The 51,843-nt window shown below is 52.7% G+C and carries 54 protein-coding genes; 38 read left to right on the top strand and 16 right to left on the bottom strand.

Annotated features, from left to right (window positions below):
• Positions 1–286: 286 nt before the first annotated feature.
• Together GZ1_RS09370 and GZ1_RS09365 are read right to left on the bottom strand one after the other, a co-directional pair.
• A complete protein-coding gene (locus GZ1_RS09370; RefSeq protein WP_013145914.1) occupies positions 287–1,444 on the bottom strand; it encodes an aminotransferase A in 1,158 nt (385 codons plus the stop codon).
• 153 nt (positions 1,445–1,597) lie between these two features.
• Positions 1,598–1,825: an IDEAL domain-containing protein gene (locus GZ1_RS09365; protein ID WP_015374326.1), complete on the bottom strand. Its 228-nt coding sequence runs from the start codon at positions 1,823–1,825 to the stop codon at positions 1,598–1,600.
• Positions 1,826–2,014: 189 nt separating this feature from the next.
• On the opposite strand from GZ1_RS09365, the gene corA reads away from it, so the two are divergent.
• From corA to GZ1_RS09345, 4 genes are all read left to right on the top strand, one after another.
• Entirely contained in the window at positions 2,015–3,013 is a 999-nt protein-coding gene (gene corA / locus GZ1_RS09360) for a magnesium/cobalt transporter CorA (protein WP_033005298.1), read from the top strand.
• 76 nt (positions 3,014–3,089) lie between these two features.
• On the top strand, positions 3,090–3,740 hold the full coding sequence (locus GZ1_RS09355) for a glycoside hydrolase domain-containing protein (RefSeq protein WP_015374328.1): 651 nt from the start codon (positions 3,090–3,092) through the stop codon (positions 3,738–3,740).
• A gap of 171 nt (positions 3,741–3,911) precedes the next feature.
• Positions 3,912–5,540 (top strand): diguanylate cyclase, encoded by a 1,629-nt coding sequence (locus tag GZ1_RS09350; protein ID WP_060788369.1) that lies wholly within the window; start codon positions 3,912–3,914, stop codon positions 5,538–5,540.
• Between the two features lie 119 nt (positions 5,541–5,659).
• Entirely contained in the window at positions 5,660–6,427 is a 768-nt protein-coding gene (locus GZ1_RS09345; protein ID WP_015374329.1) for a hypothetical protein, read from the top strand.
• Between the two features lie 305 nt (positions 6,428–6,732).
• Here the strand turns inward: GZ1_RS09345 and GZ1_RS09340 are convergent, their stop codons facing one another.
• A complete protein-coding gene (locus GZ1_RS09340; protein ID WP_015374330.1) occupies positions 6,733–7,167 on the bottom strand; it encodes a YkyB family protein in 435 nt (144 codons plus the stop codon).
• Positions 7,168–7,235: 68 nt separating this feature from the next.
• Entirely contained in the window at positions 7,236–8,105 is an 870-nt protein-coding gene (locus tag GZ1_RS09335; RefSeq protein WP_015374331.1) for a metallophosphoesterase, read from the bottom strand.
• A 144-nt stretch (positions 8,106–8,249) separates the two neighbouring features.
• Between GZ1_RS09335 and fadH the strand changes: the two genes are divergently transcribed.
• The 9 genes from fadH to GZ1_RS09290 all read left to right on the top strand — a co-directional run bounded on the left by fadH (position 8,250) and on the right by GZ1_RS09290 (position 15,148).
• Positions 8,250–9,017, top strand: coding sequence for a 2,4-dienoyl-CoA reductase (fadH, locus tag GZ1_RS09330; RefSeq protein WP_060788368.1), 768 nt, complete (start codon positions 8,250–8,252; stop codon positions 9,015–9,017).
• A gap of 435 nt (positions 9,018–9,452) precedes the next feature.
• Positions 9,453–10,670, top strand: a complete 1,218-nt coding sequence (locus GZ1_RS09325; RefSeq protein ID WP_015374332.1) for an EAL domain-containing protein — start codon at positions 9,453–9,455, stop codon at positions 10,668–10,670.
• 48 nt (positions 10,671–10,718) lie between these two features.
• On the top strand, positions 10,719–10,952 hold the full coding sequence (locus GZ1_RS09320; protein WP_013145904.1) for a hypothetical protein: 234 nt from the start codon (positions 10,719–10,721) through the stop codon (positions 10,950–10,952).
• 187 nt (positions 10,953–11,139) lie between these two features.
• A complete protein-coding gene (gene abbA / locus GZ1_RS09315; RefSeq protein ID WP_013145903.1) occupies positions 11,140–11,343 on the top strand; it encodes an antirepressor AbbA in 204 nt (67 codons plus the stop codon).
• A gap of 102 nt (positions 11,344–11,445) precedes the next feature.
• On the top strand, positions 11,446–11,919 hold the full coding sequence (cbpB, locus tag GZ1_RS09310; RefSeq protein ID WP_011230548.1) for a cyclic-di-AMP-binding protein CbpB: 474 nt from the start codon (positions 11,446–11,448) through the stop codon (positions 11,917–11,919).
• 196 nt (positions 11,920–12,115) lie between these two features.
• Positions 12,116–12,826, top strand: coding sequence for a 2,3,4,5-tetrahydropyridine-2,6-dicarboxylate N-acetyltransferase (dapD, locus tag GZ1_RS09305; RefSeq protein WP_011230549.1), 711 nt, complete (start codon positions 12,116–12,118; stop codon positions 12,824–12,826).
• A gap of 59 nt (positions 12,827–12,885) precedes the next feature.
• Positions 12,886–14,019: an N-acetyldiaminopimelate deacetylase gene (locus GZ1_RS09300; protein ID WP_015374334.1), complete on the top strand. Its 1,134-nt coding sequence runs from the start codon at positions 12,886–12,888 to the stop codon at positions 14,017–14,019.
• A gap of 55 nt (positions 14,020–14,074) precedes the next feature.
• Positions 14,075–14,317, top strand: coding sequence for a YkuS family protein (locus tag GZ1_RS09295; protein WP_011230551.1), 243 nt, complete (start codon positions 14,075–14,077; stop codon positions 14,315–14,317).
• A 168-nt stretch (positions 14,318–14,485) separates the two neighbouring features.
• Positions 14,486–15,148, top strand: coding sequence for a potassium channel family protein (locus tag GZ1_RS09290; protein WP_013145901.1), 663 nt, complete (start codon positions 14,486–14,488; stop codon positions 15,146–15,148).
• Positions 15,149–15,219: 71 nt separating this feature from the next.
• Here GZ1_RS09290 and rnjA read toward each other — a convergent pair whose 3' ends face one another.
• From rnjA to GZ1_RS19600, 3 genes are all read right to left on the bottom strand, one after another.
• Entirely contained in the window at positions 15,220–16,887 is a 1,668-nt protein-coding gene (gene rnjA, locus GZ1_RS09285; protein ID WP_011230553.1) for a ribonuclease J1, read from the bottom strand.
• Complete coding sequence (locus GZ1_RS09280) at positions 16,884–17,099, bottom strand: DNA-dependent RNA polymerase subunit epsilon (protein ID WP_011230554.1); 216 nt, start codon at positions 17,097–17,099, stop codon at positions 16,884–16,886. The genes rnjA and GZ1_RS09280 overlap by 4 nt, the downstream gene beginning before the upstream one ends.
• Before the next feature lie 146 nt (positions 17,100–17,245).
• On the bottom strand, positions 17,246–17,380 hold the full coding sequence (locus tag GZ1_RS19600) for a hypothetical protein (RefSeq protein WP_014195339.1): 135 nt from the start codon (positions 17,378–17,380) through the stop codon (positions 17,246–17,248).
• Positions 17,381–17,556: 176 nt separating this feature from the next.
• On the opposite strand from GZ1_RS19600, the gene GZ1_RS09275 reads away from it, so the two are divergent.
• Complete coding sequence (locus GZ1_RS09275) at positions 17,557–18,339, top strand: Cof-type HAD-IIB family hydrolase (protein WP_015374335.1); 783 nt, start codon at positions 17,557–17,559, stop codon at positions 18,337–18,339.
• A gap of 52 nt (positions 18,340–18,391) precedes the next feature.
• Here the strand turns inward: GZ1_RS09275 and def are convergent, their stop codons facing one another.
• Positions 18,392–18,946: a peptide deformylase gene (gene def / locus GZ1_RS09270; RefSeq protein ID WP_011230557.1), complete on the bottom strand. Its 555-nt coding sequence runs from the start codon at positions 18,944–18,946 to the stop codon at positions 18,392–18,394.
• A gap of 527 nt (positions 18,947–19,473) precedes the next feature.
• Between def and pdhA the strand changes: the two genes are divergently transcribed.
• The 5 genes from pdhA (at position 19,474) to GZ1_RS09245 (ending at position 24,863) form a co-directional block, all read left to right on the top strand.
• On the top strand, positions 19,474–20,583 hold the full coding sequence (pdhA, locus tag GZ1_RS09265; protein ID WP_013523311.1) for a pyruvate dehydrogenase (acetyl-transferring) E1 component subunit alpha: 1,110 nt from the start codon (positions 19,474–19,476) through the stop codon (positions 20,581–20,583).
• A 3-nt stretch (positions 20,584–20,586) separates the two neighbouring features.
• Positions 20,587–21,564: a pyruvate dehydrogenase complex E1 component subunit beta gene (gene pdhB / locus GZ1_RS09260; RefSeq protein WP_011230559.1), complete on the top strand. Its 978-nt coding sequence runs from the start codon at positions 20,587–20,589 to the stop codon at positions 21,562–21,564.
• Positions 21,565–21,636: 72 nt separating this feature from the next.
• A complete protein-coding gene (locus GZ1_RS09255; protein WP_013145897.1) occupies positions 21,637–22,941 on the top strand; it encodes a dihydrolipoamide acetyltransferase family protein in 1,305 nt (434 codons plus the stop codon).
• A 4-nt stretch (positions 22,942–22,945) separates the two neighbouring features.
• Positions 22,946–24,358, top strand: a complete 1,413-nt coding sequence (gene lpdA / locus GZ1_RS09250; protein WP_060788367.1) for a dihydrolipoyl dehydrogenase — start codon at positions 22,946–22,948, stop codon at positions 24,356–24,358.
• Between the two features lie 262 nt (positions 24,359–24,620).
• Entirely contained in the window at positions 24,621–24,863 is a 243-nt protein-coding gene (locus GZ1_RS09245) for a hypothetical protein (protein ID WP_011230562.1), read from the top strand.
• Positions 24,864–24,888: 25 nt separating this feature from the next.
• On the opposite strand, the gene GZ1_RS09240 is transcribed toward GZ1_RS09245, so the two are convergent.
• Positions 24,889–25,269: a DUF1885 family protein gene (locus GZ1_RS09240; RefSeq protein WP_013145895.1), complete on the bottom strand. Its 381-nt coding sequence runs from the start codon at positions 25,267–25,269 to the stop codon at positions 24,889–24,891.
• A gap of 197 nt (positions 25,270–25,466) precedes the next feature.
• Here GZ1_RS09240 and GZ1_RS09235 point away from each other — a divergent pair, with 197 nt between their 5' ends.
• On the top strand, positions 25,467–25,592 hold the full coding sequence (locus GZ1_RS09235) for a GapA-binding peptide SR1P (RefSeq protein WP_025949695.1): 126 nt from the start codon (positions 25,467–25,469) through the stop codon (positions 25,590–25,592).
• Positions 25,593–25,706: 114 nt separating this feature from the next.
• Here GZ1_RS09235 and GZ1_RS09230 read toward each other — a convergent pair whose 3' ends face one another.
• Complete coding sequence (locus GZ1_RS09230; protein ID WP_011230565.1) at positions 25,707–27,179, bottom strand: aminotransferase class I/II-fold pyridoxal phosphate-dependent enzyme; 1,473 nt, start codon at positions 27,177–27,179, stop codon at positions 25,707–25,709.
• Between the two features lie 237 nt (positions 27,180–27,416).
• A complete protein-coding gene (locus GZ1_RS09225; RefSeq protein WP_060788366.1) occupies positions 27,417–28,784 on the bottom strand; it encodes an ISLre2-like element ISGsp3 family transposase in 1,368 nt (455 codons plus the stop codon).
• Positions 28,785–29,055: 271 nt separating this feature from the next.
• Here GZ1_RS09225 and GZ1_RS09220 point away from each other — a divergent pair, with 271 nt between their 5' ends.
• The 3 genes from GZ1_RS09220 to GZ1_RS09210 all read left to right on the top strand — a co-directional run bounded on the left by GZ1_RS09220 (position 29,056) and on the right by GZ1_RS09210 (position 31,363).
• Complete coding sequence (locus GZ1_RS09220; protein ID WP_015374337.1) at positions 29,056–30,015, top strand: NAD(P)H-dependent flavin oxidoreductase; 960 nt, start codon at positions 29,056–29,058, stop codon at positions 30,013–30,015.
• A gap of 259 nt (positions 30,016–30,274) precedes the next feature.
• On the top strand, positions 30,275–30,463 hold the full coding sequence (locus GZ1_RS09215) for a YkzI domain-containing protein (RefSeq protein ID WP_011230567.1): 189 nt from the start codon (positions 30,275–30,277) through the stop codon (positions 30,461–30,463).
• A gap of 105 nt (positions 30,464–30,568) precedes the next feature.
• A complete protein-coding gene (locus GZ1_RS09210) occupies positions 30,569–31,363 on the top strand; it encodes an inositol monophosphatase family protein (protein WP_013523314.1) in 795 nt (264 codons plus the stop codon).
• Positions 31,364–31,413: 50 nt separating this feature from the next.
• On the opposite strand, the gene GZ1_RS19260 is transcribed toward GZ1_RS09210, so the two are convergent.
• The gene (locus tag GZ1_RS19260; protein ID WP_014195347.1) at positions 31,414–31,584 is read right to left on the bottom strand and encodes a DUF5325 family protein; all 171 of its coding nucleotides are present in this window, start codon (positions 31,582–31,584) and stop codon (positions 31,414–31,416) included.
• A gap of 520 nt (positions 31,585–32,104) precedes the next feature.
• Here GZ1_RS19260 and typA point away from each other — a divergent pair.
• The 3 genes from typA (at position 32,105) to GZ1_RS09195 (ending at position 34,626) form a co-directional block, all read left to right on the top strand.
• Positions 32,105–33,949: a translational GTPase TypA gene (gene typA, locus GZ1_RS09205; protein ID WP_060788365.1), complete on the top strand. Its 1,845-nt coding sequence runs from the start codon at positions 32,105–32,107 to the stop codon at positions 33,947–33,949.
• A 90-nt stretch (positions 33,950–34,039) separates the two neighbouring features.
• Positions 34,040–34,348, top strand: coding sequence for a YlaH-like family protein (locus GZ1_RS09200; RefSeq protein WP_011230571.1), 309 nt, complete (start codon positions 34,040–34,042; stop codon positions 34,346–34,348).
• Entirely contained in the window at positions 34,345–34,626 is a 282-nt protein-coding gene (locus GZ1_RS09195) for a hypothetical protein (RefSeq protein WP_013145888.1), read from the top strand. The genes GZ1_RS09200 and GZ1_RS09195 overlap by 4 nt, the downstream gene beginning before the upstream one ends.
• Before the next feature lie 59 nt (positions 34,627–34,685).
• Here the strand turns inward: GZ1_RS09195 and GZ1_RS09190 are convergent, their stop codons facing one another.
• A complete protein-coding gene (locus GZ1_RS09190; RefSeq protein ID WP_013145887.1) occupies positions 34,686–34,886 on the bottom strand; it encodes a YlaI family protein in 201 nt (66 codons plus the stop codon).
• 161 nt (positions 34,887–35,047) lie between these two features.
• Positions 35,048–35,647: a YhcN/YlaJ family sporulation lipoprotein gene (locus tag GZ1_RS09185; RefSeq protein ID WP_060788364.1), complete on the bottom strand. Its 600-nt coding sequence runs from the start codon at positions 35,645–35,647 to the stop codon at positions 35,048–35,050.
• A 133-nt stretch (positions 35,648–35,780) separates the two neighbouring features.
• On the opposite strand from GZ1_RS09185, the gene GZ1_RS09180 reads away from it, so the two are divergent.
• A complete protein-coding gene (locus GZ1_RS09180; RefSeq protein ID WP_011230575.1) occupies positions 35,781–37,112 on the top strand; it encodes a PhoH family protein in 1,332 nt (443 codons plus the stop codon).
• A 185-nt stretch (positions 37,113–37,297) separates the two neighbouring features.
• On the opposite strand, the gene GZ1_RS09175 is transcribed toward GZ1_RS09180, so the two are convergent.
• Complete coding sequence (locus tag GZ1_RS09175; RefSeq protein WP_011230576.1) at positions 37,298–37,804, bottom strand: molybdopterin-binding protein; 507 nt, start codon at positions 37,802–37,804, stop codon at positions 37,298–37,300.
• 162 nt (positions 37,805–37,966) lie between these two features.
• On the opposite strand from GZ1_RS09175, the gene GZ1_RS09170 reads away from it, so the two are divergent.
• The 3 genes from GZ1_RS09170 (at position 37,967) to pyc (ending at position 43,097) form a co-directional block, all read left to right on the top strand.
• Complete coding sequence (locus GZ1_RS09170) at positions 37,967–38,254, top strand: Fpa/YlaN family protein (protein WP_011230577.1); 288 nt, start codon at positions 37,967–37,969, stop codon at positions 38,252–38,254.
• Between the two features lie 125 nt (positions 38,255–38,379).
• Positions 38,380–39,591 (top strand): putative lipid II flippase FtsW, encoded by a 1,212-nt coding sequence (ftsW, locus tag GZ1_RS09165; protein WP_013523316.1) that lies wholly within the window; start codon positions 38,380–38,382, stop codon positions 39,589–39,591.
• A gap of 62 nt (positions 39,592–39,653) precedes the next feature.
• Entirely contained in the window at positions 39,654–43,097 is a 3,444-nt protein-coding gene (gene pyc / locus GZ1_RS09160; RefSeq protein ID WP_060788363.1) for a pyruvate carboxylase, read from the top strand.
• 76 nt (positions 43,098–43,173) lie between these two features.
• Here the strand turns inward: pyc and GZ1_RS09155 are convergent, their stop codons facing one another.
• The gene (locus GZ1_RS09155; protein WP_015374340.1) at positions 43,174–44,127 is read right to left on the bottom strand and encodes a COX15/CtaA family protein; all 954 of its coding nucleotides are present in this window, start codon (positions 44,125–44,127) and stop codon (positions 43,174–43,176) included.
• Between the two features lie 380 nt (positions 44,128–44,507).
• On the opposite strand from GZ1_RS09155, the gene cyoE reads away from it, so the two are divergent.
• The 8 genes from cyoE (at position 44,508) to GZ1_RS09115 (ending at position 51,708) form a co-directional block, all read left to right on the top strand.
• On the top strand, positions 44,508–45,437 hold the full coding sequence (cyoE, locus tag GZ1_RS09150) for a heme o synthase (protein ID WP_015374341.1): 930 nt from the start codon (positions 44,508–44,510) through the stop codon (positions 45,435–45,437).
• Positions 45,438–45,515: 78 nt separating this feature from the next.
• Positions 45,516–46,586 (top strand): cytochrome c oxidase subunit II, encoded by a 1,071-nt coding sequence (gene coxB, locus GZ1_RS09145; RefSeq protein WP_020755433.1) that lies wholly within the window; start codon positions 45,516–45,518, stop codon positions 46,584–46,586.
• A 22-nt stretch (positions 46,587–46,608) separates the two neighbouring features.
• Positions 46,609–48,480, top strand: coding sequence for a cytochrome c oxidase subunit I (gene ctaD, locus GZ1_RS09140; protein ID WP_060788362.1), 1,872 nt, complete (start codon positions 46,609–46,611; stop codon positions 48,478–48,480).
• Positions 48,480–49,100 (top strand): cytochrome c oxidase subunit III, encoded by a 621-nt coding sequence (ctaE, locus tag GZ1_RS09135; protein ID WP_011230584.1) that lies wholly within the window; start codon positions 48,480–48,482, stop codon positions 49,098–49,100. The genes ctaD and ctaE overlap by 1 nt, the downstream gene beginning before the upstream one ends.
• 4 nt (positions 49,101–49,104) lie before the next feature.
• Positions 49,105–49,437 (top strand): cytochrome c oxidase subunit IVB, encoded by a 333-nt coding sequence (ctaF, locus tag GZ1_RS09130; RefSeq protein WP_013145877.1) that lies wholly within the window; start codon positions 49,105–49,107, stop codon positions 49,435–49,437.
• A gap of 102 nt (positions 49,438–49,539) precedes the next feature.
• The gene (ctaG, locus tag GZ1_RS09125; protein WP_020755436.1) at positions 49,540–50,442 is read left to right on the top strand and encodes a cytochrome c oxidase assembly factor CtaG; all 903 of its coding nucleotides are present in this window, start codon (positions 49,540–49,542) and stop codon (positions 50,440–50,442) included.
• A 49-nt stretch (positions 50,443–50,491) separates the two neighbouring features.
• Entirely contained in the window at positions 50,492–50,947 is a 456-nt protein-coding gene (locus GZ1_RS09120) for a DUF420 domain-containing protein (RefSeq protein ID WP_011230587.1), read from the top strand.
• A gap of 455 nt (positions 50,948–51,402) precedes the next feature.
• On the top strand, positions 51,403–51,708 hold the full coding sequence (locus GZ1_RS09115; protein WP_015374346.1) for an Asp23/Gls24 family envelope stress response protein: 306 nt from the start codon (positions 51,403–51,405) through the stop codon (positions 51,706–51,708).
• Positions 51,709–51,843: the final 135 nt, after the last annotated feature.

The raw sequence follows: 51,843 nt of genomic DNA, 5'->3' as shown, positions 1-51,843 counted from the left end.
GGTGTCCCGATCCTTTTGGGACACCCTTTTCTTGCATATTCCCCTAAAGCCAATGGTGAACAAAAGTCGAAAGAAAAGCAGCCTGGCTCTTCATCAAAAGTTGTACTTGATTTTTTCTGAACATACCCTATTTACGCTTGTGAGGGAAAATCAACAAATCAGTGATTTTTGCACATCTTTGTGCAGGAAACCGTATTGCTTGTCAAGTACATGTTGTGGTGAAGAGCCAGCAGCCTTTTTCTTATGGGGGCATGGCGGCCTAAACCGATACGATTTTTGAAAACCGTTACGGTCTGCGGCGCTTCGTTTGGATATACCGCTCGAGCCGGTCAAGCCCTTCTTTGAGCACATCGAGCGAATAAGCGTACGACAGGCGGACATGGCCTTCACCGTATTCAGAAAAGGCGCTGCCGGGAACGAGGGCGACGCCGGCGTTTTCGACGACATCGAGGGCAAAATCAAACGAAGACATGCCAAAGGCGGCGATTGACGGAAACAAGTAAAAGGCTCCATCCGGCTTCTCAACCGGCAGCCCCATGGCGGTGAGACGACTGTAGGCATACTCAAGCCGCTCGGCGTAGGCGGCGCGCATCACCTCGGCGTCGTTTTTGCCGGCGGTCAGCGCCTCCACCGCCGCTTTTTGGCTGATCGATGACGTGCACGAGACGCTGTATTGGTGCACTTTCACCATTTGTTCAACGGCGAACGCTGGAGCGAAGACAAACCCGATGCGCCAACCGGTCATGGAGTGCGATTTGCTTAAACCGTTGATGACGATCGTCTGCTCCGGCAGCCACTCGGCGATCGAGTGATGGCGTCCGTGGTAAACGAGCTCGCTGTAAATTTCATCGGAAACGATCCAAATTGGCCGTCCTTTCAAAAGGGAAGCGATGTTCTCAAGCTCTTCGGCTGACAGCGCCGTCCCGGTTGGATTTGATGGGTATGGAAGAACGAGGCAGCGCGTCTTTTCCGTCAAATAAGGCGCAATGAGCTCAGCCGAGAGACGGAAACCGTTTGGCCTTGTGTCGATGTACACCGGTTTCGCTCCGCACAGGCGGATGAGCGGTTCATAGCCAGGATAGACGGGTGCGGGAAGAAGCACTTCCGTCCCTTCCTCCAAAATCGTGCGAAATGCGATATCAAGCGCTTGGCTGGCGCCGACGGTGGCGATGACTTCGTCCGGCGTGTAGCGAAGGCCGTACTTGTCAGCGACGAATTGGCAAGCCGCCTGGCGCAGTTCCAGCAGGCCGGCGTTCGCTGTATACGTCGTGAAATCGGCGGCGATCGCCTCCTGAGCGGCTGCTTTGACATGATCGGGCGTTGGGAAATCAGGCTGGCCGATCGTCAAGGAAACAAGTCCCGGCCGGTCGGCGACAAGGTTGAAAAATTGGCGGATGCCTGATAACTGAATGGCTTGAACACGTGGTTGAATGAGGTGTTTCACGGTTGTCCACCTTTCTTTTTTGTTTCTATTGTACCATTGGCGAGGAAAACGAAAAAACAAAAATGAGCCCCTTTCCGTCCGGATGGTTCCCACAAACGGAAATGGGGCTCACTCGGTCATCGACGATTCACTTTCCAACTTCGTTCGCTCCTTTTACGCGCCGTATTTTTTCAACAGGTCGTTATATTGGGCGGAAAGCTTGAAAAACAACGGCTTGTCACCGGCCGCGAGCGCTTCATCAATTTGTTCCATCAGTTTTTTTCTTTGAAACTGGAAGATCGCTTCTTTCAGCACTTGTTCGGCCATCGGTCCGTAGCTGCTTTTTTCTTCCGGCTGGTTGAACAAAACGGTGCCTTCATTCGGGTATTGTTTTTCGTACATGATTCAGTCCCTCCCATATGGGAACGAAACAGTTCCCTTTCTTATATTATCGTCGTTTTTGATGCTAATGTAAAGAAAATTTAGATAAATATTTTTTGTCAATTTTTTCTCTACATGATTTTTATACCCGTTTTTTGTTGGGGCTTAACAGTTTTTCGGTTATGATAAGAGGAGAACAAGGCAAAGGTGATGGCGATGATTCGCACGTGTGTCGTGACAAAAGAATTTGAGATTTTGTATGATGTTGACGTAACGCTTGTCAACAGCCCGGATGTCTCATGGTATTGGGTTGACTTTCATGAGCCGACGGATGAGGAATCGGCGCTGCTCGCCTCCTTTTTCCGTTTTCACCCACTGGCGATTGAAGACTGTCTCGAATATGTGCAGCGGCCGAAGCTCGATTTTTATGACCGCTACTTGTTTGTTGTGCTTCATGCCATTGCCGGGATGACGCTGGAGGCTGAGGAAGTCGATTTGTTTGTCGGGCAAAACTTCATCGTTTCGTTTCATAAGTCGCCGATTCATGCCGTCGACGAGGTGTGGGAGCGATTGAAGCATGAAGAAGATGTTCAGCAGGGGCCGTTTCACGTCATGTACCGGCTGATCGACAAGCTTGTGGATGATTATTTTCCACCGCTTTACCATATTGAAGACGTGCTGAACGATTTAGAGGAGAATACGAACAATGAACCGATTCACGACATTATTGAAAAAGTGTTTGACATTCGCGGTGATTTATCGAAGCTGCGCCGAACGATCGTGCCGATGCGCGACTTGTTGTACCGCATCATCCACTCCGACCGGCTGCAGCGCATGAAAGAACGGCAGCTGTACTTTCATGACATTTATGATCATTTGCTGAAGCTGTCGGAAATGATTGAGACAAACCGAGAAATTACCGCGGATATCCGCGACAGCTATTTATCGCTCAACTCGAATCGAATGAACAATATTATGATGACATTTACAGCCATTACGACCATTTTCATGCCGCTCTCCTTTATTGCCGGCATTTATGGGATGAACTTTGATTATATGCCTGAATTGCACTGGAAGTACGGATACTTTGTTGTATTGGCCGCCATGGCGGTGATCGGCATGACGATGTTCGTCTGGTTTAAGCGCAACGGTTGGTTTCAGTTGTTGAAAGGCGACTGGGCGAAGGAGGAGCGAGAGCGCCGCCAGTAGCCGTATAAAACGGGCTGTTCCCCTCATATACATAATTACATCATGACGGCAGCGTAAGCGCGAAGGAGGGGAACCGATGGCAAGAGGAATTTGGGGCGTCGACTCGGCGCAAGCCGTAACGGATCAGCTGTTTCAATGCGTGCGGACGGAGCTTGGCTATCCGAAATTTTGGGGCCGTTATTTGTCGGAAGTGCCGAACGTGTCCGAAGGGTTGACACGCGACGAGATCGCCCGCATCCGCAACTATGGCGTGAAGGTGCTGCCGATTTATAACGCCTTCCGCGAAGCGGTCGGCTATGCGAACGGTCAGGTGGCGGCGCGCAACGCGGTGTTCCATGCGCGGCGGCTCGGCATTCCGAAAAATAAACTGCTGTTTGCCAACATCGAAGACTTTTTCGCTGTGGATGCCGCTTGGATCGCTGCTTGGGTGGAAACGCTCTATCCGACCGGATACCGGCCGGGGCTGTACGCGGACCCGACGAAAGGGGATTTCGCCGCTGCCTATTGCGAGGCGGTCAGCCGGAACAACCAAGTGGCGGTGCAGGCGGTCATTTGGAGCGCCGCACCAAGGCCGGGAACGACGAAAGAGCAGAAAGCGCCGCGCTATCAGCCGGCTGCCCCGCCTTGCAGCGCGAATGTCTGGGTGTGGCAGTACGGACGTGATGCAGAAGTCTGCCCGGTTGACACGAATTTAGCTGACCGACGCCTATTGGACTTTTTGTATTGAACAAAGCCGTTGCAAAAAGGCAGCGGCTTTTTTATGCGGCTAAAGAATTGTTGGCTGTTGCGCGTCTTTTCTTTTAATTTTTTTGCTTGGATTGATTATATTAGTAATAGGAAAAAAGGAGGATGTCAGTCGGTTGGGAAAAACGGAACGATGATCGAAAGGAGAGGGAATATGGATCGATCTGTCGCCTCGTTGTTGGATCGCATCCATGAACAATACGAACGATGGAGGGCGGGGCCGCCGCTTGACGGTGGGGAATTGGCCCGATTTTTCAATGCTGTCGGCCGGACGGCGGCGGTGATTGGTCGCAGCGACATCGCTGCTGAAGCAGAGCGGCTCATTCATCGATTGAACGGCCAAACAAAACGGCAATGGACAGCGGAGGAGGCGCTGATGGAGATGGTTTCTCTCCTTCGCTGCTTCTATGAAGCCGGGGAAGCGGCTTCTGCCGCCATTCCCTCTTCGCACCGCCAAGGGCCGAAAGCAGCGATTCTCCTCTGTGGAAATGATCCCCTGTTTTTTGCTTACGTCCGCGGCGCCCTGCAAACCGTGCCATGGCGTTTCACGACGATTCCCTCCCTTGAGCAGGCGGCCGCGTCGATGTTTCGTCTCAGCCCGGATTGCATCATCGTCAGCGTGAAGGAGGGAGAGTGGGAGAATCCGGACTTGACGGTTTTGCTTGAGCGCGCCGGACAGCGCCCCTATCTTCCTGTTGTCATTGTAAGGAGAGACGAGGGCAAAGAGGGGCGGTTGAAAGGTTATGAGCTTGGCGCGGATGATGTCATCACCACCCCAGCGGCAGATGAGCTGTTCGTTCGCGTTCGCCGGCTCATTGAAAAAAAACGAAAAATCGATGACCTTGTGCTCATTGACGAATTGACAGGTGTGTACAACCGGAAGTATTTGCCGCGGGTATACGCCCGCCTTCGGAGCGACCTCGAGCGTTACGGAGCGCCAAGCTGTTTGGCGTTGCTTGATTTGGACCATTTCAAACAAGTCAATGACCGTTTCGGCCACCTTGCAGGCGATGCGGTATTGCAAAAGCTGGCTGCCTTTTTGCGCCAACATACACGTGGAGTGGATACGGTCGTTCGCTTGGGGGGCGAAGAGTTTGTCGTTTGGCTGGCCAAAACGTCCAAAAGCGAGGCTCGTGCAGTGCTTGAGCGGCTGCAACGCCAGTTCGCCGCCGAAAAAGTCGAAGCGGATGGCGCACTCCTATCATGTACGTTTTCCGCCGGCCTGGTTGAGTGCGATGAACCGGATCGGCCGCTTGACTATTGGCTGCGTCTGGCCGACAAGGCGCTGTATGCGGCGAAACGAGGCGGCGGCAATCGGATCGAAGAGGCGGCGCGTGAGAAAAGCGGTTTTTCGGATGAGGCCCCAAGCCAAGCATCAACGGATCGGTGGCGATGGGCGATTGCCATCGTAGACGACGATGAACTCGTGCGGATGATGATTGCTGATCTTGTCCGCAAGCTCGTCAATGAACAGGGGAGGAAAGCAGACATTTACGAGTTTGGCGACGGCCTTTCGTTTCTCGAATCTCCGTTTTATCAAAGCGGGCGGCAATCTGTCGTCATTTTGGATCGGGTGATGCCAAAAATGGACGGCCTTGAAGTGCTGAACCGCCTCCGTCAAGAGCGAAAGCCATACAAGGTGATGATGCTGACGTCGCGCCAAGATGAGCGGGATATTGCCCATGCGCTGAACCGAGGAGCGGACGAGTATGTGACAAAGCCGTTTAAATGGCTTGAGCTTGAGGCGCGGCTGCGCCGGCTGTTGAAGGAGTTGGAGGAGTGATGGCGCTTTTTTCTGCCTTAGCCGCAACGATTGTTTTCCTTGCACTGTTAGTAAACCTCTTTCTCTATTTGGTGGTGCGAAAATGGAGGGAAAATAGACGCCAGGCAGAGATCAGGGTTTTGAAGAAGCGGTTCCATCTTCCGCTGTTTCGTTATGTGCTCGGCGAAGAGGAAGAGCTGCCGTTGCCGTCTTCGCCGCTTGAGCGTGAGGCGATGATGGAGCTTCTTGACCATTTCGCTTCGCTCTTGAAAGGAGAAAAGGTGCAGGAGAGAATCCGAACATTGGCGGAAAAGCATTTTCAAGGATGGCTGCGCCGCCGGTTGTCAAGCCGGGATTGGAGCGAGCGGATGAACGCACTGTTTCTGATCGAGGATTTGCAGATGAAGGCGATGCTGCCGGAGATGGAGCGGTTGTACCTCTCCGACCGGGTGACGAGAGGAGAAGAAGCAAAACTGTTGACGATTTTCGCCCGATTTGACTATAGCTCAGTGGTGGCCTACGTGCTTGAGCCGAAATATGAATTGACCGAGTTTGCGTACCGAGTTATTTTTGGCCATATGAGCGAGCGGCTGCTTCGACAGGTGGAACAGCGATTTGATGAGCTGACGCGGGCGGGGAAATGCGCGTTCGTGGATATGATCGGCATCCGCCGGCGCGAGGAGCGGTCGTTTTTGCTGGAGCTGTTGGCATCCGATGAGTTGGAGCTTCGCGTTCGCGCGCTCAAGGCGATGGCGGAAATCGGCATGCCGCTTGAAGCGGAGAGGCTCAAGCAGCATTTGTGCTCCTTTAGAGGACTGGTGATTGAACAGGGAAGGCGGCTCAATCCTGTTTTTCCTCAAACGGAGAAGCCTTACGGATATTGGCTCTTCACCACAACATGTACTTGACAAGCAATACGGTTTCCTGCACAAAGATGTGCAAAAATCACTGATTTGTTGATTTTCCCTCACAAGCGTAAATAGGGTATGTTCAGAAAAAATCAAGTACAACTTTTGGTGAAGAGCCACAAAAAAATTCGTCATCAGCAGAAGGATGAACATGTCCCTATATTGAGCGCTGCCACTTTACACATTTTGGAGTTCGGGTATTTTTAGGATTGGTGAAAAAACAGGGTGAAACAAAAGAGAGATCGATGTTTCTGCTGCCGGCTCGGTGCTAAGATGCCCCCCTTGTTGAAAAAACAGGCGTCCGCTTAATAGCGGTCGCCGAGTCGTTTAAATACGGGTTTTGTCAGCCGTTTCGGCTTTTGTTCCGGCTTTTCTTTTAATCCGGTGTAGGCCATGAGAATGGCTTTTGCCTCTGACAGCGGCATCCGAGCTGGAGGGTTGCGGTATGAATCGTTGAGAGCGCCAAGGTGCGGAAGGGCGGCGAAATCTTGTTTTGTCGGTGGGATGTGGAAGTAGTAGTCGCCGACGGCGACAAGCACGTCGGATTGTTGTTGGCTGTATTTCGGATTGCGGGAAAAATGGAGGCCCACTTTTTTCGCCTTCCCCTCCTCGAGCAGCTTTTCAATCGCCTTTTTCTTTAGAAGATAAAGGAATGCAGGATTCAACGCGGTTTTCGCATGGCGGTTGACGGTAAAAATCGCTTTGGCAATATTGTCGACCGTCAATTGCAACGGTTTCATCGGCATGTCTCCTTTTTTCTTTCTATTATAACATAGGAAGCAGCGTTGTTGGCCGGTTTGTCCTACTTCTAGCCGGGGGTAAGCGAAAAAACGGTCAACTCCGGCGGAGCGAAGAAGCGAAGCGGCACCCGCGTCGTGCCAAGGCCGCGGTTGACGTACAACAAGAGTCCGCCGACGTGGTAAAACCCTTCATAATACCGCTCAGACAACGGCGGCGTGATAAGCGGCCCGATAAACGGCAACTGAATTTGCCCGCCGTGGCTATGGCCAGACAGTTGAACGTGAATAGGGAAGCGGCGAGCCTCAATGGCACCGTCCGGCTCATGAACGAGGGCGATCGTATATGTCGCCCGCGGAATGCCGTTCGTCATTTTCGACCAGTCCGGGCGTCCGAGCATCATATCGTCGCTGCCGGCGATCGCGATCGCCCCGTGGCCGCGCCGGACGAGTGCATGCTCATTGACGAGAACGCGGAACCCGGCTCGTTCCATCAATCGACGGTAAATATCTGTTCCATAGCCGCCGTGATCATGGTTTCCGTAAATACAAAATTTCCCAAGAGGAGCGCGGACGCCGGCCAACGCCTCAGCGACCGCGTCGACGTGCGGATACCGGTTCGCCTCATGGAGCAGATCGCCTGTGAATACGACGAGATCGGGCCCGAGTTCGTTGATGCGGCCCATGATGCGGTAAAAGCGTTCCAAGCCGTAATAATGGCCGAGATGGAGATCACTGAACTGCAGCAGCTTGACGCCGGCAAACGACTTTGGGATCAGCGGATGCGACAGTGCATGGTGCGTCACGGTCAGCTCGGCTGGCTCAATCCAGCGGGCGTAGCCAGAGGCGGCTGCCATCGCCAGCGCTGCGCTGAAACTTGTGCGCGCCAGCTTTTTCAAAAAGGCGCGCCGGCTTAGTTTGGTTGTTTCGATATGGTGCATCGTTTCGCCGTCCTTTCACAAGTAGCTTTATTATAACGAAAAGGGGGAGAGAAGGACAATAGGGGAACAATAATGTTCGAATATTCCGCTATTTTATGATATGATAGAAATGAATGAGTAATCAGTCATTAGGAGGAGAAATGGATGAACGGAAAAGTGATCATTGTGACCGGCGGGTCGAGCGGAATGGGGAAATATATGGCGAAGCGGTTTGTTTCTGAGGGGGCCAACGTCGTCATTACGGGAAGGCGGGCCGAGGCGCTCGAAGAGGCCAAGCGGGAAATCGCCGCGCCGGATGGAGGGAAAGTGCTTACGATCCCGATGGATGTGCGCAACCCGGAACAAGTGGCGCACATGGTGGAGCGGACTGATGCGGAATTCGGCCGCATCGATGCCCTCATCAACAATGCGGCGGGCAATTTCATTTGCCCGGCGGAAAAGTTGTCGATCAACGGCTGGAACAGCGTCATTAACATTGTGTTAAACGGCACGTTTTACTGCAGCCGGGAAGTCGGCAACTACTGGATTCAGCTCGGCTTGAAAGGGAACATTATCAACATCGTTGCGACATATGCCTGGCATGCCGGCGCCGGGGTCATTCATTCAGCGAGCGCCAAGGCTGGAGTGCTGGCAATGACGCGCACGCTTGCTGTGGAATGGGGGAAAAAGTACGGCTTCCGCGTCAATGCGATCGCTCCCGGACCGATCGAACGGACCGGCGGGGCGGAGCGGCTTTGGGAATCAGAGGAAGCGGAGCGGATGACGTTGGAAAGCGTGCCGCTCGGGCGGCTCGGGACGCCGGAAGAAATCGCGGCGGTCGCCTCGTTTTTGCTTTCGGATGAAGCCGCTTACATTAACGGCGCTTGCATCACAGTCGACGGCGGCCAATGGCTGAACCGGCGGCCGTTTTAACATCTTTCCGAAAGAAGTCTCCCACTTTGAAACGAAGTGAAAGTGGGAGATGAATTCGGTTGGCGTTAGCCAACGAATAGGATAGAATATGGCTAGAACGGACACCTTCGGAACGAAGGGAAGCGTAAAGGGTTCTTGTGTGTGGCTTACCGTTCGGCGAACACACACAAGTCGCTTGAAGCCCCCATCTCTAAGCGAAGCGTAGGTGGTGGGTAGTTCACTCAAATTTGCCGTAAAGAAAGATGGTCCTCACCCAAAAGGGATTGCAGGCGGTATTTCTTCATTTATCGCGGGCAACCGGCTCATTGCACGTAACGGCTTTTGTCACAAGCGGATTCCCTGCTGTCAGGGGAGCCGCTTTTTTTACGTCAGGAACGATTGGGCAATTATGCTATAATAAAGGCAAAGATGGTCGATGGGAATGAGGTGGGCACGATGGATGCATTAGACGTTATGGCCAACTTGCCGCAAGTGATTCCGCACTATCAACCGATTTTCAGCGCCGATGAGCATGGGGTCGTCGGCTATGAAGTGCTCGGTCGGTTTCAAACGGAAACAGGGCCGGTCAGCCTTGGGCCGTTTTTTCACGATGAAACCATTCCAGAAGAATTTCGCATCGAAGTGGATGATGTGGTTACGAAAAAGGCGCTCGACTATTTTCTGTCGCTTGATGATCAAACGTTGCTCATTTTTTTAAACCGTGATGCCAACTTGCTGATGCTTGACCGCGGCGAGTCGTTTTTGCAGCTGCTTCTCACCTACGAAGCGAAAGGGTTGGCGCTAAGCCGCATCGTTTTGGAAATCAACGAGCAGCATTTCAAGGGAGACGTCGATCAGCTCAGCCATTTATTGACGTATCTTCGTACATACGGCGTTAAAGTGGCGGTCGACAACATCGCCGAACATAGCATTCATCTTGAGCGAATCGGCGTCTTGTCGCCTGACATTTTAAAAATCGATTTGCGTGAATTGCGGAAAACGTCCGTTCATCAAGCATACCAGGAAATCGTTCACTCGATTTCGCTGTTGGCGCGCAAAATCGGAGCGACGCTCCTGTATGAGGACATCGAAACGTCATTTCAGCTTCAGTATGCTTGGCGGCATGGCGGCCGCTATTATCAAGGGTATTATTTGGCCAAGCCGGCGCCTGAGGTTGTGCCGCGCGATTTGTTGAAAGACTTGCTCCGCCAAGAGTGCCATCGCTTCATCCAGCAGGAAAAGAAAAAGCTTGAAACGCTGTATCAAATTGCTGAGCAGTTTCAGCAGCGGATCAGCGCGCTGCTTGGCAAATACAAAAAAGCCGCCGATTTTAACGAGCTCATTTCCCTGTTGGCCGGCGAGCTCGACGATGTTTGCTTCCGCATTTATGTTTGTGATGAGGACGGCTTCCAGCAGTCGGGCAATATGTTCAAGCGCGGCGGCCGGTGGGAGCTTCAGCCGCAATATTATATGAAAAACTGGAGCTGGCGCCCATATTTTTTGGAAAACATTATTCGCATGCGCTCGCGCCGAAGAGGGATTTTGTCCGATTTATACACGGATATTGAAACAGGGGAAACGATCCGGACGTATTCGTATCCGATCGATGAGCGCCATTACTTGTTTATTGACTTGTCGTACAGCTATTTGTTTGAGCATGACGCCCATTATTGACTGCATAAAATCGCCTCATTGCGGCAAAGTAAGCATGAGGTGAAACGTATGGCACAGCTGACTTTCGTATTATCTGTCCTTTCTGTATTGATTGCGGTGATTGGATTTATCTATACGGTCCGTCTCGGCCGCCAGCAGCGCTGGCAAGGAGAGCTTGACGGGCCGATCCCGAAAACGGTCGAGGAGCATGCCTATTTGCGCAACCCGATATTGCTTGCGTATGTGCTCGCCGTCTTGCTTGCTGTGTTTGCCATCGGTTATTTGGCGCTTCGATATTATTGAACGGAAGGTGTCCCAACAAGGCGGGACACCTTTTTTGATGGCCGCCATGCACAAAATATCACGCATCTGTCTGCTTTAAGGAGAGAAAACCGTTTTTTGGTCGCTTGGAAATGACGGTTTTTTCCATGACTTTTTTCCTTTGCCGGCGAATATATATGGAAGCGGAAGAGGCAAAGGGGGAATGGAGATGACGAAGCGGCTGCCGACAAGGCTGTCGGGCGAGGAAGCGGCGTTATTGCTTGACGTTTTGTTCAGCCAGCAATATGCACTCGAGCTCATCCGCTCCGAGCTGGCGGATATCGAAAACGGAGACAAGGAGGTCGATGAACACCGGTACCGGCAGCTGTTGCGTTTATACGACCGCCTGTTGACAGAGGAAGAGGAAGGATAAAAATTGTTGTGCACTATCGCTATCGCAGGAAGCGATAGTCTTTTTTATGGTATGATAACAGTGTGGAGAGGAGAAGATGCAGAAGAAAGGCGGAACATCGGCATGACATGGGAACACAATGAATTCATGCAAATGACTGTCAAGCCATTTCTGATTCCGGCGGATAAAGTGGCGCATGTGCAGCCGGGAAATTATTTGGATCATGCGCTGCTCGTCCTGACGAAAACCGGCTATTCGGCGATTCCGGTATTGGACACATCTTATAAGCTTCACGGGCTCATCAGCATGACGATGATGATGGATGCAATTTTAGGATTGGAGCGCATCGAATTTGAACGTCTCGAGACGATGAAGGTCGAAGAAGTGATGAACCGAAACATTCCGCGCCTGCGGCTTGACGACAGCCTGATGAAGGCAGTGGGGCTTATTGTCAACCATCCGTTCGTGTGTGTGGAAAATGACGACGGCTATTTTGCAGGCATTTTCACTCGACGGGAAGTACTGAAGCAACTGAATAAACAGCTGCACAGGCCTAATGGCGGCCGGAAGCTAGGCCGAAAAGAGGCTGAACAATGAGCAGAAAGGTAATCGTGTGCAATAACAAGAGCAGCTGGCTTTGGCTGATCAGTTCGGAAGCTGCGTGGCAACTTCCGCAAGTACAAGCCTTCGAGAAGATATTTACAGCATTTTGCTCGATGAATTTGTGCTTGTCACAATGATCTCTGTTTTGCTAAAGTAAAAAAGAATACAGGTGTAAAGGAGGATATCGCCCATGAAGATGATGGACGCCAATGAAATCATTTCCTTTATTCAAAACAGCAAAAAATCGACACCAGTCAAAGTATACATAAAAGGGGATCTCGAAGGCATCGATTTCGGCTCAAGCGCGAAAACGTTTATTACCGGCAACGTCGGCGTCGTGTTTGGCGAATGGCAAGACATTCAAGCGGCAATCGAAGCGAATCAAGACAAAATCGAGGACTATGTCGTCGAGAACGACCGCCGCAACTCGGCCATTCCGCTTTTGGATTTGAAAGGCATCAAGGCGCGCATTGAGCCGGGCGCTATCATCCGCGACCATGTCGAAATCGGCGACAACGCCGTCATTATGATGGGAGCGGTCATCAATATCGGCGCCGTCGTCGGCGAAGGAACGATGATCGACATGAACGCGGTGCTCGGCGGCCGGGCGACGGTCGGGAAAAACTGCCATATCGGCGCCGGCGCGGTGTTGGCAGGCGTGATCGAGCCGCCATCAGCCAAGCCGGTCGTCATTGAAGACGATGTGCTCGTCGGAGCGAATGCCGTTATTTTGGAAGGCGTCACGGTCGGCAAAGGAGCGGTTGTGGCTGCCGGCGCCGTTGTTGTCGAAGACGTGCCGCCGTATACGGTCGTGGCCGGCGTGCCGGCGCGCGTCATTAAGCAGATCGACGAGCAAACGCGGGCGAAAACGGAGATTAAGCAGGAGCTTCGCCAATTATAATCATCATAAAAGCTGTCCCTTCACACGAGGACAGCTTTTTTACCCATGGAGGAGAGACGATGTCTGCGATCAGCCCATTTGTCGCCATTCGCCGCGACTTGCATCAAATTCCGGAGCTTGGGTTTCAGGAGTTTAAGACGCAGCAATATTTGCTTCGCTATATCCAGTCCCTGCCGCAAGAGCGGCTTCAAGTCCGGACGTGGAAAACCGGGATTTTCGTCAAAGTCAACGGAACATCGCCGCGCAAAACGATCGGCTACCGCGCCGATATGGACGGGCTGCCGATTCGCGAGGAGACCGGCTTGCCGTATCGGTCGAAACATGAAGGGCACATGCACGCGTGCGGCCACGATGTGCATATGAGCATCGCTCTTGGCGTGCTCACCCATTTTGCTCATCATCCATTGGAAGATGATTTGCTGTTTGTGTTCCAGCCGGCCGAGGAAGGACCGGGCGGAGCAAAGCCAATGTTAGAAAGCGACATCATGCGGGAATGGAAGCCGGATATGATCGTCGCCTTGCATATTGCGCCGGAATATCCAGTCGGTACGATTGCAACGAAAGAAGGGTTGCTGTTTGCCAATACGTCGGAGCTGTTTATTGATTTGAAGGGAAGAGGTGGCCACGCGGCGTTTCCGCATTTAGCGAATGACATGGTCGTCGCCGCCTGCGCATTGGTGACGCAGCTGCAGTCGATCGTCGCCCGCAACGTCGATCCGCTTGACAGCGCGGTCATTACGATCGGGAAAATTGCCGGCGGGACGGTGCAAAACGTCATTGCGGAGCACGCCCGGCTCGAAGGAACGATTCGGACGCTGTCGACTGCAGCGATGCAGAAGGTGAAGCGGCGGATTGAAGCGATCGTGCATGGCATTGAAGTCGCGTACGAATGTGAAACATCCATCGATTACGGTGCCATGTACCATGAAGTGTACAATGATCCGGATCTGACAGCGGAATTTATGAAGTTTGCCAAGGCGCACGGCGGCGTGAATGTGATCCGTTGCAAAGAAGCGATGACTGGCGAAGATTTCGGCTATATGTTGGCGGAAATTCCTGGATTTATGTTTTGGCTCGGTGTTGATTCGCCATATGGGCTGCACCATGCAAAACTGGTTCCGAACGAGGAAGCGATCGACCGCGCCATCGCGTTTTTAATCGACTATTTTTCATGGAAAGGAAACGCAGAATGAAGTATAGTTCCGCCTCTAGCAACACACATTAATGAGTGTGGGGAGGTGGATTGTGATGGCGAAAATTGGTGTTGAGCCATCGTTGACGGATGTACAGGAAGCGTTGAAAGAGCGAGGATATGACGTTGTGCCGCTCCGAGGGGAGCAAGACGCAAGAGGCTGCGACTGCTGCGTCATTACCGGCCTGGACGCCAATATCGCCGGCATTCACAACATCGTGACGTCCGGTCCGGTCATTGAAGCGAGCGGGCTCACCGCAGAAGAGATTTGCCAAAAAGTCGAAGAAAAACTTCGCTGATGACGAACGTTCGGACTGTGTGCGCTGGCAGCCCGTTTTTGGCGAAATGGCGAAATCGCATAGCGTAAAGGAATGGTGGAAAAGGAACGAAGAACGTTTTCGTTCCTTTTTCTTTTTTGCTAAAATAAGGGGAAGAAACAATGCTTGATCAACGATGGAGGAGTGTCAATGAAAAAGAAACAGTTTGCCGTCATCGGCCTCGGGCGCTTTGGCGGCAGCATCTGCCGGACGCTGAGCGAACAAGGGATGGAAGTATTGGCCATTGATATTGATGAAGACCGGGTAAACGAATTTGCGTCGATCGCTTCGCACGCCGTCGTCGGCGACACGACCGATGAAAACGTGCTGAAAAGTTTAGGCATCCGCAACTTCGACCATGTCATTGTCGCGATCGGCGACAACATCCAGGCGAGCATTTTGACGACCCTGATTTTAAAAGAGCTCGGCGTCAACCATATTACGGTCAAGGCAACGAACGATTACCATGAGAAAGTGCTGAAAAAAATCGGCGCTGATCAAATCGTGCATCCAGAGCGCGACATGGGCGAGCGGATCGCTCACAATTTGATTTCCAACAACGTCCTAGATTATCTGGAGCTGTCGGACAAATACAGCATTGTCGAAATCGTGGCAAGCGAGCGGCTTGACGGCCATTCGCTTTTGGAGCTTGACATCCGCGCCCGCTATGGCATCAACATCGTCGCCATCAAGCGTGGAGCAAGCGTCATCGTCTCCCCGCTCGCTTCGGAAATCATCCGCAAAGGCGACGTGTTGGTCGTCATCGGCGCTGACAGCGACATTGACCGGTTTGAGGAAAAAGTGGTCGGTTGACGGCTGGCAGGCGGCCTGTGCATGATGATGACGGAAAAAGGGCATCCTTTTGCAAGGACGCCCTTTTTTCTTTAGATTTCCATGATGATCGGCAAAATCATTGGCCGCCGTTTCGTCCGCTCGTACAAGAACGGAGCGAGCGTTTCCGTAATTTCGTTTTTGATCTCCGACCATTGGTTCGTTTTCCGTTCCAGCACTTTTTCGAGATGCTTGGAGATCAACACTTGCGCTTCGCTGATTAAGTCACCTGACTCACGCATATAGACGAAGCCGCGAGAAATAATGTCCGGGCCGGCGGCGATTTTGAACTCTTTCATGTTGATGCTGACGACGACAATCACGAGCCCTTCCTCAGACAAAATGCGGCGGTCGCGCAAGACGATGTTGCCGATGTCGCCGACACCGCTGCCGTCGATGTAGACGGAGCCGGACGGGATCTTGCCGACGATGCGCGCTTCTTTGTCGCTGATGCCAAGCACTTCGCCGTTGTCCATAATAAAGCAGTTTTCCTCCGGCACGCCGCAGTCGATGGCGAGCTTGGCGTGCATTTTTTGCATGCGGTATTCGCCGTGGATCGGCATGAAATATTTCGGCTTCATCAGCCGGATCATCAATTTTTGTTCTTCCTGCCCACCGTGGCCGGACGTATGGATGTCGTTGAGCGGGCCATGGATGACTTCTGCACCGGCGCGGTACAGCATGTTGATTGTCCGGTTGACGCTCACCGTGTTGCCCGGAATCGGCGATGAGGAAAAGACGACCGTGTCGCCCGGGATGATTTGAATTTGCCGGTGCGTGCCGTTGGCGATGCGCGACAAGGCGGCCATCGGCTCCCCTTGGCTGCCGGTGCATAAAATCGTCACCCGGTTGGCCGGCAGGCGGTTGATTTCGTTCGCGTCGACGAACGTGCCTTTCGGACATTTGATATAGCCGAGGTCTTGTCCGATCTCAATCGCCGCTTCCATGCTTCGACCGAAGACAGCGATTTTTCGGTTGTTGGCGACGGCTGCTTCCGTCACCTGTTGGAGACGGTGGATGTTGGATGCAAATGTGGCGAAAATGATGCGTCCTTCCACCTTGCGGAAAATGTCGTGAATGCTTTCACCGACGCGCCGCTCCGACATCGTAAAATGCGGGATCTCGCTGTTCGTGCTGTCCGACAGCAGGCAAAGAACTCCCTCTTTCCCAATTTCGGCCATTTTTGTCAAATTGGCCGGCTCGCCGACCGGCGTAAAGTCGAATTTAAAATCCCCAGTGTGAACGATTTGCCCGACTGGCGTTTTCACAACAATACCGTAGCTGTCCGGAATGCTGTGTGTCGTCCGGAAAAAGGTGACGGCCGTTTTTTGGAAGCGGATGACATCGTCTTCGCGAATCTCAATGAGTTTCGCTTGGCGCAACAATCCATGTTCCTCAAGCTTATTGCGAATCAGCCCAAGCGCTAATTTGCCGCCGTAAATCGGGATGTTCACCTGCCGGAGCAAATACGGAATGCCGCCGATATGGTCTTCGTGCCCGTGGGTGATGAACAGTCCTTTCACTTTGTCCGCGTGCTTCACTAAATAGGAGTAGTCTGGAATGACATAGTCGATCCCAAGCAGCTCATCTTCCGGAAACTTAATGCCTGCGTCAATGACAATGATTTCGTCTTGGAATTGTACGCCGTATGTATTTTTTCCGATTTCACCCAGTCCGCCGAGGGCAAAAACGCCAACTTGCTGGTCTGTCAACAGCTTCATGATGAAATCTCCAATACTTGAAAGTTCGGGCTTTTCTTTTCGTATTCTAGATGCGCTCCCTCTAACGGCTGAATATACTCAATATTGATCGGACGGCCTTCGAGTTTTCGGCGTACATCCCGCTCTGATTCTGCTTCGATGTAGAGTGTTTTCGTTTTTTCTCTCACGGGCGCCTCGTCTGCGTTTTCTTGGTAAAACACTTTGAAAATCATCGTGAAATCTCTCCTTATCGTACAATGGTTGCTCTATCTATTATATAAGAATGTAACGTTCTTTTCATGTATTTTGTTGCCAAAAGCAAAAAACAGGCGTGAGATGTGCCGACGATATGCATCATCTTTGATGAATGTTGCCCGCTTTATTCGCCAAAGTGGGAAAGAAGCCCTTCGAATGGAAGGGCTGTTGTTGTAACGGTCAGGCGATCAATTTTTTCCGGAGCAGGTCTTTCCACTGTTGAAGCAGCTTTTTTTTCAGCTTTTTCAACATGTTTCATCACTCCTTACCTTTTATTGTACTCATTTTGCGGTGAAAGTAAATGTTCTATTCTATATGATATGTAGGCGGAGGTTTGTTTTTCATGGGTAAAAATGGGACAGATCGTGCCTCTTGGTTGACATTCCGGGCGTTTTTCAGTACGGTAAACAATGAACAATTTTTTTACAAGGGGAAGTGAACGTGGGCAGAAAAATCGTCTTTTTCGACATCGACGGCACGCTTCTTGATGAGCAAAAGCAGCTGCCGTTGTCAACGATCGAAGCGGTTCGCCGCCTGAAGCAGTCGGGCGTTTATGTCGCCATCGCCACCGGACGCGCTCCGTTTATGTTTGAGCATGTGCGCAAACAGCTTGGCATCGATTCGTTCGTCAGTTTCAACGGCCAATACGTCGTTTTTGAAGGGAATGTGCTATACAAGCAGCCGCTCCGGCGCGAGAAAATCAGGGCGCTGACGGAGGAAGCCCACAAAAACGGCCATCCGCTCGTCTTTATGGATGCGGAGAAAATGAGAGCGAGCATCAGCGACCATCCGCACATCCACGTCAGCATGGCGAGCCTAAAATTCGCCCACCCGCCTGTCGACCCTCTTTATTATGAGAACAAAGACATTTACCAAGCGCTTCTGTTTTGCCGCGCCGAGGAAGAAGAACCGTATGTGCGCAACTATCCCGAATTTCGCTTCGTCCGTTGGCACGACGTCTCGACGGATGTGCTGCCGGCAGGGGGCTCGAAGGCGGAAGGCATCCGCATGATGATCGAAAAGCTCGGGATCGATAAGAAGGATGTGTACGCGTTCGGCGATGGATTGAATGATATTGAAATGCTGTCGTTTGTCGGAACCGGGGTGGCGATGGGCAACGCCCATGAGGAAGTGAAAAGGGTCGCCGACTTCGTTACGAAGCCGGTCGATAAGGAAGGCATTTGGTACGGATTGAAACAGCTGCAGCTCATCCGATAAAAAGCGGCCTTGGCCTTTTCGGCGAGGCCGCTCGCCATTGACAGCGGGCTTTTTAGCGCCCGATTGGAATCGCTCCGTCCGGCACTTGAAACGGGTCATCGGGGTTGATGCGGTCATAGAACATAATGCCGTTTAAATGATCGATTTCATGTTGGAAGACGATGGCCGGCAACCCTTTTAAGCGCAGTGTGACTTCTTCGCCGTCGATCGTCGTCCCAGTGACCGTGATGCGGGCATAGCGCGGCACATACCCCGGCACGTCGCGGTCGACCGACAGGCAGCCTTCCCCGGTCGTCAAGTAACATTGCTGGACGGAATGGCTGACGATTTTCGGATTGAACAAGGCGTAGCTGTACAGCGTCCCGTTTTCATCGGTGACATGGACGGCGATCATCCGCTTTGAGACGTTGATTTGCGGGGCGGCAAGGCCAATGCCGGGCCGCAGGCCGTATTTCGCTGCCAGCTCCGGGTCTTGGCTCATTTTCACGTAGTCAAGCAAGCTTTGCAAAATGCGCTTATCTTCCTCTGAAGGCGGCAACGGAACGGGTTCGGCGATTTTCCGCAATGTCGGATGCCCCTCTTTGATGATGTCCTTCATCGTGATCATTCGCTTCGTTCACTCCCTACGTTTGGCATCGCTGTCTATCGTTTAGTCTAACAAAATGAGCATCGATCGTAAATAAAAACGCAACCGCACGAATATATTATTCGAGTATAAGGAAAACAATAAGACAAATTCGAGAAAACGTTTTCATTATCTTGTCAAGCCACTGTGTGTTTTGTATTTTGTGAAAATATAATACAGGACTCATACAGATGGTGAGGGATGTAATATAACAGTTTGTGGGCGGAATATTGCCAATTCCAATTTCACCCAAAAGATAAAGCGAAAAAACATGAGAAATCAAAGTCGTTGACGGTTGATCCAAGAACGTGTAAACTAAAACTTGCAAATGCGTATTGTACTAATTCAATCTTGAAAAATAGTGAAACAGATTTCGGCGCCTTTGTTGCTTGCGTTGGCGCCGGATGGCGGCCGTTTTTTATTTCTCTTTCATTTTGGGTACATTAATAGTATATGGGTGAATGTATTCTCATTTCTAAAATTTCTCATGAAAGGCAGAGGTGGATGACATGGGTGTGAAAACCTCCCAGTTTCGATTTGCGGAGCAGCTCGAGAAAGTAGCCGAGCAGTTTCCGACGTTTCAAATTTTGAATGAAGAAGGCGAAATCGTCAACGAAGAGGCGATGCCGGAGTTAAGCGATGAGCAGCTGAAAGAGCTGATGCGCCGCATGGTGTATACGCGCATCCTCGACCAGCGCTCCATTTCGTTGAACCGCCAAGGCCGACTCGGGTTTTACGCGCCGACCGCCGGGCAAGAAGCGAGCCAAATCGCCAGCCATTTTGCGCTTGAGAAAGAAGATTTCATTTTGCCGGGATATCGCGACGTTCCGCAAATCATTTGGCACGGGCTTCCGCTTTATCAAGCGTTTTTGTTCTCGCGCGGCCACTTTCATGGCAATCAAATTCCTGAAGGCGTCAACGTCTTGCCGCCGCAAATTATTATCGGGGCTCAATACATTCAAGCGGCCGGCGTGGCGCTCGGTTTGAAAATGCGGGGCAAAAAGGCGGTGGCCATTACATATACCGGCGATGGGGGCACATCGCAAGGCGACTTTTATGAAGGGATCAACTTCGCGGGGGCGTTTAAGGCACCGGCCATCTTTGTTGTGCAAAACAACCGCTTTGCCATCTCGACGCCAGTGGAGAAGCAAACGGTCGCCAAAACATTGGCGCAAAAAGCGGTCGCTGCCGGCATTCCGGGCATTCAAGTCGACGGCATGGATCCGCTTGCGGTCTACGCCGCGGTGAAAGCAGCCCGCGAACGCGCCATTAACGGCGAAGGGCCGACGCTCATCGAAACGCTTTGCTTCCGCTACGGTCCGCACACGATGTCCGGCGACGATCCGACGCGCTATCGTTCGAAAGAACTCGAAAACGAATGGGCGAAAAAAGACCCGCTTGTCCGCTTCCGCAAGTTTTTAGAAGCGAAAGGTTTATGGAGCGAAGAGGAAGAAAACCGCGTCATCGAGCAGGCGAAAGAGGACATCAAGGAAGCGATCAAAAAAGCGGACGAAACGCCGAAACAAAAAGTGACCGACTTAATCAGCATCATGTTCGAAGAGCTGCCGGCGAACTTAAAAGAGCAGTATGAAATTTATAAAGAGAAGGAGTCGAAGTAAGCCATGGCGCAAATGACAATGGTTCAAGCGATCACCGATGCGCTGCGCATCGAGATGAGAAACGATCCGAACGTGCTGGTGTTTGGCGAAGACGTTGGGGTCAACGGCGGCGTATTCCGGGTGACCGAAGGGCTGCAAGCTGAGTTTGGCGAAGAACGTGTGTTTGATACGCCGCTGGCCGAATCGGGGATTGGCGGTTTGGCGATCGGCTTGGCTTTGCAAGGGTTTCGCCCGGTGCCGGAAATTCAGTTTTTCGGGTTCGTCTATGAGGCGATGGATGCGATTTGCGGACAAATGGCGCGCATCCGCTACCGCACTGGCGGCCGCTACCATGTTCCGATTACGATTCGTTCGCCGTTTGGGGGCGGCGTCCATACGCCAGAATTGCACTCAGACAGCTTAGAAGGACTCGTCGCCCAACAGCCGGGCTTGAAAGTCGTCATCCCGTCGACGCCGTATGATGCGAAAGGATTGCTCATCTCGGCGATCCGCGACAACGACCCGGTTATTTTCCTTGAGCATTTGAAACTGTACCGTTCGTTCCGACAAGAGGTGCCGGAAGGAGAGTACACAATTCCGATCGGCAAAGCAGACATTAAGCGTGAAGGGAAAGACATTACGATTATCGCGTACGGGGCCATGGTGCATGAATCGTTAAAGGCGGCGGCAGAATTAGAGAAAGAAGGCATTTCTGCCGAAGTCGTCGACTTGCGCACCGTGCAGCCGCTCGATATTGAGACGATCATTGGTTCGGTCGAAAAAACGGGCCGCGCCATCGTCGTTCAAGAAGCGCAACGGCAAGCCGGCATCGCCGCCAACGTCGTTGCTGAAATTAACGAGCGCGCGATTTTAAGCCTTGAGGCGCCTGTATTGCGCGTCGCCGCGCCGGATACCGTCTATCCGTTCGCTCAAGCAGAATCGGTGTGGCTGCCGAACTTTAAAGACGTGATCGAGACGGCGAAAAAAGTGATCAACTTCTAATTTGGACAAGTCCGGGGGAGCGAAGCGCCTTCCCCCGCTCATTTTCGGCAAACGATAGGAGGTCGACCTACAGTGGCATTTGAATTTAAGCTGCCGGACATTGGCGAAGGCATTCACGAAGGCGAGATCGTCAAATGGTTCGTCAAGCCGGGCGATGAAGTGAACGAAGACGACGTGTTGTGCGAAGTGCAAAACGACAAAGCGGTCGTCGAGATCCCATCTCCTGTCAAGGGGAAAGTGCTTGAGATTCTCGTCCCGGAAGGAACGGTGGCGACGGTCGGGCAAACGCTCATTACGCTCGATGCGCCGGGCTATGAAAACATGACGTTTAAAGGACAAGAACACGAAGAAGTGAAAAAAGAGGAAAAAGCGGAAACGGTGTCGAAAAAGGAAATGGTTGAGACCGCTGCTCCGAGCGCACCGGCGGCCGAAGCGGAAGCCGACCCGAACCGCCGCGTCATCGCGATGCCGTCTGTGCGCAAATATGCGCGTGAAAAAGGCGTCGATATCCGCCTCGTCCAAGGCACGGGGAAAAACGGCCGCATTTTGAAAGAAGATATTGATGCCTTCCTCGCCGGCGGCGCGAAAGCCGCGGCTGAGCCGACGCCGCAAGCGGCGGAAGAGAAGGCAGCGCCGCAAGCGCCAGCGGCGAAACCGGTTGTGCCGGAAGGCGAATTCCCGGAAACGCGCGAGAAAATGAGCGGCATCCGTCGGGCGATCGCCAAGGCCATGGTGCATTCGAAACATACGGCCCCGCACGTGACGCTGATGGACGAAGCCGATGTGACGAAGCTTGTTGCTCACCGAAAAAAATTCAAGGCCATTGCCGCGGAAAAAGGCATCAAGCTGACGTTCTTGCCGTATGTCGTCAAAGCGCTTGTTTCCGCGCTGCGTGAATATCCGGTGCTGAATACGTCGATCGACGATGCGACGGAGGAAATTATTCATAAGCATTACTACAACATCGGCATCGCCGCTGATACGGATCGAGGGTTGCTCGTGCCGGTCATTAAACATGCCGACCGGAAGCCGATTTTCGCGCTGGCGAAGGAAATCAACGAACTCGCTGAAAAAGCGCGCGAAGGCAAACTGATGCCAAACGAAATGAAAGGCGCATCGTGCACGATCACGAACATCGGCTCAGCCGGTGGGCAATGGTTTACGCCGGTCATCAACCATCCGGAAGTGGCGATTCTTGGCATCGGCCGCATTGCCGAAAAACCGATCGTCCGCGACGGTGAAATTGTCGCTGCTCCGGTCTTGGCGCTCTCGTTGAGCTTTGACCATCGGATGATCGACGGAGCGACGGCGCAAAAAGCGCTCAACCATATCAAGCAGCTGTTAAGCGATCCAGAATTATTATTAATGGAGGCGTAAAACGATGGTAGTTGGCGATTTTGCAATTGAAACAGAAACGCTCGTCGTTGGCGCCGGCCCTGGCGGCTATGTCGCCGCCATCCGCGCCGCACAGCTCGGCCAAAAAGTGACGATTGTGGAAAAAGGAAATTTGGGCGGCGTCTGCTTAAACGTCGGTTGCATCCCGTCCAAGGCGCTTATCTCGGCAAGCCATCGCTACGAGCAGGCGAAGCATTCCGAAGAGATGGGCATCAAGGCGGAAAACGTCACGGTTGATTTCTCGAAAGTGCAAGAATGGAAAGCGAGCATCGTCAAAAAATTGACGGGCGGCGTCGAAGGACTTCTCAAAGGCAACAAAGTCGACATCGTCAAGGGGGAAGCGTACTTCGTCGACGCCAATACGGTGCGCGTGGTCAACGGCGATAGCGCGCAGACGTATACGTTTAAAAACGCGATTCTGGCCACCGGTTCGCGTCCGATCGAGCTGCCGAACTTCAAGTTTTCCGGCCGCATTCTCGACTCGACCGGTGCGCTCAACCTCGGGGAAATCCCGAAATCGCTCGTTGTCATCGGCGGCGGCTACATCGGCATCGAACTCGGTACGGCTTACGCCAATTTTGGTGCGAAAGTGACGATTCTTGAAGGGGCCGGTGAGATTTTATCCGGCTTTGAAAAGCAAATGGTGTCCATCATTAAGCGCCGTCTGAAGAACAAAGGGGTCGAAGTTGTGACGAATGCGCTCGCAAAAGGAGCCGAAGAGCGTGCAGACGGCGTGACGGTCACGTATGAGGCGAACGGCGAAACGAAAACGATCGACGCCGACTATGTGTTGGTGACGGTTGGCCGCCGACCGAATACAGATGAACTTGGTCTTGAACAAATCGGCATCAAAATGAACAACCGCGGCTTGATTGAAGTGGACCAACAATGCCGGACAAGCGTGCCGAACATTTTCGCCATCGGCGACATCGTTCCAGGCCCGGCGCTTGCTCATAAAGCGTCGTATGAAGGGAAAGTGGCGGCGGAAGCCATCGCCGGCCATCCGTCGGTAGTGGATTACATCGCCATTCCGGCTGTGGTCTTCTCCGATCCGGAATGCGCCTCGGTCGGCTACTTTGAACAACAGGCGAAAGAGGAAGGCATCGACGTCATTACGGCGAAATTCCCGTTTGCCGCCAACGGCCGCGCTCTGTCACTCAACGATACGGACGGTTTCCTGAAGCTTGTCGTCCGCAAAGAAGACGGCGTTGTGATTGGAGCGCAAATCATCGGCCCGAACGCCTCAGATATGATTGCTGAGCTTGGGCTGGCCATTGAAGCCGGCATGACGGCGGAAGATATCGCCTTGACGATCCATGCCCACCCGACGCTTGGCGAAATCGCCATGGAAGCGGCGGAAGTGGCGCTTGGCACGCCGATTCATATCATTGCGAAGTAACGGAAAACGAAGGTGCCCCAAACACAGCGGGGCACCTTTTTCCTGCGGTGCAATAAGCAGGGAACATCATCCAGAAGCAAGATGATTGGCAGAAAAGAAATGAATCTGCGGCGGCAGCTGTATGTTCGCCTGTTGCTGCGCCCGGTCGACAGTCTTTTGTCCAATGGAGCGGCCTGGTCCATTTCTTGTCCAATTTCCCATACTATTTTCCGCTCTCGCTTCATATCGTTATGGTAAAGAACAAGCGGGAGATGGAGTTGAAATGAAAGCTTACGTTGCATTTTTGATGCAGATGATGATTTGGAGCAGTTTCTCATTGATCGAGTGGCTGTCAGGAAGAGACCGCCTGTTTTTCCGCGGGCTGATGCTGTGCATCTTTATGTACATCGCGTTTTTGCTGGCCCGCCAGCTCGGCTTGGCGACGCGCAAGGCGGCGCTGACGACGATTGGGACGGCGGCGGTGTACTTTGCCGGTCAGCATGTCATTTGGCAGGCCGTTCAATAAAAAACAGCGGTCGAATGCCCGCTGTTTACGCGCTGCCAAACACCATTGTCCGGCCGCTGAACAAGTGCAGTTCACCGCCGAGTGTTTTCGCCAGCCATTTGCTGAATTCATTGGCCTTCCCTTTATCCCCATGCGTCGCCCCCGGCGGCAGTGCGATGTCAATGAATGTCTCTTCTCCAGCTGTTCGCACGGAAATCGCCATCCCTTTGTACAAGCGGCCGTCGCCTTGCAAGTAGAGAACGGATTCGTGTATGCGGACCGTATACGGGAAAGCGGCCTGTTCGTACGCCCAACCAAGCTGTTCCCCTGTCTTTTTGAGCGCCATCTGGTAGCGCTCGAGCAGCTGTTTGACGTCCTCGATGGTCATCGTTTTCCCCGCAGGCAGCTTTAGATCGGTGTTCATCATTCCTTCCCCTCCCACCATTTCCATTGCGTCTTTATCCTTATTGTACCATATGTTGGCGGACAATAAATGGAAAAAGGGCGTTTTCAAAAAAGTTCTTTTTTATTAAATGTGATATACAAATTAGGATTGACAATTTAAATGTGATATATTATTATGAAATCAACAAGCGAATTTATCATCACAAAGGGGTTTTGGGGATGGGCACGATCGTATGTCAAACGTGTGATGCGACGATTGCGTATTTCGAAGATGAAAAAGTGACGACGCTTTATGGGAAATGTGATTGCTGCGAGCATGACCATGAGGGCGGAGAAAAAGAATAAAACGGTCAAACCGATGGGGGAAAGGAACGGATAGAGGCGCGCATGTCGACAAGTCACATGCGCGCCGTTTATTTTTGGCAAACAAGCACAAGCCAGGCAAACCGGCTTGTGCGGTCAGCGGATCGGTTTATATTCCTTAATGACACGCAACGTCTGCAGCGTGTCGTCTTCCGGCCCTTGGACAGGGAGGCCGGCAGCCAAGTTCGTCTCAATATACTTCAAGTTTTCTTCCGTGATGATTTCGCCTGGAATAAAAATTGGAATGCCAGGCGGATACACCATCACAAATTCGGCGATGATTCGGCCGGCCGATTCGTGAAACGGCACGACTTCCGTTTCGGCGTAAAACGCATCGCGCGGCGTCAAGGCGAGCGCCGGGATGTCCGGAAGGAGCACTTTCGGCTTGATCCCTTTCTCTGCCTGATGGCTGAACTGCTTCGACAAGCGGCGGAGCGCTTCAACGAGCAGGCTCGCCTCCCGTTCGGTATCGCCCGGGGTGATGATGCACAAAATGTTGTATAAATCGGAAAGCTCGACTTCAATGTTGTACGTTTCGCGCAGCCACCGTTCGACGTCATGGCCGGTCAGCCCGAGCTCTTTAACCGAAATGATGAGCTTTGTCGGATCGTAGTCGTACGTTGCTTCCGTGCCTAAAATCTCTTCGCCGACGCAGTACAAATATGGAATCTCGTTGATTTGCCGGCGCGTCCAGTCGGCGAGTCGAATGGCTTTGTCGATGAGTTCACGCCCTTTCGTCGCCAACTGTTTGCGGGCGACATCAAGCGAAGCGAGCAACAAGTACGACGTTGAAGTCGTCGTCAGCATGCTTAAAATCGCCTGCACGTGTTTCGCGGAGACGAGTCCTTCGCGCACATTCAAAATCGAGCTTTGCGTCAGCGATCCGCCGAGCTTATGGACGCTTGTCGCCGCCATATCGGCGCCCGCTTGCATCGCTGAGAGCGGCAAGTCCTCATGAAAATGAATGTGCACGCCGTGCGCTTCGTCGACAAGCACCGGAACGTTGTACGAGTGGGCGATATCGACGATTTTTTTCAAATCGCCGGCAATGCCAAAGTACGTCGGGTTGATGACGAGCACCCCTTTGGCGTCCGGGTGCTGGCGGAGCGCTTTTTCCACTGCTTGCGGCGTAATGCCATGGGAAATGCCAAGCTCCTTGTCGATTTCGGGATGAATGAAAATCGGCGTCGCTCCAGAAAAGACAATGGCCGACATGACCGATTTATGGACGTTGCGCGGCACGATGATTTTATCGCCCGGCCCGGCGACCGACATGACCATCGTCATGATGGCGCCGCTCGTTCCTTGCACGGAAAAAAACGTATAATCGGCGCCGAACGCTTCGGCAGCGAGCTCCTGCGCCCGTTTGATCATCCCTTTTGGATGGTGCAAGTCATCGAGCGGGCTGATGTTGATTAAATCAATCGCCAAGGCGTTGTCTCCGATGAAAGCGCGAAACTCCGGATCCATGCCGGCCCCTTTTTTATGGCCGGGAATGTGAAATTGAACCGGATTTTTTTTCATATGCTCCAACAAACCGGTAAACAATGGTGTCTCGAGTTGCGACAATGGTTTTTCACACCTCTTTATCTCGAGGATAAAACAAGTGCATTATAGCATGGATTTTTCCGTTTGCAAAGAAGAAATGAATGGACGAGTCAGTCAAGACTTTGTGGAGAACATTTTTTCGGTTCACTACGGGCGTTGTCAATCACTAGTTAGCGAACCATTTTCAGGAATTGATATCGTAAGCGCTTTCGGACTCTCATCCCTCATCTTGAGGTGATGATATTGTATTCCATTTTTTTACACCCAACCAAAATCCCGAAGCGCCGACAACGCTTGATGGATCGGCGTCCCGGATGACCGCTGCAGACACGGTAGATTCTGACGCACCACATCTGCCCACAACCGTCCTGCCTTCCGTTTGGCCTGTTCAACCCGCTTGGACTTCGTCGAGGCCGAGGCTGCCGTTCGGGTCTCTTCTTCCTCCACCAACTGCCCATTTCTCCGCCAAATCCCGTCGATTCGGGCTGCCATCGCCCTCAGAAACGCCCGAAGCCCTTGGTCTTTCCAGCTGCGGCGGGATTTCACCCGATGCGCAAACCGGCTCATCACGCTCTCGGCGTGGCCCATCGGACGCATGCCGGTCGTCTCCACCCCTTGCTCCGACAGCCACTCCCGATAGTCCCGGATGCATCCCGGCATCGACTCGATCCGGCGAATCAAGGCGGCCAGCTGTTGTTCTTTGCCTTCGTCCTCCAACGTGCCGACCGCGCTGTTCAGCTCCACGAGAAGCCCCTCTTCGTCTTGTTTCGCCAGCTTCTTCCGCACCTCCCGCCAACGCGGATGGCCGGACAGACACTGACGCAGCTCCCGCGCCACATGGAACCGATCCAGCTGAAAGCACGCCCGCTTCCCAAAATACTCCCGGCAGGCCGTGATCCACGACGCCGCGTCGCCGTTGATGATCAACAGGTCCCGGCACGGATCATAGGCATATTCGTTCATCAGCCACTCTTCAAACCGTTCCCACACGTCTCCCGCCCCTTCATGGAGGTAGTGGCGCCGGTTCACGAGCTCGAGCTGCGAACCGTTTCGTTTCCATCCCTCGTGAATCGCCAGGATTTTCTCTTCTTTCGCCCGTTTCCCTTTCCCCTGGCGGGAAATGAACAGCCCATCCGCCTCCACAAACAGCACTCGGCCGTGCCGTTGGGAAACAGGGTGGTGCAGCGAGACAGGGGCCTCCAGCACCAGTTGGCGAATCGCCTCGTGGCTTAGGACCGCATACCCCACGATCGACTCCAACGTACGGGCCGCTTTGCGGTAGGAAGAGCACTCTACGGCCAACTCGACCGCCGTTTCCTCGAGGCAAGGGCTGATCGACTGCGCTCCATCAAAGCCCAGTTCGGCATCCAGCAAGAAGGTATACGCCCCCGCCTGCCGATCATAGTAGTAGTTCCGTCGAAACGTCACTTCTCCAAACAGCGTTTGGATCGTGGTCGGCCGTTTGTCTTTCAGCTGATACCGGCGCTTGTCCCGCGCTTCCGCCAGTTGTTGATCAATCTCCTCCAAAAGGGCCGCCAACAAGACAGCGAACACCTTTTGAAGAGTTCTGACGAATTGTTCCTCCAGCTCTTTTAATAAAGGCCATTCTGTGGTAAGATGTTTCATGGACTCTCTCCCTCCTGTTTTCGGTTGATGTTGACAATCACCATCATAGCAGGGAGAGAGTCCTTTTTGCATGACATTTGCTTTTTTCTACCGCGCTTCGCTTGGTGGCCCCGACGAGCGTCGCGAACAAAAGTTCGCAACCCTCGTCGGGGATCATTTCGGAATGTCACCCACAAATATTTTACTCACACTGAATGGACGCTGAAAAAGGAAAACAGCGGTTCAAGAGAGAAATAAAAGAAAGACAAAACAAAAAGGGGGCGTTATCGAAATGAAATGGAGAACGAGGGTGACAGAGCTGCTCGGCATTACATATCCGATCATTCAAGGGGGACTCGCTTACTTGGCGTACGCTGATTTGGCCGCAGCGGTCTCGAACGCCGGTGGGCTCGGACAAATTACGGCGATGTCGCTCGATGGACCGGAGCAACTGCGCGAGGAAATCCGCAAGGTGAAGGAAAAAACCGATCGGCCGTTCGGCGTCAATTTCGCCATTGGCCAGCACGGCCGCCCGTTTGCTCATATGCTTGAAGCAGCGCTTGATGAGGGGGTGCCGGTCGTTTCGGTCACCGGCGGCAATCCAGCGCCGTTTTTTGAACAATTGAAAGGAACGAACGTGAAAAAGCTCGTGCTCGTTGCCGCCGTCCGCCAAGCAGTGAAAGCAGAGGAGCTCGGTGCTGATGCGGTGATGGTCGTCGGTCAGGAAGGGGGCGGGCATCTCGGCAAATACGATACTGGCACGTTCGTCCTTATTCCGAAAGTCGTTGACTCCGTATCGATTCCGGTCATCGCCTCGGGCGGCATCGCCGATGGACGCGGGTTGATGGCGGCATTGGCGCTTGGAGCGGAAGGGATTGAGATGGGAACGCGGTTTATCGCCACGAAAGAATGCGTTCATGCTCATCCCGCATATAAAGAAATGATTCTCAACGCCACCGAAAACGATACGGTCATCATTAAACGGTCGCTCGGGGCGCCAGGGCGGGTGCTGGCCAACGCCTGGGCGGAAAAAATATTGGAAATCGAGCGCCAAGGCGGTACGTATGATGATTTAAAAGAATATATTAGCGGAGAAGCGAACCGGCGCTTCATTTACGAAGGAAAGGTGGACGAAGGATTCGCTTGGGCCGGGCAGGCGATCGGGCTCATTCACGACGTTCCGTCCGTCGCTGAGTTGTTTGCCCGCATGATGGAAGAGGCGGAACAAATTCGGCGCCGTTGGGCAAACTAACGGTGGAGGTGGAACAATGGGTTATTCCTATCCATTTTCCTACGACTGGTCAACACAAGAAATCATTGATGGTCATAGTTCCCCTTGGATTATCGCTGTGGTATCATTCGAGCCACAACGGAAGCGCGGTAGGTAAACGCACAAATTAGTTGCATACACCCCTTTTTCCACATAATATAATATAAAACAAAATGAAGCAGCACATTCGTGACGGGCGCCGGAAGTTTAGCGGATGATCGAGAAAGGGGTGCGGACGAATATGAAAAAAACCGCCAATTCGCTGAAGCGACCAGATGGAGACAAACGCATGGCGGTGTTGCGGCTCGAACTCGATTACGAATTAGCGACGCTGTACGAGGCCATGATGGAAAACGATGAAGAAAAGAAAAAAGAGTGCAAACGGCGGCTTGAAAAGCTGCGCCAAGAACTGATGCGCCTTCAAGTATGATTCTGATTCAAGGCGAACCATCTTTCCGGTTCGTTTTTTTCTTGAGCCGCATCCGCCCCCGTTCCGGTTGCGATCTATACATAACCGAAGGCAGGAGGAATCAATATGGCAGAAAAATGGGAAGAAATCGACCGATACGCCCGGCAATGGATCGACGAAGCAGGAAAGCGCATCCGCGCCTCGTTTGCCAAACAGCTGACGGTGGAAGCGAAAGAGAACCCGAACGACTTAGTGACGAATGTTGACCGCGCCATTGAGCAGTTTTTCGCCGAGCACATCCGTCGCCAGTTCCCTAGCCACCGCCTGTTGGGGGAAGAAGGATTTGGCGACCGGATCGATGCCTTGGACGGCGTTGTTTGGGTGATTGACCCGATCGACGGCACGATGAATTTCGTTCATCAGCGGCGCCATTTTGCTGTATCGATCGGCATTTTTGAAGATGGCATCGGGCAGCTCGGCTACGTGTATGACGTCGTGTTTGACGAACTGTATGCGGCGCAAAAAGGGCGGGGGGTGTTTTTGAACGGGGAGCCGCTCGGCCTCCTGCAGCCCGCGCCAGTGGCGGAGTCGATCATCGCCATCAACGGGACATGGCTCATGGAAAACAAGCGCCTCGACCATCGCCCGCTCATGAGGCTGGCGAAAGAGGCGCGCGGCACGCGCTCGTATGGTTCAGCGGCGCTTGAGCTCGCGTATGTTGCCGCCGGCCGTTTGGACGCCTACATTTCGCCGCGCCTGTCGCCGTGGGATTTCGCCGGCGGGATGATTTTGATTGAAGAAGCGGGCGGAATGGTGACGACCCTTGACGGGAAGCCGCTGGATCTGCTTGGCCGCAATTCGGTGCTTGCTGCGAAACCTGGGGTGCACGAAGAAATTTTGCGGCGCTATCTTCACGATTGATGAGGCGCGAAATCGCGAAAACGGGACAAGCATCCAGCTTGTCCCGTTTTTCAACGCGTCCGTTTTTTATGGGCGAACCCGGCGCCCATGGCGGCGATCAAGATGACCGTGGAAGCGGCGATGCCGATCAAACTTTGCTCGGCGATGAAGACGCCGATCGCCATGATGGCGGCGACGGCAAGAATGGCGAGCAACAGCGGTACAGGCTCGATCCGTTTCATCCTATTTCGCGCAGGAGACTCCCACTTCAACGACCAAAGGGAGTAAGTGGGAGAGGAATGCGCGTTCCCCCTTTCTTTTGTATATGATAGAATAAAGGCGTGGAGAAAACCGTTCAATAAAGGCACTCCAATAGCTGCTACTCGATGTATGGAGTTGGTTGCAGGAAACGTTGCAACGTAAAACATCGAGCGTAGGTCCGTCTGTTGTGTGTGGAAGCCAAGTACTGCCAACAGACACACCGAGAGAATCGGCAACGATGCAGGCATGACCTGCGTCGTTGGGCAGTCGTCAACCTGCCCCCTGATGCAACCCCAAGTCAAGGAAGGAGGACGAAGTCCGTTTGCACTTCTGGGGAGTGGCAAGCCCCCACTTCAAGCGTTCGCGAAGTGGGGGTAGTTGACTGGGTTGACTCCTTTCTGGCAAAGTGGGCGTCTTTTTCTAGTGTACAGGAAAACATGCCGATTTTCTATCGGTTGTGATATAATAGACAAGCAGTTTGCCGAACAGGAGTGACCGACATTGACGAACAAACGAATCGATCTCCGCAATATCGCGATCATCGCTCACGTCGACCATGGGAAAACGACGCTCGTTGATCAGCTGCTTCGGCAGTCAGGGACGTTCCGCGAAAACGAACAAGTCGCGGAGCGGGCGCTTGACCGCAACGATCTGGAGCGGGAGCGCGGCATTACGATTTTGGCCAAAAACACGGCTGTCTTGTATAAAGGAACGCGCATCAACATTTTGGATACGCCGGGACACGCTGATTTCGGGGGGGAAGTGGAGCGGATCATGCGCCTTGTCGACGGCGTCTTGCTTGTCGTCGATGCGTATGAAGGTTGCATGCCGCAGACGCGGTTTGTGCTGAAAAAGGCGCTTGAGCAGCAGCTTGTGCCGACCGTCGTCGTCAACAAAATCGACCGCGAATTTGCTCGGCCGGCGGAAGTCGTTGATGAGGTGCTCGACCTGTTTATCGAACTTGGTGCTTCTGAGGAGCAGCTCGAGTTTCCAGTCGTGTACACATCGGCGCTGCGCGGGACGGCAAGCCTCGATCCGGATCGCCAGGACGGTGACATGACCGCCTTGTTTGAGACGATCATCGAGCATATTCCGGCGCCGGCGGACAACCGCAACGAACCGTTGCAGTTTCAAGTGGCGTTGCTCGACTATAATGAATATGTCGGACGCATCGGCATCGGCCGCATTTTCCGCGGCACGATGAAAACAGGCCAGCAAGTCGCTCTTTTAAAGCGCGACGGTGCCGTCAAGATGTTTCGTGTCACGAAGCTGTTTGGTTTTATTGGGTTGAAGCGGATTGAGATTGAAGAAGCGCACGCTGGCGACATCGTCGCGGTCGCCGGGATGGAGGACATCAATGTCGGTGAAACGGTTTGCCCGCCCGATCATCAAGAGCCGCTGCCGCCGCTTCGCATCGATGAGCCGACGCTCAAAATGACGTTTCTCGTCAACAACAGCCCGTTTGCGGGGCGCGAAGGCAAATACGTGACGGCGAGAAAGCTGGAGGAGCGGCTTCGCACCCAGCTGGAGACGGATGTCAGTCTGCGCGTTGAGCCGACCGAGTCGCCGGATGCGTGGATTGTCTCCGGCCGCGGGGAGCTTCATTTGGCGATTTTGATTGAAAGCATGCGCCGCGAAGGATACGAACTGCAAGTATCGAAGCCGGAAGTCATTCTAAAAGAGATTGACGGTGTCACGTGCGAGCCGATCGAGCGGGTCGTCATGGACATCCCGGAGGAATATACGGGAGCGATCATGGAGTCGCTCGGCAGCCGCAAGGGCGAGCTCGTCGATATGGTGCACGGCGACAACGGGCAAGTGCGTCTCGTCTTCCTTGTGCCGTCGCGTGGCTTGATCGGCTATCGGAGTGAATTTATGTCGTTGACGCGCGGATATGGAATTTTAAACCATTCGTTTGACCATTATGCCCCCGTGCAGCCTGGCGCAATCGGCGGCCGCCGCCAAGGGGTGCTCGTCTCGATGGAAACCGGAAAGGCGACGGCTTACAGCATTATGCAACTTGAGGATCGCGGCACCATTTTTGTTGAGCCGGGCACTGAGGTGTACGAAGGGATGATCGTCGGCGAGCATAACCGCGAAAACGACCTGGTCGTCAACATTTGCCGCGAAAAACATGTCACCAACATGCGTTCATCGACGAAAGAACAGACGGTGACGATGAAAAAGCCGCGTCTGTTGACGCTTGAAGAAGCGCTCGAGTATTTGAATGATGATGAATATTGTGAAGTGACGCCAGCCTCGATCCGGTTGCGCAAAAAAATCTTGAATAAAAGCGAGCGTGAAAAGGCGGAGAAGAAAAAGAAAGCGGTTGAGCAGGCGAAATAGCCGGAAGCGCCATGCGCGCGTCTTTGGTTTGCGAACAATCGAAAACGCCTTGGAGAAGGGCGCTATTAGGATGAACGGGAGGGGAATGGTGTGAATGTGCTCGAACGGCTCACGTTTTTCGCCTCGCTTTATAAGGTGCACGATCATCCCGAGCGCGGTATGTGGCTATTGTATGTGACAGTGTTGCTGCTTGCTGCGCTTGTGTATCGACTCGGTTTTGCCCGCCGCCTGCCGCTGTTGAAAAACGTCATCATTTACGTTTTGCTGGCGCTTGGCTGCACGGTTTTGACCTTTTTTGCTGTCTTTTTGCCGGTGGCAGAAGGATTGGCCGTCGCCGCCCTCGTATTAATCATTTATAAAGTGCGCCTGAAGCAGGCGAAAGAGGGAGAAAAGTCATGAAATCCGTGCAGGATGCCCTTTATAACTGGCTGACGATCCACATCGTCGCCAAAGCCCGTCCGCACGATGCGGCGGCGCGCGATACGGCCTCGTTTTTCCGCGCCATCTTGGAAAACGACTTTGGTGTGACGGCCGTAGACGCCGTCAAAGATGAAACGAATGGGCAATACATCGTCGAATATGTGCGCGGCGGGGAAACAAGGGCGGCGTGTTTCCCGCTTGAGCTGGCTGAGGCGATGTGGCGGCAGATCGAAGCCGAACCGGAAAAGTATGGATGATGACAACCAAAAAGGCGCGGAAAAGCGATCGCTCTTCCGCACCGTTTTTTTTTGTGGGATCACCAATCATCGTCTGCGCGGCGGCCGCGATAGAAGCGGAACTTTCCTGTTGCCAGCCGCTGTTTCGTTTTTTCGGTGATGCGGTCGTGGCATTCGCGGCACATGTACGTGTGGATCGGGCGGTTGCGCAGCCGCTTGGCGAGCGGCGATTCATCGTCGATCGTATCGATTTGGTCGCAAAGCACGCATTTGACTCTCATTGTTCACCTCAATACATCCAAACGCGAAATGGTAGAGTGTTCTTTCGTTCCCATTATACCACATTTCCCGCCATCGTTTGTTGATTCAAATGCATTTCACTCCCGCTTTCCTCGGAAATGAGCCGCGCTTTCTGTTCCATTATAACCCACACAGAAACCGTTTATCGATTTAAATGTTCATTCGATTGCTTGTTTTGCTGTTCGTTCAGTTGCCGCTCCTCCCGTTCGTTCAGCTGTCCGTCATTTTCTTCGGTCGGCTTCGGCGTCGTTTCAAATAGGTCGCTTGGCACTTCCGGCATCACTCGTCCGACGATGTCGGCGATTTCGTTCATGAACGCTTGCACCGGCCTCCCCTCATCGATTTGCCGGCCGATGTTGCGCACGCGGGTGTAAAGATCTGGGTCAGCGACAATAATAGCGTTCGCACCGTACTGATCTTTTTGCAATGCTTCGGCGACGGAATATTTGATGGTGCCGACGCGTGAGGCATCCATATTGGCGCCGACGTCAATGCCGACGATGGCATATTTGCCGACGACGATCGCGGCGGCATTGTGAACGTTTGGAACACGGTCGGCGATTTCTGCAAGCCGGCGGGCGATCTCTTGCCCGGATTTGTTCTCGACGCGTTCATCGACCGTATTTTTGACGCGCACGAGTGAACGATTGGGCTCGTTCGCTTCATGATCGTTTCCAAACGTGCAGCCGCTGAAAATCAAAAGGGGAAGGAAGAAAACGGCGAGCCAGCAGTTTCTCTTCATAATGGGCCACCTCGACTTTTTTTCTTTAGTTTGCAAATGTCCTTCTATCTTTATACATGTTTTCATATGTTGTATTACAGCCATTCCCATCCAACGGAAAAACGTGAAAAACTCACATGGGGGGAAGCGGAATTTGGGAAAAAAAATTTACGTGCTCGATACGAACGTGCTGTTGCAAGATCCGTATTCGATTTTCGCGTTTGAGGATAATGAGGTCGTCATTCCAGCGGTCGTGCTTGAGGAAGTGGATTCGAAAAAGCGGTATATGGATGAAATTGGTAGAAATGCCCGCCAAGTGTCAAAGCTCATCGACCGTCTGCGCGAAAACGGCAAGCTGCATGAAAAAATTCCGCTTGAAAACGGAGGGGCGCTGCGCATTGAGTTGAACCATCGTTCGTTTCATCAACTGCAAGAAATTTTTGTCGAAAAAACAAATGACAACCGCATTCTGGCGGTGGCGAAAAATTTATCGCTTGAAGAGCAGGCGAAGGAAGATGGACGCTCCGTCATTTTGGTGAGCAAAGATGCGCTCGTGCGCGTCAAAGCGGATGCCATCGGGCTGCAGGCAGAAGACTTTTTAAGCGACCGCGTCGTTGATGTCGACCATATTTACAGCGGATTTTTGGAGCTGTACATAGGAAAGGACCACCTGCAGCGGTTTTACGACAAAGGGGAGCTCGTGCTCGCTGATATCGCCGACCACCCGTTTTATCCGAACCAGTTCATCATTATGAAAGACGCGTTTGGCAGCTCGGCGTCAGCGATTGGCATTGTCGACCAAAACGGCAAAAAAGTGAAAAAGCTCATCTTCCATCACGAACATATATGGGGCATTCGCCCGCGCAACGTGCAGCAGACGATGGCGTTTGAGCTTCTCATGCGCGACGACATTCCGCTTGTGACGCTAATCGGCAAAGCCGGAACGGGCAAGACGTTGCTTGCCCTTGCCGCGGGGTTGATGCAAACGGAAGATTTGCGCACATACAAAAAATTGCTCGTCGCTCGGCCGATTGTGCCGATGGGGAAAGATCTCGGCTTTCTGCCGGGGGAAAAGGAAGAAAAGCTGCGCCCGTGGATGCAGCCGATTTTTGACAACTTGGAATACTTGTTCAACACGAAAAAACCGGGGGAGCTCGATGCGATTTTAGCCGGCATGAGCTCGATTGAAGTGGAGGCGCTCACGTACATCCGCGGCCGGAGCCTGCCGGAGCAGTTTATCATCATTGATGAGGCGCAAAATTTAACGAAGCATGAAGTGAAGACGATTTTGACGCGCGTCGGGGAGAAAAGCAAAATTATTTTAATGGGCGATCCGGAACAGATCGACCATCCGTATTTGGATGAATATAACAACGGGTTGACGTACGTCGTCGAAAAGTTTAAAGACCAAAAAATCGCCGGTCATATCCGGCTCGTCAAAGGGGAGCGTTCGGCGCTCGCCCAGCTTGCCGCTGATTTGCTGTAGCTAGGCGTTCCTCAGAGCATCCGCCGTTAAAGAACGGGTGCCAGGCGCGCGGCCCGCCGCCACGAACGTTTCGAAAGGCGCCCGCCGCCTGGGGCGTTGCGGAAAACATCTAGGTTCCAAGCGCTTGAGGCGGTTGAAGGCGTCAAAACCTCAAACACCGGGCCGCCCCTTCATGGGGCGGCCGGTCATCGGACGACGAGCCGACGCACATGAGTAATCGGCGCCTCACGGTTGGAGCCGTCGCCAAAATAAATGTGCACCGGACCGTCGTCGCGTAGCGGTTTTCCGTTTTGGGAAAAAGCGAAAATCAGGTCGTACGCCTTTTCCAGAGGGATCACGGTTTCTCCATGTTCCGTCTCAATGACAAGTTCAGACGCGTCTTCATGCGGCTCAGCGTTTCGCAAAAATGGGGCGAACGGCATGCCGAACGAGCCGGTGATGATTTTCTCCTTCAAAAAGCGCCGCTCCGTTTTCAACGTCGGCGGAAAAACCGCGCCCTCTTGAATTTCCCGGTCCCAAAATGCCGACAGCTTTTTGATTTCCTCGTCCTCTTGCTCCGCTTCCGTCGGCTGTGGAGCCGGCTCCGAAAAATACGCATCCATGTCCACTTTCCGGTCGTCGAAAATCCAGACGCCGGGGTCAAGCGTGATCGTAAACTTCACCTTTCCTGTCAGCACAATAATATCGTTCATGAAACACCTCTCCTCTGCATGTTCCCACCGTTTTTAGTATAATAATAATGAAAGAGCTTGTCATGTTCTAGGCCCGGTTGCTGTCAACGGTTTCAACTTGCAAAATGGCTTGTTTCACGTTAAGATGTAAAGAAGGATAGGGGAGAGAACGGAGGGATCGATGTGACGGACGAATCGATGAGCTATCGGGAGAAGGCGTACGCGCTTTTACAAGCGGATGCAGAGAAAATCATCCAACTCATCCGCGTGCAAATGGACCATTTGACGATGCCGCAATGTCCGGTGTATGAAGAAGTGCTTGACACGCAAATGTTCGGTTTGTCACGGGAAATTGATTTTGCGGTGCGCCTCGGGCTTGTGGAGGCGAAAGACGGAAAGGCGCTCCTTGACCGGCTTGAGCGCGAACTTTCCACGTTGCACGAGGCCGTGGCCAAAAAGCGCGTGCGATAAAGGATATATAAAACAACTCAAACGATTGGTTTCCCGTCGTTTGAGTTTTTCTGTTTTTCGGCAGGAAAACAGCGCGCCGCTGCGAATGATTTTATGTACATACATGTTCACAGGGAAGAGGAACGATGGAACGACAATTATGGAAAAAAGTATTGAAGTGCTATGATTATCCGCTGATCGCCGCGGTCATCATGCTGTCGTTGTTCGGATTGATTATGGTGTACAGCTCGAGCATGGTCACCGCCGTCATCCGCTTTGAAGTGCCAAGCGACTATTTTTACGAGCGGCAAAAACTGTGGCTGATTGCCGGATTCATCGCGTTCGCCATTATGATGGCGATTCCGTATAAAGTGTGGCGGGCGGAGCGATGGGTGAAACTCGTCTTTTTTGCTTCTCCATTGATGCTGATCGCCGTCGCTTTTCTCGGCCATACGGCCAACAACGCAACAAGCTGGTTTCGCGTCGGGGCGCTTTCGATCCAACCGGCGGAGCTCGCGAAGCTCGGTCTGATTTTATACTTGGCCGCAGCGTTCGCCAACAAGCGGAAGCGGCTGGCCGAGCCGGCGAAAAGCAATTTGTTCCCCATTTATTATACATTGGTGATTTGTTTCCTGATTGCCATACAGCCTGACTTCGGAACGGCGGCGATCGTGTTTGCCATCGCGATGTGCATCATTGTTTCGTCCGGTTTGCGCCTCGTGTTGCTTCTAAAGCAGCTGCTTTTTTTTACATTGATCGGGACGGTGCTGTCACCGTTTTGGCTCCCGGTTGCGGGCAAAAAAATTTTTTCTCCTGAACGGGTATCGCGTCTTTACAGCTTTTTGGATCCCTTTCAATACGCAAACGGCGATGGCTACCAGCTCGTGAATTCGTATTTGGCGATCGGGCTTGGCGGGCTGAAAGGAGTGGGGCTTGGCAAAGGCATTCAAAAATACGGCTACCTGCCAGAGTCGCACACCGATTTTATTATGGCGGTCATCGCCGAAGAGCTCGGCTTATTTGGTGTAGCGTTCACGCTTGGGTTATTGGCGTTTATCGTGCTGCGCGGGCTTTGGATTGCCCGCCGCTCCCACGATGCGTTTGGGAGCCTGCTTGCGATCGGCATCTCCGTCATGATCGGCTTTCAAACGTTCATTAACGTTGGTGGGGTCGTTGGCCTTATTCCGATTACAGGGGTGCCGCTGCCGCTCGTCAGCTATGGGGGAACGTCGCTTGTCCTGACCATGGCTTCGCTCGGTCTTTTGGTGAACATTTCGATGTTTGCAAAGTACGAACAACGGTATAAAAAAGCGGAAAAAACGATGGTCAGCAAACAGAAAAGAGGTCTGACTTTTTAGAAAGTGTATTTACAAATCGGCAAAACTTTTATACTTTTATTAAATAAAGGAGGAGGGACAGAATGAGGACAAGACGAATTCGCAAAGTGCTGGCAGCCAACCGGGGAGAGATCGCCATTCGCGTTTTCCGCGCCTGCACGGAGCTTGATATCCGCACCGTGGCGATTTATTCGAAGGAAGACACCGGATCGTACCACCGCTACAAAGCGGATGAGGCGTATTTAGTCGGGGAAGGGAAAAAGCCGATCGAAGCCTACTTGGACATCGAAGGCATCATTGAGATCGCCAAAGCCCACGATGTCGATGCCATCCACCCGGGTTATGGGTTTTTGTCGGAAAACATTCAATTTGCCAAACGGTGCCGCGAAGAGGGGATTATTTTCATCGGCCCGAACGAAGAACATTTGGATATGTTCGGCGATAAAGTGAAAGCGCGCCATGCGGCCATGAAGGCGGGCATTCCGGTCATCCCGGGCAGCGATGGACCGGTCGGCGGCCTTGAAGACGTCGTCCGTTTTGCTGAGACGCACGGATACCCGATCATCATTAAAGCGGCGCTTGGCGGCGGCGGCCGGGGCATGCGCATCGTCCGCTCAAAGTCGGAAGTGAAGGAAGCGTTTGAGCGGGCTAAGTCGGAAGCGAAAGCGGCGTTTGGCAGCGATGACGTTTATGTTGAAAAGCTGATCGAAAAGCCGAAGCATATTGAAGTGCAAATTTTGGGCGACCACGAAGGAAACATCGTTCACCTTTATGAACGCGACTGCTCGGTGCAGCGCCGCCATCAAAAAGTCGTGGAAGTCGCGCCGAGCGTCTCGTTGTCGGACGAGCTGCGCGAGCGCATTTGCGAGGCGGCGGTCCGGCTCATGAGAAGCGTCGGCTACGTCAACGCTGGCACGGTTGAGTTTCTCGTCTCCGGAGATGAGTTTTATTTCATCGAAGTCAATCCGCGCATTCAAGTTGAGCATACGATCACCGAAATGATCACCGGGATTGACATCGTCCAGTCGCAAATTTTAATCGCCGACGGATTTTCGCTCCACAGCCCGGAAGTCGGCATTCCAAAGCAGGAAGACATCCGCATCAACGGCTACGCCATTCAGTCGCGGGTGACGACGGAAGATCCGCTCAACAACTTTATGCCGGATACGGGAAAAATTATGGCGTACCGTTCCGGCGGCGGTTTTGGCGTGCGCTTGGACGCCGGCAATGGCTTCCAAGGGGCGGTCATTACGCCGTATTACGATTCGCTGCTCGTGAAAGTGTCGACATGGGCGTTGACGTTTGAGCAGGCGGCAAGAAAAATGCTCCGCAACTTGCGCGAATTCCGCATCCGCGGCATTAAAACGAACATTCCGTTTTTGGAAAACGTCGTTCAGCATCCGAAATTTTTGTCGGGGGAATACGATACGTCATTTATCGATACGACGCCGGAATTGTTTGTATTCCCGCGCCGAAAAGACCGCGGGACGAAAATGCTTACGTACATCGGCACCGTGACGGTCAACGGCTTCCCTGGCATCGGCAAAAAGAAAAAGCCGGTGTTTGACAAACCGCGCGTGCCGAAGGTGAGCCAAACGGAACCGATCCCAGCGGGAACGAAGCAAATTTTGGATGAACGCGGACCTGAAGGGCTTGTTCGCTGGATCCAAGAGCAGCCGCGCGTGCTCTTGACCGATACGACGTTCCGTGACGCTCATCAGTCGTTGTTGGCGACCCGCGTCCGCACGATCGACTTGTTGCGGATCGCTGAGCCGACGGCGCGTTTGCTGCCCAACTTATTCTCGCTTGAGATGTGGGGCGGGGCGACGTTTGATGTGGCGTACCGCTTTTTGAAGGAGGATCCGTGGGACCGCCTCCTGAAGCTGCGCGAGCGCATTCCAAACGTGCTGTTCCAGATGCTGCTTCGGTCGGCCAACGCCGTGGGGTATAAAAACTATCCCGACAACGTCATCCGCGAGTTCGTCGACAAATCAGCGCAAGCCGGCATTGATGTGTTCCGCATTTTCGACAGCCTAAACTGGGTGAAAGGGATGACGGTGGCGATCGATGCCGTCCGGCAAAGCGGCAAAATCGCCGAGGCGGCTATTTGCTATACGGGCGATATTTTAGACCCGAATCGGCCGAAGTACAATTTGGATTATTACAAAGCCTTGGCGAAAGAGCTCGAGCAAGCCGGAGCGCACATTTTAGGCATTAAGGATATGGCTGGTCTGTTGAAGCCGCAGGCGGCGTACGTGCTCATTTCCGCGCTTAAGGAGACGGTCAGCATTCCGATCCATTTGCATACGCACGATACGAGCGGCAACGGTATTTACACGTACGCCAAAGCGATCGAAGCCGGCGTCGATATCGTCGATGTCGCCGTCAGCTCGATGGCCGGCTTGACGTCGCAGCCGAGCGCCAATACGCTCTACTATGCCCTTGAAGGAACGGAGCGGGCGCCGGAGGTTGATATTTACGGCCTTGAGCAGTTGGCCCGCTATTGGGAAGACGTGCGCAAATTTTATCAAGAGTTTGAAAGCGGCATGAACGCGCCGCATACGGAAGTATACATGCATGAGATGCCAGGCGGCCAGTACAGCAACCTGCAACAGCAGGCGAAAGCGGTCGGCCTCGGCGATCGGTGGGATGAAGTGAAAGAAATGTACCGCCGCGTCAACGACTTGTTCGGCGACATCGTCAAAGTGACGCCATCATCGAAAGTCGTCGGCGACATGGCGCTTTACATGGTGCAAAACAATTTGACGGAGCAAGACATTTTTGAACGCGGCGAAACGCTTAATTTCCCAGACTCAGTCGTGGAGTTTTTCGAAGGCTATTTAGGCCAGCCGCATGGCGGGTTTCCGAAAGAGTTGCAACGCATTATTTTGAAAGGGCGCGAACCGATCACCGTTCGCCCGGGCGAGCTGCTTGAGCCGGTTGATTTCGAGCAAATCAAGCGGGAGCTGTATGACAAGCTCGGCCGCGAAGTGACCGACTTTGACGCCATTGCCTATGCGCTTTATCCGAAAGTGTTTTTGGAATATGCCGAAACGGTCGAAAAATACGGCGATATTTCCGTGCTCGATACACCGACGTTCCTGTACGGCATGCGCCTCGGCGAGGAAATTGAAGTGGAGATTGAGCGTGGGAAAACGCTCATCGTCAAACTCGTCTCCATCGGCCAGCCTCAGGCGGACGGCACACGCGTCGTTTACTTCGAGCTGAACGGCCAGCCGCGCGAAGTCATCATCCGCGATGAAAGCATCAAAGCGGCCGTTGCTGAGCGCATCAAGGCCGATCGGACGAATCCGAACCACATTGCCGCCACGATGCCGGGCACGGTGGTGAAAGTGCTCGTGGAGAAAGGGGAAAAAGTCGACAAAGGCGACCATTTGATGGTAACGGAAGCCATGAAGATGGAAACGACGGTGCAGGCGCCGTTTGCCGGCATTGTCAAAGACATTTACGTCAAAAGCGGCGACGCCATTCAGGCGGGCGATTTGCTGATTGAGCTGTCCAAATGAAACGGTCTATACCGAACAAAAAAAGGGGTGCCCAAGTTTTGGCGGGCATCCCTTTTTGTTTGCGGATGGATGGCCGTCATTTCAACGTGGCCGGCGCCGCTTCCTCGGCTGAGTGGTCGGCGGCTTTTACCGGCGCCCGGCGGGTGCGGAGCGCCAAGAGCAATAAATAGCTGAGCACGCCGAACAGGCAGGAAATGAAAAAGGCATGCGCCAAGGCAATGTATAAATTCAGCTGCGTAAAAACGACAAGCGCTCCGGTTGTCATTTGCGCGAGCACGAGCAAAAGAGCGATGAGCCATCCGTAGTAGATGACCGGCTGTTCGCGATAATGACGCACAGCGTGTATGGCGGCAGCAGCGATCCAAATGATGATGACAAGAGCGGCCAATCGATGACCCATCTGCACCCATTCATGAAACTGAGCCGGGAGGAGGCGCGTTTTCGCGCAAAGCGGCCAGCTCGGACAGGCGAGGCTGGCGTTCGTATGGCGCACGAGCGCCCCGGTGTAGACGACGATGTATGAGTATATGGTGATGCCGTAAATATGAAACCGCATTTTGCCGTCAAGCGAAAGGGAAGCGGCGGAAAACGTTTTGTCGATTTCAAAAATCAATAGCGTCAACAGCAACACAGCGGCAAACGAAATGAGCGAAATGCCGAAATGCAAGGCGAGGACGAAATCGGACTGCCCCCACACGACCGCGGCGGCGCCGATCAGCCCTTGCAAGACGAGAAAGACAAACGATATGACAGCTAAAAACTTTGTCTCCCGCACATGGCCAATGGCTCTCCACGCCCAGATGGAAAGGATGAGCACCATGATGCCGGCAAAGCCGGAAACGAGTCGATGGCTCAGCTCGATGATGAGCTCAGGCGTAATCTGATCCGGCACCCATTGGCCGTTGCACAGCGGCCATGATCGGCCGCACCCCATGCCGGAGCCGGTTTTGGTCACAAGCGCTCCACCAATTAAAACAAACAACATTGCCAACGTGGTTGCCGAGGCAAACCATTTCAGTGAACGTTGCAAAATCTTCACCTTCTTGTATTGAGAAACTGTGATTTTGTCCATATTAGTAAAGTGATGGATTTTATTGCAGCCAACCGTGCTGCCAAGCCAAATCTATTTTACACGATGGCGGCCGGAAACACAAAATGACGTTTGCATATTGAATAAGTCGATTAAGTTTGCTAGAAATATTAATGGGACAAGCGAATGAGCCGTTTTGGGTGCGCGCATTCAAAAATTTGACACAAATTATTCAAAAAAAGTTCACATGATGAGGAAAAAATGTGATTTAATATAAAGAGGAAACAGCCCGTTTTGGCTATTTGGCGTTGGAAAGAATTTCAGGCAACATCACGGCGCCGGCCGGGCAAGGAGCGGCGCAGCGAGGAGGAACAGGAGACATGGCCGAATTGAAAGCGGTGCACCAGGATGCGGCCGATGCCGGTCATCGCTCGCATGTGAGCGTCAAGACAGTTTGGAGAGAGTTATCGTCTGTTGTGAAAATCGGAATCGTCAATTCGAATTTGATTACGACGTTCGCCGGGATGTGGCTGGCGTTTTATTTTACTGGGGAACACTTTTTGGAGAACCTGCATCTTGTTTTTTTCACGCTGTTTGGGGCAGCGCTTGTCATCGCGGGTTCATGTGCGATCAACAACTACATTGACCGCGACATTGATCAATATATGGAGCGAACGAAAGCACGCCCGACCGTCACCGGGACGATGGATCCGCGGCGGGTGCTTTGGCTTGGGATTGGTCTTGTCGCAATCGGCGAGATGAGCCTGCTTATGACAACGGTTACGGCTGCTGTCGTTGGATTGATCGGTATGGTGACATACGTCTTTTTATATACGCTTTGGACGAAGCGCCATTACACGATCAACACCGTTGTCGGCAGCATTTCCGGCGCGGTGCCGCCGGTGATCGGCTGGACGGCGGTTGATCCGGATTTCCATATTGTTCCGTTCATCCTGTTTTTAATCATGTTTTTGTGGCAGCCGCCGCACTTTTTGGCGTTGGCGATGAAGCGGTGTGAAGAATACCGCACCGCCGGCATCCCGATGCTGCCGGTCGTCCATGGATTCGCCATGACGAAGCGGCAAATCATCGTTTGGGTGGCGTGTTTGCTGCCGTTGCCGTTTTACTTGTTCTCGCTTGGCGTTCCATTTTTAGTCGTGGCCACGCTGCTCAATGTCGGCTGGCTGCTGCTGGGATTGGCGGGTTTGAAAATGAAAGATGACATCAAATGGGCGAAGTGGATGTTCGTCTATTCGCTCAACTATTTGACCATTTTGTTCGTGGCAATGGTCATCGCTACGATTTGGTGAGCAGGTTAAAATTCTTTCTTTGTGAAAGAATTGACATACACATTTATCCATCAAAGGAAAGAGGGGTTTGATTAGGCTATGAACAAGGGGCTCTGTAACTGGCGCTTATTTTCCCTGTTCGGGATGATGGCGCTGTTGCTCGCCGGCTGCGGCAAGCCGTTTTTATCGACGCTCCAGCCCGCCGGTGAAGTAGCGGACATGCAGTATTCGCTCATGTTGTTGAGCACATCGATCATGGTGCTCGTCATTGTCGTCGTGGCGATCATCTTCGTTTACGTTGTCATCCGCTTCCGGCGGCGCAAGGGGGAAGAAAACAAAATCCCGAAGCAAGTGGAAGGAAGTCATAAGCTGGAAATTATTTGGACTGTCATTCCGATCATCCTCTTGCTCATTTTGGCTGTGCCGACGGTATTGACTACATTTAAACTCGCCGACGTCAAGGCGATGAACGACAAAAAACGAGATAAGGATACAGTTGTCGTCAATGTTCGCGCCAACCAATACTGGTGGGAGTTTGAATATCCGGATTACGGCATTATCACGAGCCAAGATTTGGTCGTGCCGACGAATGAAAAAGTGTATTTCAACTTGATTGCGTCGGATGTCAAACATTCGTTCTGGATTCCGGCGGTCGGCGGCAAAATGGATACGAACACCGACAACAAAAACCAATTTTGGCTTGTTTTTGATCAAAAAGCGACCGATAAGGCCGGCGGCGTCTTTTACGGCAAATGTGCGGAGCTTTGCGGTCCGTCCCATGCGCTGATGGACTTTAAAGTTCGGCCGTTGCCGCGCGACCAATTTGACGCCTGGGTGAAAAAGATGCAAAATGTGAAAAAACCGGTTGTCACCGATCCGGTTGCCAAAGAAGGCGAAGCGATTTTCAATAAAAGCTGTATTGGCTGCCATGCGGTGACGCCTGTGGACAAGCGTCCGGAACAGGCACGCACAGCGCCGAACTTGGCGAACTTTGGCGATCGCGAACGAATCGCCGGTATTTTGGAGCATAACGAAGAAAATCTGAAAAAATGGCTGAGAGACCCGAACAGCGTGAAGCCTGGAAATAAAATGGCGGGTACATATGGCCACTTGACGGAAGAGCAAATTGACGCATTGGCGAAATATTTGATGAGCTTAAAAGTGGAATAAAGCATGAGAAGGAGGTTTCACCGTGAGTACAATCGCGCGCAAAAAGGGTGTTGGCGCCGTTTTGTGGGATTATTTGACAACGGTCGACCATAAAAAAATCGCCCATCTGTACTTGATTTCCGGCGGGTTTTTCTTCCTGCTCGGTGGTCTCGAGGCGTTGTTCATCCGCATTCAGCTCGCGAAGCCGAACAACGATTTCCTTGTCGGCGGCTTGTATAACGAAGTGCTGACGATGCATGGAACGACGATGATTTTCTTGGCTGCGATGCCGCTTGTTTTCGCCTTTATGAACGCAGTCGTGCCGCTGCAGATCGGCGCGCGCGACGTCGCGTTCCCGTTTTTGAACGCTCTTGGATTCTGGATGTTTTTCTTCGGTGGTTTGTTTTTGAACTGTTCATGGTTTTTAGGCGGCGCACCGGACGCTGGTTGGACGTCGTATGCGTCGCTGTCGCTTGACTCAAAAGCGCATCATGGCATCGACTTTTATACGCTCGGGCTGCAAATTTCCGGCTTCGGAACGATCATGGGTGCCATTAACTTTCTTGTGACGATCATCAACATGCGCGCTCCGGGCATGACGTTTATGCGCATGCCGATGTTCACATGGGCGACGTTTGTGACGTCGGCGCTCATCTTGTTTGCGTTTCCACCGCTGACGGTTGGTTTGATTTTTATGATGATGGATCGTTTGTTTGGCGGCAACTTCTTTAACCCAGCTGCCGGCGGCAATACGATCATTTGGGAGCACTTGTTCTGGGTATTCGGCCATCCGGAAGTCTACATTCTTGTTTTGCCGGCGTTCGGCATTTTCTCGGAAATTTTTGCGACGTTCTCGCGCAAGCGGCTGTTCGGCTATTCGTCAATGGTGTTTGCGACCGTGCTCATCGCGTTCTTAGGGTTCATGGTATGGGCGCACCATATGTTCACGGTCGGGATGGGGCCGATTGCGAACGCCATCTTTGCCGTCGCGACGATGACGATCGCCGTTCCGACAGGAGTCAAAATTTTCAACTGGCTGTTTACGATGTGGGGCGGAAGCATCAAATTCACAACGCCGATGCATTATGCCGTCGCCTTCATCCCGTCGTTCGTCATGGGCGGGGTGACCGGGGTCATGTTGGCGTCGGCGGCGGCGGACTATCAATACCATGACAGCTATTTCGTCGTTGCGCACTTCCATTACGTCATCGTCGGCGGGGTTGTGTTCGCTTTGCTTGCCGGCACGCATTATTGGTGGCCGAAAATGTTTGGCCGCATGCTGAATGAAACGCTCGGCAAAATGACATTCTGGCTGTTCTTTATCGGGTTCCATTTAACGTTCTTTATTCAGCACTTCCTTGGTTTGACAGGGATGCCGCGGCGCGTGTTTACGTATTTGCCGAACCAAGGATGGGAGACAGGGAACTTCGTCAGCACGGTCGGTGCGTTCTTTATGGCGGCTGCCACGATTATTTTACTTATTAACATTGTGGTAACGACAGCAAAAGGCGAAAAAGTGCCGGGCGATGCATGGGGCGACGGCCGCACGCTCGAATGGGCGATCGCTTCGCCGCCGCCGGTGTACAACTTTGCGCAAACACCGCTTGTCCGTGGCTTGGATGCTTTCTGGCTTGAAAAAATGGAAGGCAAAAAAGAATTGACGCCAGCTGAACCGCTTGGCGACATCCATATGCCGAATTCGTCGTTTTTGCCGTTTGTCATTGCGTTTGGTCTGTTTGTCGCCGCCTTCGGCTTTACGTATCATAATGACGCCGGATGGGGCTTGCCGGTCGGCATTCTCGGTCTGCTCATTACGCTCGGTTCGATGTTCTTGCGCTCGGTGATCGATGATCACGGCTTCCACATCCATAAAGAAGAAGTGCTTGAACTTGAGAAGAAGGAGGCGAACGCCTGATGCATGCAGAGGAAAAATTGACGGCCGAGACGTTTCCAGCCGCGCCGGAACGCGCCACCCTTGAGGGAAAAAATAAGTTTCTCGGCTTCTGGCTCTTTTTAGGCGGAGAGACGGTGCTGTTCGCCTCTCTCTTCGCCACCTATTTGGCGCTGAAAGATAAAACGAACGGCGGTCCTTCGGCGGAAGAACTGTTCCAAATGCCGGTTGTGTTCATGGCAACGATGCTGCTGCTAACCAGCAGCTTGACGAGCGTGTATGCCATTTATCATATGAAAAACTTTGACTTTAAAAAGATGCAGCTCTGGTTTGGCATCACTGTTTTGCTTGGCGCCGGCTTTTTGGGCTTGGAAATTTACGAGTTCAATGAATATGTGCATGAAGGCCATAAGTTTACGACCAGCGCTTTCGCTTCAGCATTCTACACGCTCGTTGGCACGCACGGAAGCCACGTCGCGTTCGGGTTGCTTTGGATTTTGACGCTCATGATTCGCAATGCTAAGCGTGGGTTGAATTTATACAACGCCCCGAAATTTTACGTCGCAAGCCTGTATTGGCACTTCATTGACGTTGTCTGGGTGTTCATTTTTACCGTTGTATATTTGATGGGAATGGTGGGGTGAACGTATGGCGAATCAAACGAATTCAGGAAATGAACGCGTCGATTTGGCGTATCGCCGGCGGAAAAACGCGGAAGAGATGCGCCATCAAATGATTGCATTCGTTTTGATGATTTTGTTGACGCTCATCGCCTTCGCCGCCGTTGGTTACGAAGAGTTTTCCCATTGGTTTGTCGTTCCGTTTATTTTGCTTTTAGCCGCCGTGCAGGTCGCATTTCAGCTGTATTATTTCATGCACATGAGCCATAAAGGCCACGAATTCCCGGCGATGTTTATTTACGGCGGTGTGGCGGTTATGCTTTTGCTCGTTTGGGCGTTTACAACAGTCATTTGGTGGTAAGAAAAGGGGGAATCGGTTTTGCGCCGGTTTCCCCTTTTTTGAATAGCTGTGGCGCGGCGTCTTGTAGTATAATGGGAAAGGACCAATCAGGAGGGGATTCGTATGTTTCAATCGCTGCAAATGTTTGGCCCCGTCGCCCTTTGGAGTCCGTTTTTTTTGCTTGTGTTAGTGGCGGTTGCATTGCTGTACATGGGGATCACCGGGCCATGGCGGCAGCGTTTCGGCCTCGGTGATGCCGTTTCGGGGAAGCAGAAAGCATATTTTTGGACCGGGATGGCGCTTCTTTATATATGCAAAGGGTCTCCGCTGGATTTGATGGGCCATTTGACGTTCACCGCCCATATGGTGCAAATGGCAGTGCTGTATTTGATCGTGCCGCAATGTTTTATTTTAGGCATTCCGGCGCCGCTTTATGAGCGAGCGTTCCGTTTCGCAGCGGTGCGCCGCGTGTTTCGGTTGTTGACAAAGCCGATTGTGGCGCTACTGCTGTTTAACGGTTTGTTTTCGCTTTATCACGTTCCATTCATTTTTGACGCTGTGAAAATGAATATGTGGCTGCATGCCTTTGTTACCTCGGTCATTTTCGTTGCTGCGTTTTGCATGTGGTGGCCGCTTGTTAATAAACTTCCTGAGTGGCAAACATTGTCCGGCTTAAAAAAAATGGGTTACATTTTCGCTGACGGCATGCTGTTGACCCCGGCTTGCGCGCTCATCATTTTTACCGATACGCCGCTTTATGCGACGTATACGGACCCGAAAGCATGGATGGCCGCGCTGGCTCTATGCGTTCCTCAAGGGACGCTGGCTTCGCTTGATTTGACCGGGCCGCAAATGTTTTTATCGATGTCGCCGCTCCATGATCAGCAGCTCGGCGGAGTGTTGATGAAAATCATCCAGGAAATCGTGTACGGGACGATGCTGTTCTTCATCTTCACCGAATGGTATCGGAAGGAGCGGGAGAAAGAGCCAAGCATGGATATGGAGCTGCGGCCGACCAAACTGTAAAGCGCGGTTGGCCGCTAAACGATGAACAAAGAAGAAAGGGAGAGAAGCGATGGCCGTTTTACCGACAATCAGCACGAGCTGCATCGTGATCAGCGCTTTGCTTGTTGCTTATGGGTGGTATTTGATCAGCCGCAGGCGGATCGAAGCGCATAAAAAGGTGATGCTGACGGCAGCGGTGTTTGCTTTGCTGTTTTTCACCATTTACATGTCGCGGACGTTGTTTATCGGCAATACGAGCTTTGGCGGGCCGGAGAACGTCAAAGTGTACTATACGCTGTTTCTTATTTTCCATATTGTGCTGGCGACAGTTGGCGCCGTATTTGGCCTTGTCACGATTTGGACGGGATTGAAAGACAAGAGGGCCCGCCATCGTCGGCTTGGGCCGATCACCAGCATCATTTGGTTTGGCAGCGCCTCAACCGGGGTCGTCGTCTATTGGCTGCTTTATGTCCTCTATCCAGGGGGCCAAACGACGTCGCTCATCAAGGCGGTGCTCGGTTTTTAACCGGCGGGCAAGGAGCAAGGGCAGGGATGGCTGCATATATATAGATGCAACCAAAACGTTTAACATATCTTGGATAGAAAAGCCACTTATCGATGTTTCGACTGTCGAGGGCAAGCCGCAGGCTTGCCCCCGTCACGCCTTGGCGTGACGGACGACCGAACAACGACTCGCTTCCCAAGACCCATTCATGGGTCTGAAAGCGGTGTTGTTCGGTCATTCGGCAGTCGGATGCAATGACCGGTAAAAACGAAAAATGTTAAAGCTTTAAATTGCATCTATATAGGTTGTAATAAAGAATTTCCGACCTCCATGTCCCGTCTTTACTTTATCACCTAACAAGCTGGCACGGTGACAAGAAGAGCGAACAATGCCATGTAAAACAAAATTGCAACTTATATATATAGAATACAACACGCCTGTATAGACGTGATTTTGTGCAGCGGGAGGAGAAGGCGGTGAACACGTTTCGCTATCGGAAACGGAGCGCCGTAGAGGCGACGCTGTTGACCATTGTCATGATGTGTGTGCGCGGCCAGACGGAGGTCGCACTTGACGATTGTGAGGTGTTCATCACCGTTGCTCAAGGCGAGCGGTGCCGCGTCACGGTCAAGATGTCCATTCGATATGGGGCGCCGGTGATGGAAGTTTGCCGCCAGTTGCAACAGCATATTGCCGAGGAGATCGCCGCGATGACGCCATATGTCGCCGAGGCGGTCGACATTGTTGTCAAACGGCTTGTCATGCCGGAAAAAAACGCATGAGAACCGTGCTCTCATGCGTTTTTTGATTATTCTTTGATTTTTTCAAGCTCGCTTTTGACCTGCGCCAACACGTTTTGGCATTGGCTGACAAGAGATGGACGGAAAATGTTCATCATCGCCGTATTCGACGCCGTT

Origin of the sequence: Geobacillus zalihae NBRC 101842 (genome assembly GCF_001544135.1) — a bacterium.
Lineage (GTDB): Bacteria > Bacillota > Bacilli > Bacillales > Anoxybacillaceae > Geobacillus > Geobacillus zalihae.
This window is presented reverse-complemented; position numbering and strand designations above follow the sequence as displayed.

Excerpts from the sequence above, each read along its gene's own strand:
- GZ1_RS09365 (WP_015374326.1), bottom strand. The coding sequence starts at position 1,825 with ATGTACGAAAAACAATACCCGAATGAAGGCACCGTTTTGTTCAACCAG.
- corA (WP_033005298.1), top strand. The coding sequence starts at position 2,015 with ATGGCGATGATTCGCACGTGTGTCGTGACAAAAGAATTTGAGATTTTG.
- GZ1_RS09355 (WP_015374328.1), top strand. The coding sequence starts at position 3,090 with ATGGCAAGAGGAATTTGGGGCGTCGACTCGGCGCAAGCCGTAACGGAT.
- GZ1_RS09350 (WP_060788369.1), top strand. The coding sequence starts at position 3,912 with ATGGATCGATCTGTCGCCTCGTTGTTGGATCGCATCCATGAACAATAC.
- GZ1_RS09340 (WP_015374330.1), bottom strand. The coding sequence starts at position 7,167 with ATGAAACCGTTGCAATTGACGGTCGACAATATTGCCAAAGCGATTTTT.
- GZ1_RS09335 (WP_015374331.1), bottom strand. The coding sequence starts at position 8,105 with ATGCACCATATCGAAACAACCAAACTAAGCCGGCGCGCCTTTTTGAAA.
- fadH (WP_060788368.1), top strand. The coding sequence starts at position 8,250 with ATGAACGGAAAAGTGATCATTGTGACCGGCGGGTCGAGCGGAATGGGG.
- GZ1_RS09325 (WP_015374332.1), top strand. The coding sequence starts at position 9,453 with ATGGATGCATTAGACGTTATGGCCAACTTGCCGCAAGTGATTCCGCAC.
- GZ1_RS09320 (WP_013145904.1), top strand. The coding sequence starts at position 10,719 with ATGGCACAGCTGACTTTCGTATTATCTGTCCTTTCTGTATTGATTGCG.
- abbA (WP_013145903.1), top strand. The coding sequence starts at position 11,140 with ATGACGAAGCGGCTGCCGACAAGGCTGTCGGGCGAGGAAGCGGCGTTA.
- cbpB (WP_011230548.1), top strand. The coding sequence starts at position 11,446 with ATGACATGGGAACACAATGAATTCATGCAAATGACTGTCAAGCCATTT.
- dapD (WP_011230549.1), top strand. The coding sequence starts at position 12,116 with ATGAAGATGATGGACGCCAATGAAATCATTTCCTTTATTCAAAACAGC.
- GZ1_RS09300 (WP_015374334.1), top strand. The coding sequence starts at position 12,886 with ATGTCTGCGATCAGCCCATTTGTCGCCATTCGCCGCGACTTGCATCAA.
- GZ1_RS09295 (WP_011230551.1), top strand. The coding sequence starts at position 14,075 with ATGGCGAAAATTGGTGTTGAGCCATCGTTGACGGATGTACAGGAAGCG.
- GZ1_RS09290 (WP_013145901.1), top strand. The coding sequence starts at position 14,486 with ATGAAAAAGAAACAGTTTGCCGTCATCGGCCTCGGGCGCTTTGGCGGC.
- rnjA (WP_011230553.1), bottom strand. The coding sequence starts at position 16,887 with ATGAAGCTGTTGACAGACCAGCAAGTTGGCGTTTTTGCCCTCGGCGGA.
- GZ1_RS09280 (WP_011230554.1), bottom strand. The coding sequence starts at position 17,099 with ATGATTTTCAAAGTGTTTTACCAAGAAAACGCAGACGAGGCGCCCGTG.
- GZ1_RS19600 (WP_014195339.1), bottom strand. The coding sequence starts at position 17,380 with ATGAAACATGTTGAAAAAGCTGAAAAAAAAGCTGCTTCAACAGTGGAA.
- def (WP_011230557.1), bottom strand. The coding sequence starts at position 18,946 with ATGATCACGATGAAGGACATCATCAAAGAGGGGCATCCGACATTGCGG.
- pdhA (WP_013523311.1), top strand. The coding sequence starts at position 19,474 with ATGGGTGTGAAAACCTCCCAGTTTCGATTTGCGGAGCAGCTCGAGAAA.
- pdhB (WP_011230559.1), top strand. The coding sequence starts at position 20,587 with ATGGCGCAAATGACAATGGTTCAAGCGATCACCGATGCGCTGCGCATC.
- lpdA (WP_060788367.1), top strand. The coding sequence starts at position 22,946 with ATGGTAGTTGGCGATTTTGCAATTGAAACAGAAACGCTCGTCGTTGGC.
- GZ1_RS09245 (WP_011230562.1), top strand. The coding sequence starts at position 24,621 with ATGAAAGCTTACGTTGCATTTTTGATGCAGATGATGATTTGGAGCAGT.
- GZ1_RS09240 (WP_013145895.1), bottom strand. The coding sequence starts at position 25,269 with ATGATGAACACCGATCTAAAGCTGCCTGCGGGGAAAACGATGACCATC.
- GZ1_RS09235 (WP_025949695.1), top strand. The coding sequence starts at position 25,467 with ATGGGCACGATCGTATGTCAAACGTGTGATGCGACGATTGCGTATTTC.
- GZ1_RS09225 (WP_060788366.1), bottom strand. The coding sequence starts at position 28,784 with ATGAAACATCTTACCACAGAATGGCCTTTATTAAAAGAGCTGGAGGAA.
- GZ1_RS09220 (WP_015374337.1), top strand. The coding sequence starts at position 29,056 with ATGAAATGGAGAACGAGGGTGACAGAGCTGCTCGGCATTACATATCCG.
- GZ1_RS09215 (WP_011230567.1), top strand. The coding sequence starts at position 30,275 with ATGAAAAAAACCGCCAATTCGCTGAAGCGACCAGATGGAGACAAACGC.
- GZ1_RS09210 (WP_013523314.1), top strand. The coding sequence starts at position 30,569 with ATGGCAGAAAAATGGGAAGAAATCGACCGATACGCCCGGCAATGGATC.
- GZ1_RS19260 (WP_014195347.1), bottom strand. The coding sequence starts at position 31,584 with ATGAAACGGATCGAGCCTGTACCGCTGTTGCTCGCCATTCTTGCCGTC.
- GZ1_RS09195 (WP_013145888.1), top strand. The coding sequence starts at position 34,345 with ATGAAATCCGTGCAGGATGCCCTTTATAACTGGCTGACGATCCACATC.
- GZ1_RS09190 (WP_013145887.1), bottom strand. The coding sequence starts at position 34,886 with ATGAGAGTCAAATGCGTGCTTTGCGACCAAATCGATACGATCGACGAT.
- GZ1_RS09185 (WP_060788364.1), bottom strand. The coding sequence starts at position 35,647 with ATGAAGAGAAACTGCTGGCTCGCCGTTTTCTTCCTTCCCCTTTTGATT.
- GZ1_RS09175 (WP_011230576.1), bottom strand. The coding sequence starts at position 37,804 with ATGAACGATATTATTGTGCTGACAGGAAAGGTGAAGTTTACGATCACG.
- ftsW (WP_013523316.1), top strand. The coding sequence starts at position 38,380 with ATGGAACGACAATTATGGAAAAAAGTATTGAAGTGCTATGATTATCCG.
- pyc (WP_060788363.1), top strand. The coding sequence starts at position 39,654 with ATGAGGACAAGACGAATTCGCAAAGTGCTGGCAGCCAACCGGGGAGAG.
- cyoE (WP_015374341.1), top strand. The coding sequence starts at position 44,508 with ATGGCCGAATTGAAAGCGGTGCACCAGGATGCGGCCGATGCCGGTCAT.
- coxB (WP_020755433.1), top strand. The coding sequence starts at position 45,516 with ATGAACAAGGGGCTCTGTAACTGGCGCTTATTTTCCCTGTTCGGGATG.
- ctaE (WP_011230584.1), top strand. The coding sequence starts at position 48,480 with ATGCATGCAGAGGAAAAATTGACGGCCGAGACGTTTCCAGCCGCGCCG.
- ctaF (WP_013145877.1), top strand. The coding sequence starts at position 49,105 with ATGGCGAATCAAACGAATTCAGGAAATGAACGCGTCGATTTGGCGTAT.
- ctaG (WP_020755436.1), top strand. The coding sequence starts at position 49,540 with ATGTTTCAATCGCTGCAAATGTTTGGCCCCGTCGCCCTTTGGAGTCCG.
- GZ1_RS09120 (WP_011230587.1), top strand. The coding sequence starts at position 50,492 with ATGGCCGTTTTACCGACAATCAGCACGAGCTGCATCGTGATCAGCGCT.